The organism is Streptomyces shenzhenensis (assembly GCF_003688995.1).
Lineage (GTDB): Bacteria > Actinomycetota > Actinomycetes > Streptomycetales > Streptomycetaceae > Streptomyces > Streptomyces shenzhenensis_A.
In genome coordinates this window covers 56,419-101,031 of sequence record NZ_PENI01000035.1, presented here as the reverse complement: position 1 = coordinate 101,031, position 44,613 = coordinate 56,419, and the positions used below count along the sequence as shown (strand labels likewise).

Below are 44,613 nucleotides of genomic sequence, written 5' to 3'. Positions count from 1 at the left end.
GTCGTGCAGCGCCGCCGCGAGGCCCGTGAAGCCGCCCGCGACTGGGCCGAGTTGGGCCACACCGGGCAAACAGCCGGGACGGTGCGTGCCCGGGCGGGTGTCGCCGTGCTGATCGGTTGCGGGCCGGTCGCCGCTGTGGTGGCGCTTGGTGTGGTCGTGGGGCCCGGGGGCGGAACGGGCCGGTGGGCGGTCGTCGTTCTGCCCGCCGCGGTGGTCGGGCTGTCCCTCGCCCTCGCCGTCGCCTACCTCCGGATGACCCGGAACACGAACCGCCGCCAGCCGCGGCCGAGTCGTTCAGGCCCGCGCGACGTCCGCGCGGCGGACACCCCGAGCGCGGCCGGCCCGCGGGTCCGTGCGGCCGTGCAGCGGCGGCGTGAGATACGGGAAGCCGCCCGTCAGCCGGGGGAGTTGGACCCTGGCCGGCCGCTGCCCGTGACCGACCGCTCCCGCTACGTCGTGGGCGTCCTCATCGGTACCGGACTGACGGCTGCCGCGATCACCGCGGCGGTCAGGGTGGCCGCAGGCCCTGAGGGCGCCGCGGACTGGCTCACGGCCGTCACCGCTCCCGCCGCCGTCCTCGGGCTGTTCCTCACCCTTGCGGTGACACATACCCGCGTGGCCCGCCGTCGTGCCCGGACGGATCATGTGCGGCCCCCATGCTGAGGGGGTGTCTGTTTCCCGTGGACGGAGAGAGGCGGGAGCCGGCCGGAAGGACACGGTTACCTCCCCTCCGCTCACGGGTAAGGCAAACCTAACTTAGGTGGACCTTACTTGGGTGGAAGGGTGTGGTGCGCATGGACACGGAGACGGACCCCGCAGGCGGCCCCGGGGCCGAGGAGCCGCCGCTTTCCGAACCCTCCCCCGCCGAGCGGGCCCGCTCGGTCCTCGCCACCGCCTGGTCGCTGAGCCTGGAGGTGGCGGGCCACCGCTTCGAGCCGGTCGCCCTGCGTGCCGCGGACGGGTGCGGCCTGCTGCTCCACGACCTGCCCGCGACGGACGTGCCGGCCGAGGTGGCCGCCGCACTCGCGGCAGCGCGGGGTGACGGGCTCGACGCCGTCGCGGAACTCACCGACGTCGCACCCACTCCCGTACGCGATCGCGTCCGCGCCCGCCTCACGCTGCGCGGCGGGCTCAGTGCCGCCGAGGGGTCCGGGCTCGGCCTTCGCCCCGCGTGGGCCGTCCTCGACGAAGGTGGCCTCGCCCGTGAGATCGCCCCCGGCGAACTGGCACTCGCCGCCCCTGATCCCCTGGCCGCAGGCGAGGCGGGCCTGCTCGCCCACCTCGACACCGCCCACGCCGACGCGGTCGCCCGCCTGACCCGGCTCGTGGAGCCCCGCCTGCTGCTCGGCGTGGTCTGCGTACGGCCCGTACGGCTCGACCGGTTCGGGCTCGTGCTGCGCGTCGAACACGCCCGCAAGCACCATGACGTCCGGCTCGCCTTCGCCGCTCCGGCCCTCAGCCCCCGGCAGGCGGGATGTCAGATCCGCCTGCTGCTGGCCCGAGCCACCGCGTGCCCGCGGCATCGGCTGACCCGTCGGCCATGACATTCGTCGTGCAGCCAAGGGTTCATAGTGCGCGAAACTTCACAAAGCGGATATCAGAATTGCGAAATTTTGCAATTGCCTAGATGCTGTGTTCGCTGTGCTTGCAGAAAGCGGCGGGCACGGCTTCTGTGCGTTCGCCCCTGGGCCGGGGCCGTGTGAGGGAAGTCGAGGGGTCGTGTCGGTTCCGCTGTATCAGGCGAAGGCGGAGTTCTTCCGGATGCTCGGGCATCCCGTACGGATCCGGGTGCTGGAGTTGTTGCAGGCCGGACCGATGCCGGTGCGGGAGCTGCTCGCCGCGATCGAGGTGGAGCCGTCGAGCCTCTCCCAGCAGCTGGCGGTGCTGCGCCGCTCGGGGATCGTGACGTCCACCCGCGAGGGCTCGACCGTCGTCTACGAGCTGGCGGGGGGTGACGTCGCCGACCTGATGAGGGCCGCGCGCCGGATCCTGACCGAGATGCTCACCGGGCGGAACGAGCTGCTGGCCGAGCTGCGGGAAGCCGAGGTCGTCGTCCCATGAGCACGACTGTCGCACGGGCGGTCCGCGCCCGGCTCATCTCGTTGTTGCCCTCACGCTCCGATCTGGCGTCGATGCGGCGCGATCCCCGCCGGGACCTGCTCGCCGGTCTCACCGTGGCGATCGTGGCGCTCCCGCTCGCCCTGGGCTTCGGCGTCTCCTCGGGGCTGGGCGCCGAGGCGGGGCTGGCGACCGCCGTGGTGGCTGGTGCGCTGGCCGCCGTGTTCGGCGGATCGAATCTGCAGGTGTCGGGGCCGACCGGGGCGATGACGGTGGTCCTGGTGCCGATCGTCGCCCAGTACGGTCCGACCGCCGTCCTCACGGTGGGTCTGATGGCGGGTGCGATGCTCGTCGTTCTCGCCGGGCTCAGGGCCGGGCGCTACATGCAGTACGTGCCGGCGTCCGTGATCGAGGGCTTCACGCTCGGCATCGCCGGAGTGATCGGCCTCCAGCAGGTGCCGAACGCGCTCGGCGTGCCCCAGCCCGAGGGCGACAAGGTACTCGTCGTCACCTGGCGCGCGGTCGAGGAGTTCGCGAAGGCGCCGAACTGGACCGCCGTCGGTCTCGCGGTAGCCGTGGTCGTGATCATGCTGGCCGGTGCGCGATGGCGGCCGACCGTGCCGTTCTCCATCGTCGCCGTCATCGCCGCCACGGTCGTGGCCCAGGTCTTCCCGCTGGACGTGAAGCCGATCGGCGACCTGCCCGCGGGACTGCCCGCGCCCTCGCTCTCCTTCCTCGACCTCGGCTCGCTGGGCTCGCTGCTCGCCCCGGCCGTGGCGGTGGCGGCGCTGGCCGCCCTGGAGTCGCTGATGTCCGCGGCCGCCGCCGACGCGATGACGGTGGGACAGCGCCATGACCCGGACCGGGAACTGCTCGGCCAGGGTCTGGCGAACATCGCCGCCCCGCTGTTCGGCGGCGTCCCGGCCACCGGCGCGATCGCCCGCACCGCGGTCAACGTGCGGACCGGCGCGGGCTCCCGGCTGGCCGCGCTCACGCACGCCGCCGTCCTCACGGTGATCGTCTTCGCCGCGGCGCCCCTGGTGTCGAAGATCCCGCTGGCGGCGCTGGCGGGCGTGCTGCTGGCCACCGCGATCCGCATGGTCGAGGTCGGCTCGCTCAAGGCGATGGCGAAGGCCACGCGGTCCGACGCGGTGATCCTCGTGCTGACGGCCGCTGCGACGCTGGTCCTCGACCTGGTGTACGCGGTGATCATCGGCCTGGTCGTCGCCGGCGCCCTCGCCCTGCACGCCGTGGCCAAGCAGGCCCGCATCGACCAGGTGCCGCTCGACCGGGGCGATCACAGTGCCGAGGAGCACCAGCTGCTGGCCGAGCACATCGTCGCCTACCGCATCGACGGACCGCTGTTCTTCGCCGCCGCGCACCGCTTCCTGCTGGAGCTGACCGAGGTCACCGACGTACGCGTCGTCATCCTGCGCATGTCGCGGGTGTCGACGATGGACGCCACCGGCGCCCTTGTCCTGAAGGACGCGGTGGAGAAGCTGAACCGGCGCGGCATCCTCGTCCTGGCCTCCGGGATCCGCTCCGGCCAGCGCCAGGTCCTCGACTCCGTCGGCGCGTTGGAGCTGCTGTGCCACGAGGGCCGGGAGTACGCCACCACACCCGAGGCCATCCACGGCGCACGCGACCACCTGGAGACGGCCGGAGTCCTGCCCGCCGTCCCCGCCCAGAAGTCGAGCTCGAACAGCACGGACACCAACGAGGAGCCAGTCGGATGAGCACGCCCTCCCTCACCCCGCGCATGGTCGAGGTCTCCGGAGCGGAGGCGCTGTGGCTGCTGGAGGGGGCGGCGCTGGGGCGGCTGGTGTACCAGCAGCGGGAGACGACCGTCGTACGGCCCGCCCGGCACGTGTGGGAGTACGGCCGGCTGATCGCCCGTACCCCGGTGCAGCCGGCCGCCGTTCCGCCGACCGCGACCTACCACGTCGAGGAGATCCAGGCCGCGACCGGCACCGGCTGGACGGTGACCGCGACCGGACCGGCCGAGGCGATCACCGACCCGCACGAGGCCACCCACTACCTGCGCACGCTCGCGGGCTGGACGTACGGTCCGCACGACACCGTCGTCCGCATCCACCCGCAGACGGTCACCGGGTTCCGCCTGATCCGGGGGGCTGAGGGGCGATGACCGCGCAGCTGGAGACGCTGCCGTACCGCCATGTGCTCACCCTGCCCACCGAGCCGGCGGCGGTCCGCGTGGCCCGGGAGACCGCCGAGCGGGCCCTGGTGGAATGGGGCATCGGGCTGCGCCACCCCGCCGTGGATCCGGCGCTGCTGGTGCTGAGCGAACTGGTCACCAACAGCGTCCGGCATGCCGCCCTGCTCTCCCCGCAGCTCACCGTGATCTACGCGGCGAGCAGGGACTGCCTGGCCTTCGCCGTCCATGACCGGCACCCGTACCAGCCCCCGCTGTACGCGTCGGGCACCGCCGTCCTCGCCGGGGGACTCGGCACCGTCATGGAGCTCACGCTCGGCCTGGGCGGGACGGCGGTCGTCCGCGGCGACGCCGACGGCAGGGGCAAGAGCATCTGGATCACCCTGCCCCTCTGACCCGGCACCGGGCCCGAACGGGCGGCTCCCCCACCCGTATTTTCGTATCGACTCACCGAGTGAAAGAGACCGACCCCATGAGCGACAGCCTTCCCGCCTGCCCCGAATGCTCCGGCGCGTACACCTATGAGATGGGCGCGCTTCTCGTCTGCCCGGAGTGCGGACACGAGTGGTCGCCGGCCGACGGGCCGGCCGGCACGGGCGGGGACAGGGTGGTCAAGGACGCGGTCGGCAATGTGCTCGCCGACGGCGACACCGTGACGGTGGTGAAGACGCTGAAGGTCAAGGGCAGCCCGACCGGCATCAAGGCGGGCACCAAGGTGCGCAACATCCGGCTCGTCGACGGCGTGGACGGCCACGACATCGACTGCCGGATCGACGGGTTCGGCGCCATGCAGCTGAAGTCCGGCGTGGTCAAGAAGGTCTGAGCCGGTTCACATGGTCACACGGGCTGCCCGTCCCGGCCGGTGAATTGCTAACGTCAGCAATTGCTCAGGTCGTCGGGGAAGGGACGGCACGGTGACCACGCCGCTGTACCAACTGAAGGCCGAGTTCTTCAAGACTCTCGGCCACCCGGCCCGCATCCGCGTCCTGGAACTGCTGAGCGAGCGCGAGTACGCGGTCGCCGAGATGCTGTCCGAGGTGGGCGTCGAGCCGGCCTATCTGTCCCAGCAGCTCGCCGTGTTGCGGCGGGCCAACCTGGTCAGGACCCGCAAGCAGGGTTCGACCGTGTGCTACTCGCTGACCAGCCCGGAGGTGACGGAGCTGCTGCGGGTGGCGCGCTCGATCCTGTCGGGCGTGCTGGCGGGGCAGGCGGAACTGCTTGCCGACCTGAAGGCGGCCCAGCCGGAGCGGAGAGAGCCGTCGTAGCGACGGCCTGTGACTCCAGCCGCAGGACGTCCGGTCAACCACGGGGAGTCCGCGGGCGGTACGACATCGACGGCGCCGTTTCCGGCCCTCGTACCGGTGGACCTGGCCGTACGCCGCCCGCGTCGGCGGCCGTCGACCGGCCCGCGCTGCCGGTGTCGTGGACGGTCCCCCGGGTGTGGAGACCGCCCACGAGCGTTCTTGATCATCCCCGTGCGGGGCCGCCGCCCTCAAGGGGCGGCCGGGGCGGAGATCAGGGCCGGTAGGCCCTTGCCGGGCCCGGACCTCGCGCCCTCCCTCGTGGTGTGCGCTACGAGGGGATCCGGAACCGTACGAGGACGACTTTGCCCTCGTGGTCGACGGCGGGTTCGGCGCTGACCTCGCCGTCGTAGTCGGCGGCCAGCTCGGCCACCAGACGCAGCCCCGCTCCCATGCCGTCGTCGGTGAGGTCCGGCAGGCGTGGTTCGGCGTCCGCGACGCCCACGACCAGGTGCCCGGCCGCGACCGTTATCCCCACGTCCGCCACCGGCGAGTGCGCGGCGTGCCGCAGTACGTTCGTGACCAGCTCGCTCACCACCAGGAGCACCGCGTCCGCGAAGGCCGAGCCGGGGGCGACGCCGGCCTGGGCGAAGTGCCCGGCGGCCGCCTCCCGGGCCTCCCGTACGGCATCGGGCCCCACGCGCACCGACGCGAGGTGCCGGTACCCCCGCGGCCGGACGTGCTCGACCGCCGCCGCGGGTCTGCGGCGGCGATCCCACGGGAGCCGGAAGCGCGCGCCGCCCGTCACCCCGCCGCTTCCGTTCGGCGCAGCTCGTCGAGCAGATCCTGCCGGCCGGCCAGCAGCACGGACAGAATCCGGCGGGCGGCGGCGAGCAGGTCGGCGACATCTCCGCCGGCCAGCTCGTACACCACCGTCGAGCCGGTACGGGTGGCGGTGACGATGCCGGAGCGGCGCAGCACCGCCAACTGCTGCGACAGGCTCGACGGTTCGACCTCGATGGACGCCAGCAGATCACGCACGGGCATCGGCCCGTCCTGCAGCAGTTCGAGCACCCGGATGCGCACCGGATGGCCGAGTATCCGGAAGAAATCGGCCTTCGCCTCGTACAGCGGAACCGGCACGCTGATCACCCCTCACCCGCCTCCACGCCGGCGCCAGCGTCGATGCCGTGCCCCCGCGCCACGCGCAGCGCGTCATCCAGCTCGTCCTGGGCGACGGCCACCTCATAGGCGTCCCCAGCCTCCACAGCAGCCGCAACCGCGGCGCGCGCCTCGCGCACCCGCTCCCGTACGGCCTCGGTGAACCCGCCCACCGAGGACCACCTTCCCTTCCGACCTGACTGGCACGGCAACTATCAAATTGAAGAACTCTTCAAGCCTAGCGGAGAGAAGCCTGCCCGATGTCCCTGAGGGGGCCGCGGTCGGAGCGCCGGTTCAGGCGGGTTGCCGGGTGAGGGCTATGGGGTGGAGGGGTGGTGTCAGGTGGGTGCGGTAGCGGCGGATGCCCCAGGTGTGGTGTTCCAGCTCCGCCGCCAGCAGTACCTCCGCCGTGTTCCGTCGGTCCGGTACGAGTTCGACCAGCGCGGCCACCGGGTGGTCGCCGAGCAGCGGGACGTCTCTGACGCTTCGGAACTCCCACTGCGGGTCCGGCTGGGAGGCGCCGTGGCCCCGGACGATCCACTCCTCCCGCGGCAGCCCCGTGCCCGGCGGCTTCGTCATCCCCACGTCCAGCACTCCGGCCTTGACGGTGAGGCTCAGGCCCGCGCCGGAGTCGGTGACCGGGCGGGTGCGCTCGCCCGGGTCGATCAGTCGCGCGACGGGCCGTGCGGCGGGGTCCGGTGTGGACAGGGCGACGCCCAGGGAGGCATGGCGGAACACGCCCTTGCCCGCCGGTGTCTCCGGGCGGAACGACACCACCATCAGCAGGTGCCGGAACTCGCGGTCGGGCGTGGCCCTGACGTAGGACAGCCAGGACGCGGGCACGCCCTCGTGGTCGGCGGGCAGCAGGTCCCAGCCGAACGTGAGCCGGCCGCGCAGCGGTGAGTCGCCGGCGGGATTGCCGAGCGTGCGCTCGGGCACGAGGTCGACCTCGCGCAACCGGATCTCGGTCATTCCCCCGCTCCTTCGCTCCGGCCGTGCAGATAGGTGAACGATCCCCAGTCACGGTAGTGCGGATGACGGGCGCGGGTGGCGAGTTGGGCGTCCCGGAAGGCCCGCTCCGGATCCGTGCCGTGCGCGATCCGCAGATGCATATGGCGGTAGAAGTGCAGCGCGGGCTCCGGGCGCACGGGCCACAGGCACCCGACGACGGCCCGGGCCCCGGCGGTGATCAGCGCCGACGGGATGCCGCGGAGGTTGTCCGCACGGTCGAACCGTCCCAGCGCGGACTCGCACGCGGCGAGCGTGACCAGGCGGACGCCGCGCAGGTCGACCTCCAGGAAGTCATGGGCGAAGACCCGGCCGTCGTCGTCGCCGTCCGGGGTGAGACAGAGGCAGTGCAGCCACGGCGCGTCCCGGTCCAGCATCCCGTGTACGGCGATGTGCACGACGTCCGCCGTGGACAGCTCGGCGAGCAGCCGCTGCCGGGTGGCCGCGGGCCCGGTCGCGGCCTCCGCGCCGACCGCCCCGGCGACCTGCCGCGCATGCTCCTCCAGCGCAGGTTCGGCCCGCAGACCGTAGGGCACGCCTCCGGCGGCGGAGGCCAGCACCGCGGTGCGCCGGGGCCGTACGGGGCCGTCGACCGGTACCAGGGCTTCGAGGCCGGCGATGGTGGTGACCGTCCAGTCGTCGGCGATCATCCGGCCGCCGGTGCGGCACAGCGCGATCGGCAGATGGTGCAGCGCCCCGTGCGGCCAGGCCAGGATGCGGTTCTTGCCCTGGGCACGCCACGCCTGCCAGCGGTCGTCGAGGCCGAGCGGCAGGCCGCCCGACTCCAGCAGCCGGCCGCCCTCCGGCGTCACGTCGGCGAACAGCGGGTCGCGTTCGACCTCCGCGCGGACCGCCTCGACCAGATCCGCGACGGGGTGCCGTGCGTCGTCCGGGTCCGCGCCGGCGCCGAGCCGCACGGCCAGTTCCCGGCCCTGCCCGGTGACCGCGAGCAGCACCGCAGCCCCGTTCACGGCCGTCGGCAGGAACCAGGTCAGCAGCACGGTCCGGTCGTCCAGCAGGGTGTGGACCTTCGCCCACAGGTGCCGGTCGTCGACGAACGGCGCCGAGCGGCGGCGCAGTTCCTCGTCGATGAACGACGAGACGCGCCACCGCAGATTCCGGGCCAGCTGCGCATCGTCCCGGCCGTCGGGCCGGTGATCGGCGTCGACCACGTTCAGCAGGTTCGGCGACGCGCCAGCGGCGGCGGCCGGCCGCTCCAGGTCACGCAGTCTGCCGATGAAGTGCTGGATGCGCGGGGGCAGCACGAGTGGACCGTCGATCCGCCGCCACGCGCCGAGTTGCGAGCCCTTGCCCGCCTGGTGCAGACCGAGCATCAGCTCCATCGGCAGCGACTCGCTCTCCGCGGCCAGCTGCCAGACCGCGCTGTGCACGAGATCGCGCAGCACCTCGCCGAGTTCGGACGCGCCGCTCGCATCGAAGTTCGGCAGGTCCACGATGACCGCGTACAGCGCACCCTTGAGCGCGTCTCCGCGGAGGGTGCCCAGGTGCTGCACGAACGGCACCAGGCTCGCCCGGGCGAGTTCCGTGAGGCCGAGCGAGGCGTAGCCGAGTGCCGCGTACGTGTAGTAGCCCCAGGGGAAGGGGACAGGGCCGGGGCCCGGTTCGCCCGCCTCGGCCGCCTGGTGGTGCAGGTCCGCGGTCAGCAGCCGGACCTCCTCGCTCCCGTGGTCGCCCGCCTGCCGCAGCAGGGTGAGCCCCAGCGCCGGCTGCCGCCGGCCGAGGGCGTGCGCGGCCGTGTGCAGCAGCGCCGCCGAGCGCTGCGCCGGTGTCCAGGACCGCGGGAACGACACCGTGAGCGGCCGGTCGGGGCCGGGGCAGTCGACGGGGTCGTCGGGGAGCACATGGAGCCGTGCCTCGGTCAACTGCCTGCGGTGGGCGGGGTCCCAGCGGATGTCGAGCTGCTCCGCCCGGTCCAGCACGGTGCGCAGCAGGGTGCGGTCGGCACGCTCCTTGGCCAGGTTGACGCCCTGGTCGATCGCCTTCGCGGTCACGGCGACGCCATGGGCGGCGACGGCATCGGCCACGGGCTCCCCGAGGACCGCGGTGAGCAGCCGGTCGACGGTTTCCGCCGGAACCTCGTGCACCACCCTGAGCAGGAAGAGGGCGAGGTCCGGGGCGCCGGGGCCGGGGGAGTCGAGCAGCGCGGACAGTGCGGCGCGAGCGGCGTCCAAGTGGACGCCCTTCTCGTCGGCGAGGATCTGCGCCAGCAGGCCCAGCAGCCGGGGCCGTCGCGTCCCGTCGTCCAGCTCCAGCGCCCGGACCACCAGATGTCCCGCCTCTACGACGAGGCGATGCGACTCGGCCTGGAGGGGCTCCTGTTCGGTGAACCAGGTGCGGTACAGGTCCGCCGTCAGACGGGCGGACCAAGTGGTCTGCGTGGCACGGGCGTAGACGTCGGCGCCGAGGTCCTCCGGTCCCCGGGCGGCCATGCGCAGCCGGGCGGCCGCCAGCAGCGCGGCCGCCAGGTCGCCCGGGTCGTGCAGGTCGTCGAGCAGCAGTGCCGCGAGCGCGTCGGACTCCTCGAACACGGCGCGTTCGCACCGGTCCGCCAGCAGCGGGACGGCCGACTCGACGGTGCGGAGCGCCGCGACCCGCCAAGCGGCCCGCGTCCCGCACCCGTCGGCGACCTCGGCGACCAGCCGCCAGTAGACGTACATGAACTCGGTCAGGCCACGGTGGTCGAGGAACGCGTCCCGGAGCAGCAGGCGCACCATCGCCTCGGCGGACAGGGCGAGGCGCTCGGGCAGGGCCCGCCGTATCCGCTCCACCTCGCGCGCCCGTCGCTTCGCCTCGTCCAGCGACAGGATCCGGTCGCACACGTACTGCGTCAGATCCATCAGTACGCCGACGGGGTCGACGAGGAAGGTGACCGACGGCTCGCGGTCCGCGTCCCGGCCCGGCTCGCCGAAGCGGACGGGGCCGGCGCACACCATCCCCTGCCGCGTCTCGAAGGAGAGCGTGCCGAGCGGATCGTCGGTGGCGGGCAGTACATGGGAGACGACCAGCAGGACCGAGCCGGCCGCGTCCGCCGCGTCCTGCCAGCCCGTCGGCAGCTCCAGCTCCAGGTCGTGGGCGAAGCGCGCACCGTCGGGGCTGCGGACGGACAGCACGCCCGCGCCGTCCCGCGTGACACACCAGCGGGGATCGGCGCGCCGGTCGAAGGGCAGTGCGTCCAGGGAGCGGAGCACCGGGAGGCCCCACGCGTGCGCGCGGGCGAACAGGCTGCCTCCGGCCCCGCCGCCGGTGGTGAACGGACTGATGTCCGCCGCCCCGACCGCCAGGCCGGCCTGCCGGACACCGTCCGCCTCCGTGAGGAACGCCCATCCCGTGATGCCCCGCGACAGCCGCACCCCGCACCCCCGTGCCGACCGGTCATGACCGGGTCCCACAGTGACACAGACGCCGGCCGGACGTCCCGGGCCCGCTGTCGCGGGTGGGGCGGCGCGCTCGGCAGGAGTACGGCGACCAGCGCCCGGACTCCGCCGATCAGGGAGCGGCCGTCCGGCCCTCGGCGGGCAACGGCCGCGGGGGCGCTGCCAGTCGGCGGGTCAGCCAGGCGGTGACGAGGGTGAGGAGGCCGGGGTCCACCGGGTTGCGCAGGAGACGCCGGTAGGAACGCAGGGTGTGGTGTCCGGGGTCGCGGCGCAGGACGTGGGTGAGGTCGGGGACGCGGTGGATCTCGGCCCGGCCCGGCACCGACCGCTCGATCTCGTCCAGGTCGGCGGGGTCGACCTGGATGTCCTTGGCGCCGGTGACGGCCAGTACGGGGGCCTGGACGGCCGTGAGGTCGTCCCGGGTGTCGTGGACGAGCATCTCGCGCATCCAGCGGGCGTTGACCGGGAGTCCAGCGATGCGTGCCACGTCCGTACGGGTCTCCTTGATCCGGGCGAGGACCCGGTCGCCCAGCGCTCCCAGCGGGCGGCGCAGGAGGCGGACGGGGGCGGGCAGGCCCCGGGCGATCGAGCGGGCCTGCCAGCGCAGCGCGTCCTCGCCGGGGCGGGCGTAGCCGGCCAACAGGACCACCGCCCGCACCTCCTGACGGGCGGCGAGGGCCATGGCGTGCAGCGCGCCCTCGCTGTGGCCGATCACGCCGACGGCGTCGGGCCGGACCTCGGGACGGGCGGCCAGGGCGTGCAGGGCGGTGGCGGCGTCCTGGCCGTTGTCGCTGAAGCCGGCGGTACGCCAGGAGCCGGGGGTCGCCCCGGTTCCGCGCCGGTCGTAGCGCAGTGTGGCGATGCCTGCCTCCGCGAGGGCCGCGGCGAGCGGCCCGCCGAGGTTCATGGGGAGCCGGCGGGTGTTGCCGTCGCGGTCCAGGGGGCCCGAGCCGTGCAGGAGCAGGACCGCGGGGTGCGGGCCGGGGCCGGCGGGCAGGGTCAGGGTGCCGGCCAAGGGGGTCCCGTCGTCCGTCGTGACGGTCATGTCGATGTCGGGCAAGGCTCCGCCTCTCATTGCTCTCAATTACGAGAACGTTATCAGTTGTGAGACCATGAGCCATGGCAACCGCGAATTTCCTTCTCCATCCGGTCCGGCTGCGCATCCTGCAGACCCTGCTCGGCGCCGAGCTGACCACCGCTCAGCTGCGCGAGCGGCTGCCCGACGTCTCCCCGGCCACCATGTACCGGCACGTCGCTGCCCTCACGCAGGCCGGCATCCTGGAGGTGGTCCGGGAAAGGCCCGTGCGCGGGACCGTCGAACGCAGTTATCGGGTCCGGCAGGGCAAGGCCCTGGTCGACGCCGACGCCCGCACCACCATGACCAAGGACGACCACCGGCAGGCCTTCACCGTCTTCACCGGAGCCCTGATGGCCGACTTCGACCGCTATCTCTCCCACGACGACGCGGAACCCGCCCGCGACGGCGTCCTCTACCGGCAGGGCGCGGTCTGGGCGACCGAGGAGGAATACGCCGCGCTCGTCGAGGAGTTCACCGCCGCCGTCGCCCGCCGCACCCACACCACTCCCGGCGACGGCCGCACCCGCCACGTCCTCAGCCTGGTCCTCGTACCCGACAAGCCGCGGGGGGTTGGCGGGTCCGACCAGCCTGACAGCGACTGACGCGACCGGTGAGGCCGACTGCTGCCCGCTCCTTGTCCGGGAAATGGGGCGGGCCGGTGGAGAAATCGTGGTCAAAGGGGGAGCAACGGGACGGGAAGGTGAAGCGGAGTCCAGGGCATTGACGGATCTGAGGCAACATCTTGGTGAACGGTGGGCGCCGCGCGGTCGGGTGCGGCTGCCGCTGTCGGCCGGATGGGATGAGGGACGTGGTGCAGCCGAGGATCGCCGTCGCCGTGGTGACCATGGGGAACCGGCCCGCCGAGGTCGACGCCCTGCTGCAGTCCGTGGCCAAGCAGGACCTCGCCCCCGCCCGGATCGTGATCGTCGGAAACGGCTGCCGGCTGCCCGAGTTCGCCGAGCGGCTGTCGCTGCCAGGCGAGGTCACCACCGTCGACGTCGAGGAGAACCTCGGCTGCCCGGGCGGCCGCAACGTCGCCCTCGCCCGGCTGCGGGAGTACGGCGACATCGACGTGGTCGTCGACCTGGACGACGACGGGCTGCTCGTCGACGCCGACGTGCTGCGCCGGGTACGCGATCTGTACGCCGCCGACCCCCGCCTTGGCATCGTCGGCTTCCGCATCGCCGACGAGACGGGACACACCCAGCAGCGGCATGTACCCCGGGTCGGCAACTCCGATCCGATGCGCGGCGGTTATGTGACCGGCTTCCTCGGCGGCGGGCATGCGCTGAGCATGGCCATGCTGGCCGAGACCGGGGACTGGCCCGCCGAGTTCTTCTTCGCGCACGAGGAGACGGACCTGGCGTGGCGGGCCGCCGACGCCGACTGGAAGATCCTCTACGCGCCCGAACTGCTGCTGCGGCACCCCAGAACCTCGCCGGCCCGGCACGCCATCTACTACCGGGTGACCGCCCGTAACCGGGTCTGGCTGGTCCGGCGCCGGCTTCCCCTCCTCCTGATCCCGGTCCACCTCGGGGTGTGGACGCTCCTCACGCTCGTCCGCACCCGGTCGGCGGGCGGCCTGCGGGCCTGGTTCGGCGGATTCATGGAAGGGCTGCGGCAGCCGGCCGGCGAGCGCCGTCCCATGCGGTGGCGGACGGCGTGGCGGCTGACCCGGCTGGGCCGCCCGCCCGTCATCTGACCCGGCCTCACCGCACGACGCGGTCGGCAGGCTCCGGTCGAGCCGCGGCGGCCAACCGGCGGGGACCTTCGGTCACTTGGCGTCCGCATAGCACTCCACCACGGCCGTCGTGAACGGGAACCGTACCGGTGTGTCGCCGAACGTCAGCCGCCCCGCCAGGTCCGCCGCCTGTGCGATCGCCGCGACGACGGCGTCGGCCTCCTCCTGCGGGCAGTGCACGATCACCTCGTCGTGCTGGAAGAACACCAGCTCGGCCGCCATGTCCGCGCAGGTCCTGCGGAGCGCCGCGAGCAGCAGCAGAGCCCAGTCGGCGGCGCTGCCCTGGACGACGAAGTTACGGGCGAAGCGGCCTCGGGCGCGGGCGTCGGTGGACGCGTACCCCGGCCCCCAGCCCTCGGCAGGCGGCTCACCCGGCTCCTCCTGGGGCAGGCCCGCCTCCTCGGCGGCACCCGCCCCGGCCGCCGGCGGACAGGTCCGCCCCAGCCAGGTCCGCACCAGCCGGCCCTCCTCGCCGGCCCGGGCCGCCTCGTCGACGTACGCCACCGCCTGCGGGAAGCGGCGTCTGAGCGCGGCGAGGTTCTTCAGGCCGTCGCCGGAGGTCTGGCCGTAGATCGCGCCGAGCACGGCGAGCTTGGCCTGGGCGCGGTCGCCGGAGAAGGCGCGGTCGGAGACCGACTGATAGAGGTCGGTCGCGCGCCCGGCCACCTCCATCAGACCGGGGTCGCGGGAGATCGCCGCGAGCACGCGCGGTTCCATCTGGTCGGCGTCGGCCACGACGAGCCGCCAGCCGGGATCGGCGACCACGGCCCGCCGGATCACCTTGGGGATCTGCAGCGCGCCCCCGCCGTTGGTCACCCAGCGCCCGGTGACCGTCCCGCCCGCGAGGAACTCGGGCCGGAACCGTCCCTCCCGCACCCAGTCCTGCAGCCAGGTCCAGCCGTGCGCCACCCAGACGCGGTACAGCCTCTTGTACTCCAGCAGCGGTCCGACCGCCGGGTGGTCGACGGACTCGATCTCCCAGCGGCGGGTGGACCTCACCTTGATCCCGGCCTGCGCGAAGGCCTTGATCACGTCCGCCGGCAGATCGGGCCGCACCCGCCGGCCGAACGCGGCCGACACCTCGTCCGCCAGCTCGGCCAGCCGGCGCGGCTCGCCCCCGCCCGCGTACCGCTCGCCGAGCAGGCCGTCCAGCACCTCGCGATGCACGTCCGCGCGCCAGGGCAGGCCCGCGCGGTTCATCTCGGCGGCCACCAGCATCCCCGCCGACTCGGCCGCCGTCAGCAGCCGCATCCGGTCGGGACGGGCCGCTGCGGCGTGCCGCCGCTGCTGCTCGGCGTAGACCGCGATCAGGTCGTCGAGCGGCAGGCGGGCGCCCTGCGGCTCGAACAGCGGTGACTGCGCGCCGGGTTCGGCCGGGCGCAGCGGCGGATCGGGTGGTACGGGGCCGCCGCGCAGCCGGGCCAGGGCGGCGGCGGCCGAATGCGGCTCGCCGTACCGCCCCTCGTGGCCCAGCAGGAGTGTTTCGGCGTCCTCGATGTCGTAGCACCTGTCCACTCGCACCCCCGTGGCGAGCAGACGGGGGTAGACCTCGGGGGTCGACCGCCACACCCAGCGCGTCACCTCCGGCCGGTCCCGCACCGCCCCGGCGAGATCGGGCTCCCGCCGCACCGGACCGGCGGGCAGCCCGTCCGGACCGAGGGGGGCGACGTCCACGCCACCGTCCTCGGCCGGAGCGAGCGCCCACCGGTCCGTCATGTCCGTGAGTGTGGCACCCGGGTCTGACAGTCCGCCCTGACCTGCGGTTTCAGGCTCTCAGTCGCAGTCGCGCTGTCTGAGATCTTCCGCCTGGGCCCCGCTGCCTCAGCCCTCCGTCTCGTGCTGCTCGTGCTGCTCCTGCTGCCCGCGGACGACTTGCTCCAGCATCTCGGCGATGTACCGCTCGGTCGTCGGCTTGGCGATGCCGAGGCGGCTGAGCACGCCCTCGCCGTTCTCGTGCTCCAGCAGGGCCAGCAGGATGTGCTCGGTGCCGATGTAGTTGTGGCCGAGGCGCAGGGCCTCGCGGAAGGTGAGTTCCAGGACCTTCTTGGCGTCCGAGCCGTAGGGGACCAGCTCCGGCGCGTCGTCGGCGGCGGGCGGGAGCGCCGCGGTGGCCGCCTCGCCGACCGCCGCCAGCGACACGCCCTGCGCGAGGACCGCCTTCGCGGCGAAGCCCTCCGGCTCGGAGAGCAGCCCGAGGACGAGGTGCTCGGGCAGTCCTTCCCTGGTGCCGGACTCCTTGGCCCGGGCGTGGGCGGCCATGACCACGTTCCGGGCGCGCGGGGTATAGCGGCTGAAGCCCTGGTTGGGATCGAGGTCGATCGACTCCTTCGGCACGAAGCGCTTCTGGGCCGCCTGCCGGGTGACCCCCATGTTCTTGCCGATCTCGGTCCAGGACGCGCCCGAGCGCCGCGCCTGGTCCACGAAGTGGCCGATCAGGTGGTCGGCCACGTCGCCCAGGTGGTCGGCGGCGAGCACCGCGTCCTGGAGCTGGTCGAGGGGTTCGGCGTGGACCTTCTTGATGGCGTCGATGAGGTCGTCCAGGCGGATGGCCTGGCCGGCCGCGCGATGGGTCGTCATGTGTCAACCGTAAGTTGACACCCTGGGAGTGTCAACCCGCAGTTGACATCCCGGTTGGTCCATGGAACATCGCAGACCAGGACGGCATTCCGGGCCGCGACCGGCGCCCGAACCGGAGGCCGGGCGGGAGAGTTGTCCACAGGGTGTGGACGGCGCGGACCGCCGTCGGCGGCGCGTGGCACGATCGACGGGTGAGCAGCAGTACGACCAGCACCGTGGAGCGAGCCTTCCAGGCCGCCCTCTACGACGGCACCGATTCCGGCCTCGACACGGGCGCGTCCCTCCTCGCGGCGGATCCCGCGGCGGACGCCGAACTCGCACGGCGCGGCGAGGAGTTCGTGGCGGCGTCCTGGCGGCGCGGCTGGCAGCCCGCCGATGTCGTCCGGATGGTGCGGCGCGAGCTGGAGGACCTGCACGTCCGGCTGGCGGCGGAGCTGATCCGCGCGCAGGCGCCGGCCGACCGGCCCCGCGGCCCGCGCTGGGCGGCGCAGCTCGCCGGGCTCCCGGCCGCTCCCGCGCGCGGGACGGACCGCTTCTCGCACGCGACCGCCGTCCTGGAGCTGTACCGGCTGCTGCTGCGGCTGCCCGCCCTGGAAGCGCCGGCGGATCCCCCGCGACCCCGGCCGGACCAGGGGCGGCCGGGCGCCCGCATGCTCGGCCGTATCCGCGCGCTGCTCGCCAAGGCGGAGGCGACCGGGTATCCGGAGGAGGCGGAGGCGCTGAGCGCCAAGGCGCAGGAACTGATGGCCCGGCACAGCATCGACGAGGCGCTGCTCGCGGCGGAGGCGCCCGCCGCGGATACGCCCGGTGCCTGGCGGATCGGGGTCGAGCCGCCGTACGAGCAGGCCAAGGCGGTGCTGCTGGACGCGGTCGCCACCGCGAACCACTGCCGCGCGGTGTGGCACGAGCCGTTCGGCTTCTCCACGGTCGTCGGTTTCGCGGCGGACCTGGAGGTGGTCGAGCTGCTCCATACCTCCCTCCTGGTGCAGGCCACGCACGCGATGACCCGGGCGGAGGCGGCGCAGCGCGCGGGCGGACGCAAGCGGACCAAGACCTTCCGGCAGTCGTTCCTCGCGGCCTACGCGCACCGCGTCGGCGACCGCCTCACGGCCGTGGCCGAGACCCAGGCCGGCCCCGAGCTGCTGCCGGTCCTGGCCACCCGGGAGGTCGCGGTGAGCGAGCAGACGGAGCGCATGTTCCCGCGGACGACCTCGACCCGGCTGCGCGGGGCCGGCGACGCGGCGGGCTGGACGGAGGGCGCCCGCGCGGCGGACCGGGCCCAGGTGGCACCCCGTCCCCGGCTGGAGTGAGCGCCGCCCCGGGCCCCGGCCCGGCCGGCGTGGGCCCCGGGGTCAGTCGCCGGACTGCTGGAAGGCGCTCACGGAGGCGTCCGGGTGCTCCGGGCCGCCCTTGCCCGCGACGGGCCCGTACGTCCACGGGAAGCTCTCGACGTCCTTGGCACCCGGCAGGCCGACCTCCACCGTCTTCGCCGCCAGACCCGTCGCGTCGCCCGCCGTGCCCCGTACATAGCTGATCGTGAAGGACGCGGAGTCGCCCTTGGCGAGCTTCAGTTTCTGCGCCGTCGCGCCCTTCAGCACGGGGACGGAGACCTTGGTGCCGCCGGCGTCCAGTGCGACGCCGGCGAAGTCGTCCAGGGTGCACGGCGCGCTCTGGTTGGTGATGCTGACGGGCACCTCACCGGTGTCACCGGCGGCCGGGGCCACGCTCGCCGTCCCGATCTGGACGGAGACCCCGCCGATGGCGCAGGCAGTGTCGCCGCCCTTGCCGTTCGTGTCGCCGCCGCCGTCGCAGGCGGTCAGGGCGAGGGCGGCGGCGAGGACGGTGACGGTGAGCGGAGTGGCGCGCATGTGTGGGGTCCCTGTCGAGGTCGTGACGGTGTACGCAGCATCATCACGCGTGGCGCTGTCACCCGCTCGCGCGCCCCTCCTGATCCGGTTCAGGAGCCGAGGTTCGCCGTCGGCAGCCCCGTCGGCAGCTTGCCGCCCTCGGCCTTGGCGTAGGTCTCCTGACCGAGCTTGCCGGACCAGGTCACCTTCAGGGTGTCCCCGGTCACGGAGTCGACCATCCCGGACGTCCGGTCCTCGCTGCCGTCGGCGCAGGTCAGATGGATCATCTGCATGCCCGACTCCTGGCCGGCGGTCCCGCTGCACACGGAACCGCCGGTCGCGAAGAGCCCGGCCTGCCCGCCGGTGATCACCAGGGCCACGGCCTTGCCGCCGGACGTGGTGAGCCAGCTGCCCTGCAGGGTGCCGGACGAGGCCGTGGCGCCGCCGGTGTCCGAGGCGGACGAGGGGGCCGCGGACGCGCTCGGCCGCGGCGAGGCGTCGCCCTCGGAGTCGCCGCCCCCGCTGCACGAGGTCAGCGCGAGCGCGCCCGTCAGCCCCGCGGCCGTGGCCGCGATCCGCACCGTTCTGGTCGCCGAAGTCACTGGAAGCTCCCAAGCTGTAGCCGGCCTGTCGAACGACCGCAGCAAGCTACCAGGACTCACCAGGAGGATTTCCTCACACCGGGCAGGTATCCGCGGTGCGCCTGCTCGCGCAGGTTCACCCGGGACAGTCCGAAGGTCCGGAGGTAGCCGCGCGGACGTCCGTCCACCTGGTCGCGGTTGCGCACGCGCGTGGCGCTGGCGTCGCGCGGCTGCCCGCGCAGTTCCCGCTGTGCGGCGAGCCGCTGCTCCTCGGTGGAGGACGGCCGCCGGATGATCTCCTTCAGCTCGGCCCGGCGGGCGGCGTACCGGGCGACGGTCCGCTGCCGCTCCTCGTTCTTCGCGATCTTGCTCTTCTTCGCCATGTCGTTCTTCCGGCCTCCTCAGACCTTCACTCCGCGCGCGCGGATGCGCGCCACGGCCGCCTCGACGCCGATCGCGTCGACCGTCTTGATCGCCTTCGCGCTCAGCCGCAGCCGCACGTACCGGCCCTCGCCCGGCAGCCAGTAGCGCTTGGTCTGGATGTTGGGGTCGAAGCGGCGGGACGTGCGCCGGTGGGAGTGGGAGATGCGGTTGCCGAAGCCGGGCTGTGCGCCGGTCAGCATGCAGTGGGCGGACACGGGTGACGTACCTCTCCTCGTCGACTGGTGTTAATGGAATTCATTTTCAGTAAGATAGCAGCATGGCTCGCAACGAACTCCGCCCGGTCATCAAGCTCCGGTCCACCGCCGGGACCGGCTACACCTACGTGACCCGCAAGAACCGCCGCAACGACCCGGACCGCATGACCCTGCGCAAGTACGACCCGGTCCTCGGGCGGCACGCCGACTTCCGAGAGGAGCGCTGAACGCCCGCCATGCGCAAGGGAATCCATCCGGCCTACGGTCCCGTGGTCTTCCGGGACCGGGCCGCGAACCACGCCTTCCTGACCCGCTCGACGATGACCAGCGAGAAGACCGTCGAGTGGGAGGACGGCAACACCTACCCGGTCGTGGACGTCGAGATCTCGAACGTCAGCCACCCCTTCTACACCGGCACCGCCCGCGTCCTGGACACGGCGGGGCGCGTCGAGCGTTTCGAGCGGCGGTACGGGAAACGGGGCGGAGCGTGAGCCTCTCGGTCGTGATCGTCGCCGGGCTGCACGCCGACGCCCGCAGGACGGCCGTGGCGAGGCTCCTCGCCGACGTGCCCGGCAGCGTCGTACTCCACCACGACCTGGAGACGGCCCCGGCCGGCACCGTGGTGCGCACGGTCCGGGACGCCACCGGGCTGCTGGCCGCCGGCGAGGCGCCCCTCGTCAACGACTGCGCGTGCTGCGCGCTGCGCGAGGACCTGGTGCCCGAGCTGCGCCGGCTCGCGCAGGACGGGCGGACCCGGCTCGCGGTCGTCGAACTGTGGGACTCGGTCGAGCCCAAGGCGATGGCGGAGGTGGTCACCGCGGGCGGGCTCACCGTCACCGGTGTGGTCACCGCCGTCGACCCGGCCCTCGTGCTGCCGTACCTCGGCAACGGCGACGACCTCGCCGAGCGCGGGCTCGCGGCGGCGGCCACCGACCAGCGCACGGTCGCCGACACCTTCGCCCGCCAGCTGGAGTACGCGACCGTGCTCGCCGTGGCCGATTCCCCCGAGGCCGACGACGAGGACCGCGAACTGCTCTCCCAGCTCCACCCGACGGCCCGGCAGGTCCCGATCGCGGACAGCCGCCCGCGGGACGGCGCCGAAGGGCCGTCGGACGCGGGGCGGGCGGACGGCGCGAACGGGGTGAACGCGGCGAACGCGGCGGACGGGGCCGCGGGCGGCCGTCCGCCCGCGGCGCTCGCCCGCGCCGCCCTCGCCGGATTCGACGTGGAGGCCGCGGCGGCGGCCCAGCACCCGGCCTGCGCCCTGCTGCCCGCGGAGGCCGACGCGCACGGTGTCGCCACCTTCGTCTGGCGCCGGCACCGGCCGTTCCACCCGGAGCGGCTGTACGCGGCGCTGGAGGACGTGACCTGCGCCGCCGCCCGCAGCCGGGGGCGGTTCTGGCTCGCCGACCGGCCCGACACGCTGCTGCACTGGGACGCGGCCGGCGGGGCCCTGTGCGTGGAGAGCGCGGGTCCGTGGCTGGCCGCGCTGCCCGACGCCGCCTGGGACATGATCCCGCCGGTGCGCCGGGCTGCCGCCGCGCTTGACTGGCACCCCGAGCACGGCGACCGCTGCCAGCACCTCGTCTTCACCTCGCCCGGACTCGACCGCGACGGACTGGCGCGGCTGCTGGAGTCCTGCCTGCTGACCGACGCCGAGTACGCCGCCGGGCGCGACGCCTGGAAGCGGCTCCCGCCCGCCTTCGACACCCTCCTGGAGGTCTGACCGCCGTGTCCCGCAAGAGTGAGCGCAAGCCCGTCAGGAGCCGGCCCAATCCGCTGGAGCTGGCCGGGGTCGAGTACATCGACTACAAGGACACCGATCTGCTGCGGAAGTTCATCTCCGACCGCGGCAAGATCCGCAGCCGCCGCGTCACACGCGTCACCGCGCAGCAGCAGCGGCTGCTGGCCCGCGCGATCAAGAACGCCCGGGAGATGGCCCTGCTGCCCTACTCCAGCCGCTGAGCGCGCCCGGCCCCTGTGACACCCCCCACACAGGCAGGTAGGAGATTCCCTACGCTTGACCCGTAGGGAATCTCCTACCTATCTTCGGGTGCATGAACATCACACACGCCTCCTTCGTCACGCTCCCCGTCGCCGACCAGGACCGTGCCCTGCGCTTCTACACCGACGTGCTCGGCTTCCGGGTCACCGCCGACCTCGACACGCCCCAGGGCCGCTGGCTCCAGGTCGCCCCCGAGGGCGCGCAGACCGTCTTCACGCTCTCCGGGCCGGGCATGGGCGATTTCCGGCCCGGCTCGACCCGGGGGATCATGTTGCTGACGACCGATGTCGACGCCGACTGTGCGCGGCTCGCCGAGGCGGGCACCCCCGTGCAGGGCCCGGACGTGTTCCCGTGGGGCCGGATGGCCTCCTTCCGGGACCCGGACGGCAACGGTCTGATGCTGCTCACGGAGACTCGGCACCAGGCGGAAAGGAACGCATGACGACGACCGGGGCCCGCGAGGACGCCGAGGACCGCGTCTTCGCCGCGCTCGCCAGCGCCACCCGGCGCGAGGTGCTGCGCCTCCTGCGCGACGGCGGACCCCAGCCCGTCCAGGCCCTGGCCGAGCACTTCGCGATGCGGCGCCCCAGCCTCTCGGAGCACCTCAAGGTGCTCCGGGAGGCCGGCCTCGTCTCCGAGCGGCGCTCAGGCCGGCAGCGCATCTACCGCCTGGAGGCGGCGCCGCTCGCCGAGGTGCAGGACTGGCTCCATCCGTACGAGCGGTTCTGGCGCGACCGCCTGAAGGGGCTGGCCGAGCTGCTCGACCGTATGCCCGACGGCGACCGCCCATGAGCGCGCACTCCCCGGACGGCGACATCGGCGACCTCACCACCGTCCGCGTCGACCAGTTCCTCCCGCACCCGCCCGCCAAGGTCTGGCGTGCCCTGACCGAGCCCGAGCTGCTCGCGCAGTGGCAGATGCCCGGCTCGGAGCAGTTCCGGCTCCGGGTCGGCCACCGGTACCGGATGACCTCGGTCCCGCGCCCCAACTCCCGCTTCTCCGGCGTGGTCGACGTGCGGGTTCTCGCCTACGACGTCGAGCGGATGCTGTCCGTCCGGTGGGCGGACGCCGATCCGGCCCGTCCCGCGGACTGGACCATCACCTGGACACTGGAACAGGAAGGGCGCGGCACGCGTCTGTTCCTAGTGCACGAGGGATTCGACCCGGACGACCCGGCACAGATGATGGCGCGGAAGATCATGGACGGGGGTTGGCGCATGCATGCCATGCGCAGCCTGGGGCAGACGCTTGAAAGGCTTCGGTAAAGGGGTCGTCAAAGCTGTAACCGGAGGACCACTCCGTGTGCACGTGCATCTGCCCATGCATCTGCACATGAACAGCGTTATGATCCCGATCAGTTGACCACTGCATCAATGGCCACACCAGCCAGTGCACCAGCGGGGAGCAATCTGTGAACCTCGACGTTGACGGCGTGTACGGGGGGTATGACGTGTACAACGGCATGGCTGCCACGCAGTTGGCCGGAGTGGCCTGGCAGAAGAGCCGGTACAGCAACTCGCAGGGCTCCTGCGTGGAGTTCGCCCGGCTGCCCGGCGGCGACGTGGCCGTGCGCAACTCCCGCTTCCCCGACGGTCCCGCGCTCGTCTACACGCGCGCGGAGATCGAGGCGATGCTGCTCGGGATCAAGGACGGCGAGTTCGACCACCTGATAACGAGCTGACGCCGGCGCCCGGACGGGCGCCGGCGCTCGCCGCGTGAGGCCGGCGGAACGCGCGTAGAAAAGCGACGTCGGACGGCGCCGTGCCGCGTCAAGCGCCCGGTGGGAGCCGGAACAGCGCCCAGACGACCTTGCCGTTGAGGGTGCCCGCGAGCGGGTGCCAGCCCCAGCCGTCGCTGAAGGACTCGACCAGGAACAGTCCGCGCCCCGACTCCGCCGCGTGGTCCCCGGCGGCGCGGGCGACCGGGGTCTCGTGGCTGGGGTCGCGCACCGCGCACACCAGCCGCTCGGCCCAGCGCATCAGGTGCAGCCGCACCGACGCGGACGGGTCCATGCCGCCGTCGCCCGGCAGCGCGTGCCGCAGGGCGTTGGTGACGAGTTCCGAGACGACCAGGCATATGTCGTCGAAGCGGTCGCCCACGTCCCACTGTTCGAGGGTGCCACGGGTGAATCGCCGGGCCTCGCGGACCGCCTCGTACCGGGCGGGCAGGGAGCAGGAGGCGGCGCTGGACACGGCCGCGGGATCCAGCGGCGGAAGGCCCTGCCGTAGCGGCTTGAGCATGGTCGATCCATTCGTCCCCATGCGAGGCACTCCCGGGAATTCGCGGTCGTTGCGATGCAGCGGTGGCGCGGGACCATGGTTTCGGATGCGCACAGCAGATGCAAGGGCAGATGCACGTGCACGAGGCCGAAATGCTCCCTCCCGTACCACTTGTTGGCCATTTTTTCCGCCAACCTCTCAGGCTTGACTCACCCGCTCCTTGCTCCTTCCTGCGGTGAAACTTTGACCTCTTTCCGTTTCCGTAACCGGACGAGTACTGCTCGAAGTGTTTTAGTGGCAGACTTCGGCCCTTGAAGACGGTTGGGGAGGCTGGCGAACGTGAGCGCGGGAGAGCCCGGATCGGTGGTGCGACGCATGCTGCTCGGCTCGCAACTCAGGCGACTGCGTGAGTCTCGCGGCATCACGCGCGAGGCTGCGGGGTACTCGATCCGTGCCTCGGAGTCGAAGATCAGCCGGATGGAGCTGGGCCGGGTGAGCTTCAAGACACGGGACGTGGAAGACCTGTTGACCCTGTACGGCATCACGGACGAGGCGGAGCGCGAGTCGCTGCTGTCCCTCGCCCGGGAGGCGAACGTCGCCGGCTGGTGGCACAGCTACTCCGACGTGCTGCCGAGCTGGTTCCCCACCTATGTGGGCCTGGAGGGCGCCGCCTCCCTCATCAGGGTGTACGAGGTGCAGTTCGTGCACGGCCTGCTGCAGACCGAGGAGTACGCGCGTGCGGTCGTGCGGCGCGGCATGAAGGGCGCGAGCGTCGCCGACGTGGAGCGGCGCGTCGCGCTGCGCCTGGAGCGGCAGAAACATCTCGTCGCCGAGAACGCGCCCGACTTCCACATCGTCCTCGACGAGGCCGCCCTGCGCCGTCCCTACGGCGACCGGGAGGTGATGCGCGGCCAGCTCCAGCACCTGATCGAGATCTCCGAGCGGTCCAACGTGCGGCTGCAGATCATGCCGTTCAGCTTCGGCGGGCACTCCGGGGAGAGCGGCGCCTTCACCATCCTCAGCTTCCCCGAGTCCGATCTGTCCGATGTGGTCTATCTGGAGCAGCTGACCAGTGCGCTGTATCTGGACAAGGGCGAGGACGTCGCCCAGTACGAGCACGCGCTGAAGGAGTTGCAGCAGGACAGCCCGGGGCCGGACGAGAGCCGCGACCTCCTGCGGGGGCTGCTCCAGCTGTCCTGATCCCGCCCCTGCCCCACGGGCCTGACCTGACCCCACGGGCATTCGTATCCCCAGGTGACACCCCAACTCACGTACAACACAAGTACGATGACGCGTGATCAGCGTGATCAGACCGTGAAGTTGATCGGGTGTCTGGCTGGCTGCTCCGGCAGCAAGGGGATCGAGGGATCACATGTCGTCCTGCTTCACCGACCTGGCCCAGCAGTACATCGACGGCGAGTGGCGTCCGGGCACCGGTTCCTGGGACATCATCGACTTCAACCCGTACGACGGCGAGAAGCTGGCCTCGATCACCATAGCCACCGTCGACGAGATCGATGAGGCCTACCGGGCCGCGGCCCGCGCCCAGCGCGAGTGGGCCGAGACCAACCCCTATACCCGCCGCGTCCTGTTCGAGCGGGTCCTGCGCCTGGTCGAGGAGCGGGAACAGCAGATCACCGAGATGATCGTCGCCGAACTGGGCGGCACGCTCCTGAAGGCGCGGTTCGAGATCCACCTCGCCAAGGAGTTCCTGCGCGAGGCGGCGCAGCTGGCGCTGTGCTGCGAGGGCAGGTTCATGCCCTCGCCGATCGACGGCAAGGAGAACCGGGTCTACCGCGTCCCGGTCGGCGTGGCCGGCGTCATCAGCCCCTTCAACTTCCCCTTCCTGCTGGCGGTCAAGCCGGTCGCCGCGGCGCTCGCCCTGGGCAACGCCGTCGTCCTCAAGCCGCACCAGGACACCCCGATCTGCGGCGGCACGTTGCTCGCCCGGCTCTTCGAGGACGCGGGACTGCCGGCCGGGCTGCTGAACGTGGTGCTCACCGACATCGCCGAGATCGGCGACGCGTTCATCGAGCACCCGGTCCCCAAGGTGATCTCCTTCGCCGGCTCCGACAAGGTGGGCCGGCACATCGCCACCGTCTGCGCGGGGCAGCTCAAGCGGACGGTGCTGGAACTGGGCGGCAACAGCGCGATGGTGGTCCTCGACGACGCCGACATCGACTACGCGGTCGAGGCGGCCGTCTTCAGCCGGTACGCCGACCAGGGCCAGGTCTGCATGGCCGCCAACCGGGTCCTGGTGGACCGCTCGGTCGCCGACGAGTTCACCGAGAAGTTCGTGGCCAAGGTCAGGACGTTGAAGACGGGCGACCCGAGCGACCCGCAGACGGTCATCGGACCGGTCATCAACTCGCTCCAGGCGAACGCCATCTCGGCCGCCATCGAGCAGGCCGTGGCCGAGGGTGCCACCGTCCTGGTGCGCGGCACGACGACCGACAACCTGGTGGAGCCCTCCGTTCTGACGGACGTTCCGACCCGCTCCTCGCTGCTGCGCAAGGAGATTTTCGGCCCCGTCGCCCTGCTCGTCCCGTTCGACGGCGAGGAGGAGGCGGTCCGGATCGTCAACGACACCCCGCACGGGCTGAGCGGCGCCGTGCACACGGCCGACATCGAGCGGGGCGTGGCGTTCGCCAAGCGGGTCGACACCGGGATGTTCCACGTGAACGACGGCACGATCCACGACGAGTTGCTGGTGCCGTTCGGCGGCGAGACGGACTCCGGAATCGGCCGGCTGAACGGCGAGCCGACGCTGGACGCGTTCACCACCCTGAAGTGGATCTCGGTACAGCACGGCAGAAGCAGGTTCCCCTTCTAGCGACGCCTGGGAACGGGGGTCCCCGAGACTCGACGGTCCCCCTCGGGGCCACCGTGCTGGGGCGAGGCCTCGGGCGGGGCGGGTGATCTCCGGGCCATAATCTGGAACGCATGTCAGCGATCCGTCTTCTCGTGCTGGGGGCGGTCCGCCAGCACGGGCGGGCCCACGGGTATCAGGTGCGCAACGACCTGGAGTACTGGGGCGCGCACGAGTGGTCCCACGCCAAGCCCGGCTCGATCTACCACGCCCTGAAGCAGATGGCCAAGCAGGGCCTGCTGCGCGCGCACGAGATCGCGCCGTCCACCGCCGGGGGCCCGCCGCGCACGGAGTACGAGATCACCGAGGCGGGCACCGCGGAGTACTTCCGGCTGGTGCGCGAGGCGCTGACCTCGTACGACCAGCGGATGGACGTCAAGTCGGCCGCCATCGGCTTCATCGTCGACCTGCCGCGGGCCGAGGCGGTGGCGCTGCTGACGGAGCGGATCCGGCGGATCGAGGAGTGGCGCGCCACCGTCACCGAGCACTATGTACCCGAGGACGGCCCGGGGCAGTACGGGCACATCGGCGAGATCATGAACCTCTGGCTCCACACAGCCGACGGGGAGGCCGAGTGGACACGGGGGCTGATCGAGCGCATCGAGGCGGGCGCGTACACCTTCGCGGGGGAGGGCGCCCCGTTCGTCGGGGTGCTCACGGAGGACGAGGAGAACCCGTACGCGACGGGTGAGCCGCATCCGGAGGACGACCGCTGATCACATCGACCTCACGGTCGCCCGCTGCCGGGGTGCGCCGCCGGTCTGCTGCGGCTTCGTCGTGGCTTGTCACGCAGTTCCCCGCGCCCCTTTGGGCGCTGCCTCTGGGTGTCAGTGGTGGAAGCCCGTGGCTGCTTGTTTGTCCTGGGTCAGGGGGTGTGGCTGGCGGCGCAGTTCGGGCAGGAGACGGCCCAGGTTCTCGATGAACAGGTCCGCGAGGTCGGTCGAGAAGCCGTTGCGGCACACGATCCGCAGTACGGACAGATCCTCCCGGTGCGGCGGGAAGGTGTACGCGGGCACCAGCCAGCCGCCCTCCCGCAGCCGCCGGGAGACGTCGAAGACGTCGAACGACGTCACGTCCGGTGCGGTGGTGAACGCGAACACCGGCAACTGGTCGCCCCGGGTCAGCAGCCGGAAGTCGCCGAACGCGGCGATCCGTTCGGCGAGCGCACCCGCCACGTCCCGGGTGGACTGCTGCACGGCCCGGTAGCCCTCGCGGCCCAGCCGCAGGAATGTGTAGTACTGCGCGACCACCTGCGCGCCGGGCCGGGAGAAGTTCAGCGCGAAGGTCGGCATGTCGCCGCCCAGGTAGTTGACCCGGAAGACCAGCTCCTCGGGCAGCGCCTCCTTGTCCCGCCACAGCGCCCAGCCGACGCCGGGGTAGACCAGACCGTACTTGTGCCCCGAGGTGTTGATCGACGCCACCCGCGGGAGGCGGAAGTCCCACACCAGGTCCTCGTCGAGGAACGGCGCGACCATGCCGCCGGACGCGCCGTCCACGTGCACCGGCACGTCCAGGCCCGTGCGCTCCTGGAGGTCGTCCAGGGCCGCGCACAGGTCGGCGATCGGCTCGTACGACCCGTCGAAGGTGGAGCCGAGGATGCCGACGACCCCGATGGTGTTCTCGTCGCACAGCTCGGCCGCGGCCTGCGGATCGAGGTGGTACCGGTCGCCCTCCATCGGCACCTGGCGGGCCTCGACCTCCCAGAAGTTGCAGAACTTCTCCCAGCAGACCTGGACGTTCACGCCCATGACGAGGTTGGGGCGTACCCCGCTGGACGGATAGCGGTCCTGGTTGCGCTGCATCCACCGCCGCTTGAGCGCCATGCCGGCCAGCATGCACGCCTCGCTGGAGCCGGTCGTCGAACAGCCCACGGCGGCCGACGGGTCCGGCGCGTTCCACAGGTCGGCGAGCATCGCCACACAGCGCCGCTCCAGCTCGGCCGTGCGCGGGTACTCGTCCTTGTCTATCATGTTCTTGTCCCGGCACTCGGCCATCAGGACACCGGCCTGCGGCTCCATCCAGGTGGTCACGAAGGTGGCCAGGTTGAGCCGGGCGTTGCCGTCCAGCATCAGCTCGTCGTGCACCAGTTGGTACGCGGTCGACGGCGCGAGCGGTGCGCTCGGCAGCCGGTGGGTGGGCGGGGCCTCGGTCATGCCGCCGACCGGATTCGCCTCCCCGAAGAACGGGTTGACGGACAGCCGCCGGTGTTCGTGCTTCTGCGGACCCTTGTGCAGTGCCATGGACGTGCCTTCCTGGAGAGTCGTGGGTGGTCGGTCGGCCGGTCAGCGCATCGCCGTACCGTCCGCGCGCAACGGCGTCCGCGGTCCCGGTCGCGGTGAGCACGATGAAGACCCACGCCACGGAGTGCCGGCCGACCCCGAGCACGTCGGGCAGGTCCGCCCGGAGCACGCCCTGGACCGTCGCGGCCGTGCGCCGGAGCCGCCGGAGCGGTGGGCGCCTGCCGCGCCGTGTCCTGGGCCACGGGCTCACGATAAACGGGCGTAAGCGGGCGAACATCCCGAGGGGAAGAGGCTTGCACCTCACGTCACGTGAGGGGGCACCGTGGAGCGCGTACCGAGAGAAGGAGCGGAAGTGAGCTACTCCGTGGGACAGGTCGCCGGGTTCGCCGGAGTCACGGTGCGCACCCTGCACCACTACGACGAGATCGGCCTGCTCGTCCCGGGCGGCCGCAGCCACGCGGGCCACCGGCGCTACAGCGACGCCGACCTCGACCGGCTGCAGCGGATCCTGTTCTACCGGGAGCTCGGCTTCCCGCTCGACGAGGTCACGGTCCTGCTCGACGACCCGGACGCGGACCCGCGCGCGTACCTGCGCCGCCGGCACGCGCTGCTGACCGCCCGGATCGAGAAGCTGCAGCGGATGGCCGAGGCCGTGGAGCACGCCATGGAGGCACGCAGAATGGGCATCGACCTCACCCCGAAGGAGCGGTTCGAGGTCTTCGGGGACAAGGATCCCGAGCAGTACGCCGAGGAGGCGGAGGCGCGCTGGGGCGGCACGGAGGCGTACGCCGAGTCGCAGCGCCGCGCCGCCCGCTGCACCAAGGAGGACTGGAAGCGGCTCCAGGCCGAGGCCGACGACTGGAGCGAGCGGTACGCGGCCCTGGTGGACGCGGGCGTGCCCCCGGCCGGCGAGCCGGCCATGGACCTGGCCGAGGAGCACCGGCGGCACATCGCCCGGTCGTACTACGCGTGCCCGCACGAGATGCACCGCTGCCTCGGTGAGATGTACGTCGCCGACGAGCGCTTCAAGGCCTTCTACGACTCGATGCGGCCGGGCCTCGCCGAGCACCTCAAGGAGGCGATCCTGGCCAACGCCGCCCGGCACACCGCATAGGGGGCAAGGGCCGCGAGGCTCATGGGCCGGGGCGATGAGACGCACAGATTCATCCCATCGGACCCACAGCGCATCCCGGAGCCACCGGTGGAACCTGAGGCGGTCACCCGGCGTTGATAGCTTTGTGCGGCCGCACCAAAGCCACCGCCGCCCTCACCCCTCAGGAGCCCGGAACCGTGACGACGATTGCCCTCGGCCCGAGCTGGCTGGATCCCAATTATCTGCTGGACACGTACAGCATCTGGGGCCTGCTCCTCATCGTCTTCGCCGAGTCCGGTCTGCTCATCGGCTTCTTTCTGCCAGGTGACTCGCTGCTGTTCACGGCCGGACTGCTGATCACCTCCGGTCAGCTGGACTTCCCGCTGTGGGGGGCCATCGCCCTGATCTGCGTCGCCGCGATCCTCGGCGACCAGGCGGGCTACATGTTCGGCAAGAAGGTCGGCCCGAGCCTCTTCAGCCGCCCGGACTCCCGCCTCTTCAAGCAGGAGAACGTCACCAAGGCGCACGAGTTCTTCGAGAAGTACGGCCCGAAGTCCCTGGTCCTGGCCCGCTTCGTGCCCATCGTGCGCACGTTCACGCCGATCATCGCCGGCGTCAGCGGCATGAAGTACCGCTCGTTCCTGGTCTTCAACGTCATCGGCGGCATCCTGTGGGGCGCGGGCGTCACGCTGCTCGGCTCCTGGCTGGGCAACATCGACTTCGTGAACCAGCACATCGAGATGATCCTCATCCTGATCGTCCTGCTCTCGGTCGTGCCGATCATCATCGAGTTCCTGCGGGCCCGCTCCAAGAACAAGAACAACCCGCCCGCCGAGCCCGCCGCGCAGCAGCCCTTCCAGCAGCAGCCCCCGGCCATGGACGACGCCACGACCCAACTGCGCCGGATCGAGCCGGCCTATGAGCAGCAGGCACAGCAGCAGCCGCAGCAGCAGCCCCAGGACCCGTACGGCAACTGGAACCAGGGCCAGGACAACCGGGCCTACGGCAACCAGGGTTACGGCAATCAGGCGTACGGCGACCAGGGCTATGGCAGCCGGGGGTACGGCGACCAGGGCTATGGCAGCCGGGGGTACGGCGACCAGGGCTATGGCAACCAGGCCTACGGCGACCAGGGGTACGGCGAGCAGGGCAACGACAACGGGGGACACGGCCGGCAGCAGTACCCGTACGACTCCCCGCAGGGCAACTACCGCCCCTGACCGCCCCCGCGCCCAGGGGCCCCGGGGGCCGGATCGCCTTGCCCGCGGGGCCCGCCGCCGGGGTGCCGTCCGCGTGCTCCCGGCCGATGCCCGGGCCCGGTGCGGGACGGCCGTGGCCTCGTTCCCGCAGGGCGGGGCCCGCCCTCCCGGGCGAGTCACCGGCCGCTCGAACGGCCGTTCAAAAGCCCCTGGTCCGCTTGGCCGCCCGCCGCTTCCCGGCGGAGCCCACCCGCAGGAACAGCCGCGAGATCTCCGCCCCGAGGTTGACCCCGATCGCGATGGCCATGGCGAGGGACGCGGCCTTCGCCAGCGACACCAGCCCCTTGTCGACCTCGTTCTGCGCGATGGACAGCAGACCGAAGTAGGTGGCCGAACCCGGCAGCAGCGGGCCGATCGCCGCCGTCGTGTACGGCAGCGCGGACGCGAACCGGAAGCGTGACAGCAACTGCCCGAACAGGCCCACCAGACCCGCCGCCACCGCCGTGGAGGCGACCGGTGAGATGTCGCCGACGTAGTGCATCGCGCCGTACACCGACCAGGCGACGCCCCCGTTGAGGGTGACGGGCAGCACCGTGGAGCGCTCCTGCTGGAGCAGCACGGCGAAGGTCAGCGACAGCAGCATCGCCGCCGCGATCTGCAGCAGCGGCCGCTCCTCGATGTTCAGCGCCGCCTCCGGGTTGAGCTGGCCGCCCACCTTCACCCCGAAGTACAGGACGATCAGCACCCCGATGACGATGCCGACGAAGAAGTACATGACCTCAAGCAGCCGCGCGGACGCGGTGATGTAGAAGCCCGTCAGACCGTCCTGCACGCCCGCCACCAGCGCCCGCCCGGGCAGCAGCGCGAACAGCCCACCGGTGATCACGGCCGCCGCCCGCACGTCGACGTGCGCCAGCGTGAGCGCCACCCCGATCGCGGCCGGCGGCATCGCGGCCACCGTGAACTGGTAGAACTCCGGCAGCCCACGCCCCGCGCACAGCCAGGCGAGCCGGTCGCCGAGCATCGCGCCCAGCGCGGCGGCGAAGAACACGATCAGATCGCCGCCGACCAGGACGGAGGCGGCGCCGGCCAGCAGCCCGCTCGCCGCGGTCAGTGCCCAGCCCGGGTAGGGGTGCCGGTTGCGGCGGATCTCCGCGAGCCGCCGGTAGGCCTCCTCCAGGGACACATGCGTCTCCGGGTAGGAGAGATCGTCCACGAGTTGGAAGACGGCCGCCAGCCGCGTGTAGTCGGTGCCCCGCCTGCGCACCGTCCGCGAGGCCGTCACCGGGTCGTCCACCAGCGACGGCTGGTGCGAGATCGACAGCAGCGTGAAGGTGACATTGGGCTCGCACCGGTCGAGCCCGTAGGACCGGCACACCGCGAACATCGCGGCCTCCACGTCCTCGGCGTTCTCCCCGCCCGCCAGCAGCAGTTCGCCGATGCGCAGGGTCAGGTCGAGCACGCGCGGGACGGCCGGGCCGCCCTCCTCCGCCTTGTGCACCGGCTCCGGCGCCGGCCGCTCGGTCACCGGCATCCGCAGCATCGTGCGCATCCGGTCCTGCCAGGGCGCGTCCTTGGTCAGGCTGACCGCCGGGACACCGCCGGGCGGCGTGAACACCATCGGACCGTGCTGGGCGCTGTAGCCGCTGGGCAGGCTGAACGCCGACCCCTCCGGCTCGGCGCTCGCCGGCTGCGGCGCCTCCAGCCCCTCCGGCACGGCGAACTCGGACGTCGTCTCGGACTCGGTACCGGCCCTCGGGACCGCGAGACCCGCAGGAACGGCGAACTCGGACGTGACCTCGGGGTCGTACGTGGTCCTCGCCTCGTCCGAGCGAGGCTTGCGGTCCTCCGCCTCGGTCACTCCTCAACGCTCCCTGAACGACACCTTCCGTCAGCCTCAGTATGCGCATGGACACACGGACGGGCCGTACGCGTGCGCGTACGGCCCGTCCGTGCGGCAGCGGGCTCAGTGACCGCCCTGCTCCTTGAGGCGCTTGTAGGACCGCTCGATCTCCGCCTCGGCGTCCGTACGGCCCACCCAGTTGGCACCCTCGACCGACTTGCCGGGCTCCAGGTCCTTGTAGACCTCGAAGAAGTGCTGGATCTCCAGGCGGTCGAACTCGGACACGTGGTGGATGTCGCGCAGGTGCTCCACCCGCGGGTCGGTGGCCGGAACGCAGAGCAGCTTGTCGTCGCCGCCCGCCTCGTCCGTCATGCGGAACATGCCGATCGCCCGGCAGCGGATCAGGCAGCCCGGGAACGTCGGCTCGTCCAGGATGACCAGCGCGTCCAACGGGTCGCCGTCCTCGCCGAGGGTGTTCTCGACGAAGCCGTAGTCGGTCGGGTAGGCGGTCGAGGTGAAGAGACGACGGTCCAGGCGGATCCGACCGGTCTCGTGGTCCACCTCGTACTTGTTCCGCGAACCCTTCGGGATCTCGATCGTGACGTCGAACTCCACCGGTGGCTCCTCCATGATCAGCACATAGTTCTGGTGGTTAAGTGTCCCTCACGCAGGTGTGTGATCGCGAAAGGGGCTGGTGGTCATGCCAGAGCAGGGGCCTTGGCGCGCCGCGAGACCGCACGTGGTGCGGATCGTGAACGCCGTACGACCACGTCTGGCAGGGGCCGCGGCGACCGCCCGGCCGCGGGTCGCGCGGCTCGTACGGGCCGTGAAACCGCAGCTCACGCGGACCCCCGGGGCCGGGACAGCGCGAACCTGGCAGTACACCGCGGGTGCCGCCACCGCCGGGCTGGCGCTGGCCGCCTGGGTGGTGACCGCCGCCGGTCCCTGGGACGCCAACGGTCAGCGTACGGCCGAGCGGGACCGGGCCGCCGCCCTGGAACGGGCAGGTGGCGCAGATCACGACGACGACTCCGGCACGGGCTCCGGGACACCACGGCCCGCCCCGAGCGCGGCGGCCGTGCTGACCGGTCTCGGCGGCACCGCGCATGCCGCGGACACCACGGGCGGCGGAAAGCCCCTCGCGGACGTCCTCGGGCCGCTCCTGGGCGTCCCGGCGCTCGGCGGCTCCCACGCGGCCGTCGTGGTCGACACGGCGACCGGCAAGCGGCTGTACGGCACCGGCGCCGACAAGGCGCTGACCCCCGCCTCCACCACGAAGATCGCCACGGCGGTCGCGGCCCTCTCCGCCCTCGGCCCCGACCACCGCCTCACCACTCGCGCGGCCCTGGAGCCCGGCACGAAGAAACTCGTCCTGGTCGGCGGCGGCGACCCCACCCTCACCGCCCGGAAGAACTCCGACGGCTGGGCCGGCCTGCGCACGCTCGCCACCGACACCGCGAAGGCGCTGCGCGACCGCGGCGTCCACGACGTCACCCTCGCCTACGACACCAGCCTGTACGCGGGCCCCGACCTGCACCCCATCGGCGTGAACGACAACCTCGCCCGGGTCAGCGCCCTGATGGCCGACGAGGGCCGCGCCGACGCCTCGACGAGCGGCCCGGCGCCCCGGGTGCCCGACCCCGCGGCGGGCGCGGCCCGCACCTTCGCCGACCTCCTCGGGGAGGCCGGCATCAAGACGGCGGCCCCCGGCCCCGGCAAGGCCACCGGCCGTGCCACCACCGTCGCCTCCGTCGCCTCGCCCCCGCTGTCCGCCCTGGTCGAACGCATGCTGACCGACAGCGACAACGACATCGCCGAGGCACTGGCCCGGCAGACCGCCGTCGCCACCGGCGGGCCGGCCGACTTCGACGGCGGCGCCCGCGCCATCGCCGCCCAGCTGACCAAGCTGGGCCTGCCGACGGCCGGATCCGTCTTCCACGACGGCAGCGGCCTGAACCGCGACGACCGGCTGACCGCGAACCTCCTCACCGCCCTCCTCGCCGAGGCCGCCTCGCCGGCCCGCCCCGACCTGCGCCCGGTCCTCACCGGCCTTCCGGTGGCCGGCTTCACCGGCACCCTCAGCGGCCGCTACACCGACGGCGCGGCGGGCGTCGTACGGGCCAAGACGGGCACCCTGACGGGGGTCAACTCACTGGCCGGCACCGTCGTCGACCGGGACGGCCGGCTGCTGGCCTTCGCCTTCCTGGCGTCCGACACGACGAACGCCGTCGAGGCGCAGGCGGCGCTGGACGCGACGGCCACGGCGTTGGCGGGCTGCGGCTGCTGAGCGCTCCGCTGGGTTGGGGTGGGGTGAGGTCTCGGTTGTCTGCGGCTTCGTTGTGGTTGCTCGCGCAGTTCCTCGCGCCCCTTTGGGGCGCTGGTTCTGGTGGGGGTTGGTTGGCGTGGGGGTGGGGCGGTCGGTTGTCTGCGGCTTCGTTGTGGTTGCTCGCGCAGTTCCCCGCGCCCCTTCGGGGCGTCGGTTGGCTGCGGCGCCGTTGTGGCTGGGCGCGCAGTTCCCCGCGCCCCCTTGGGGTGCTGTTCTGGTGGGGTGGGCATTGGGGGTGATGTCGGTTGTTGTGCTTCGCTGCGTGGTCTGCCCCGAGGCGGGGCGCTCACGTACCGTTGTTGCATGACGAGCATCGGCGGTGCCCCCTCTTCTGGGATGGTCGACTGGAATCTCGCGGTCGCGACCGCGACCCGGCTCGTGCGGCCGGGGCCCGAGGTGAGCCGCGACGAGGCCCGGGCCGTCGTCGCGGAGCTGCGCCGGCACGCGAAGGCCTCGGAGAAGCACGTCCGGGGTTTCACTCGTATGGGCACCGAGGACACCCACGACACCCCCGTCCTCGTGGTCGACCGCCCCGGCTGGGTCCGGGCGAACGTCGCCGGGTTCCGGGAGATCCTCAAACCGCTGCTCGACAAGATGGAGGAGCGGCGCGGCAGCACCCCGGGCGGCGCGGTCCTCGGCGCCGTCGGCGGCAAGGTCACCGGCGTCGAACTCGGCATGCTGCTGTCCTTCCTGGCCTCCCGCGTCCTCGGCCAGTACGAGACCTTCGCCCCCGCCGCCCGGGACCTCCCGGCAGGCGGGAACGGCGGCGGCCGGCTGCTGCTGGTCGCCCCGAACATCGTCCACGTGGAGCGCGAGCTCGACGTACGGCCGCACGACTTCCGGCTGTGGGTGTGCCTGCACGAGGAGACCCACCGCACGCAGTTCTCCGCGGTGCCCTGGCTGCGCGACCACCTGGAGGGCGAGATCCAGTCGTTCCTCGCGGAGACCGACGTCGACCCCATGACCGTCCTGGAGCGGATCCGCGAGGCCGCCCAGTCGCTGGCCGGCGGGCGCCCCGAGGCCGAGGAGGACGACGGCGGCCGGTCCTTCGTGGAACTCGTGCAGACCCCGGCCCAGCGGGAGATCCTGGGCCGGCTCACCGCCGTGATGTCCCTGCTGGAGGGGCACGCCGACTTCGTGATGGACGGGGTCGGCCCGGACGTCGTGCCGACCGTCGCCGAGATCCGCGAGAAGTTCCAGCAGCGCCGCGCCAAGGGCGCCTCCCGGCTGGACATGGCCCTGCGCAAGCTGCTCGGTCTGGACGCCAAACTCAAGCAGTACCGGGACGGCGAGCGCTTCGTACGAGCCGTCGTCGACCAGGTCGACATGGACGGCTTCAACCGGGTGTGGACGTCCCCGAACACCCTGCCGACCAAGGCGGAGATCGCCAAACCGGCGGACTGGATCGCACGGGTGCACAGCAGGCCCGAGTCGTGAACCGCAGGGGGCCGTTGTGAAAGGAATCCGGCCTACGGCAGGCGAACGCCCCTTCAATCACCCGTCCGAGGGACCGTGTGCCATGGGTAGGCGTGCAATGCTCGGGGAACGGCCCGCTTCTGTCACCATCTACACACTCTGAGTGACCGAACCTCGGGTTCACCCCCCGAAAACTTCATGAAGGGAACCGGACATGGGTCCCCATCCTGCGGTCGCGGCGATACGCCTGGCGGTCCGCCGCGTCCTCCACGACATCCTCACCGACGACGAACCCGCGACCCCGCGGCCCGCCCCCCGGCGCACGGGTGCGTACACCGGCGGCCACCGCGCCGGGCACGAGCCTCCCTCCTCCCCGCTCGTGCTCGTGGCGTGCTCAGGCGGCGCCGACTCCATGGCGCTCGCCTCCGCTCTCGCCTTCGAAGCCCCCAAACTCGGCATCCGCGCCGGCGGCGTCACCGTCGACCACGGCCTCCAGCCGGGCTCCGACGCCCGCGCCGGCGAGGTCGTGCTGCGGCTGCGCGAACTCGGCCTGGACCCGGTCGAGTCAGTCGCCGTGCGCGTCGGCCGCACGGGCGGGCCCGAAGCGGCCGCCCGCGACGCCCGCTACGCCGCCCTCGACGCCGCCGCCGACCACCACGGTGCCGAAGCGATCCTGCTCGGCCATACCCGCGACGATCAAGCCGAAACCGTCCTGCTCGGCCTCGCCCGGGGTTCCGGCATCCGCTCCCTGTCCGGAATGGCCGCGGTCTCGGGGGCCGGCGGCCGTTACCGTCGTCCCTTCCTCCACCTCGACCGGCAGACCGCCCGCAAAGCCTGCATGGTCCAGTCCCTGCCGGTCTGGGACGACCCGCACAACGCGGATCCGGCGTACACACGTTCCCGGCTCCGCCACGAAGGCCTGCCCGCCCTGGAGAAGGCACTCGGCAAAGGCGTCGTCGAAGCGCTCGCCCGAACGGCGCAACTGTCCCGCGACGACGCCGACGCCCTCGACGCCTGGGCCGTCCAGGCCGCGACCGCCGTACGCGACGCCACCGGGCTCCTGGAGTGCGCCAAGCTCTACGCGCTGCCGCCCGCCGTGCGCCGCCGTGTCCTGCGCAGCGCCGCCATCGAGGCCGGCGCACCGGCCGGTTCGCTGTTCGCCCGCCACATCGAGGAAGTCGACCGCCTGATCACCGGCTGGCGCGGCCAGGGAGCCATCAACCTCCCGGGCAAGGTCGTGGCCCAGCGCCAGGGTGGCAGACTGGTGATTCGGCAAGGCTGAATCCCACCCTCCGCGGGGGGACCGGACGGGCCGGAGCCGTAACTGCGGGACGACCGAAAGTGATGCGGGTGGACGCGAAAGACATGGGTGGGGACCTCCAGCAGGTGCTCATCACCAAGGAAGAGATCGACGCGAAGCTGGTCGAGCTGGCCGCGAAGATCGACGCGGAGTACGCGGGCAAGGACCTGCTGATCGTCGGTGTCCTCAAGGGTGCCGTGATGGTCATGGCGGACCTCGCCCGGGCACTGTCCACCCCCGTCACCATGGACTGGATGGCCGTGTCCTCCTACGGCGCGGGCACCCAGTCCTCCGGCGTCGTGCGGATCCTCAAGGACCTCGACACCGACATCAAGGGCAAGCACGTCCTTGTCGTCGAGGACATCATCGACTCCGGCCTGACCCTGTCCTGGCTGATCTCCAACCTCGGCTCGCGCGAGCCCGCCACCCTCAAGGTGTGCACGCTGCTGCGCAAGCCCGAGGCCGCCAAAGTCGCCATCGATGTGGAGTGGGTCGGATTCGACATCCCCAACGAGTTCGTCGTCGGTTACGGGCTCGACTACGCCGAGAAGTACCGCAATCTCCCGTTCGTCGGTACGCTCGCGCCTCATGTCTACGGCGGCTGAGCCTCATCCGGGGCCGACGCTGTAAGACGATCGGGAACCCCAGCGGGTTTCGCGCCGTTGGAGCATGCAGAGACGGGAATGCCAGCCGTCCGTGCCACAGCGGGCGACAATGCTGGGGTACCGTCAGAAGAACTGTCTTATCAAACTCACTATGGCAGGAGGGACGGGGCGACACCGCTCCGTATGGATGGACGTGAAGCGATACTTCCGTGGGCCGGTCATGTGGATCGTGCTGGCCGTCCTTGCCGTGGTCGTGTTGATGCAAGTCGTCGGCTCGTCCGGCGGCTACAAGACGGTGGACACCGGCCAGGTCGTGGCAGCGATCAACGACAACAGGGTGCAGTCGGCCAAGCTCACCACCGGTGACGAGCAGAGCATCAAGGTCACGCTGAAGGACGGCCAGAAGGTCGACGGCAGCTCGAAGATCCAGTCGAGCTACATCGGCGACCAGGGCGTGAACATTGCGAACACGCTGCAGATCAAGTACCAGGACAAGCAGATCCCCGACGGCTACACCGTGTCGCCGTCCAAGCAGAACCCGTTCGTCGGCGTCCTGCTCTCGCTGCTGCCCTTCGTCCTGATCGTGGTCGTCTTCCTGTTCCTGATGAACCAGATGCAGGGCGGCGGCTCCCGGGTCATGAACTTCGGGAAGTCCAAGGCCAAGCTCATCACCAAGGACACCCCGAAGACGACTTTCGCCGACGTCGCGGGTTCGGACGAGGCAGTCGAGGAACTCCACGAGATCAAGGAGTTCCTCCAGGAGCCGGCCAAGTTCCAGGCCGTCGGCGCCAAGATCCCCAAGGGCGTGCTGCTCTACGGCCCGCCCGGCACCGGCAAGACGCTGCTCGCGCGCGCCGTGGCCGGCGAGGCAGGGGTCCCCTTCTACTCGATCTCCGGCTCCGACTTCGTCGAGATGTTCGTCGGTGTCGGTGCCTCCCGGGTCCGTGACCTGTTCGAGCAGGCCAAGGCCAACGCGCCCGCGATCGTCTTCGTCGACGAGATCGACGCGGTCGGCCGCCACCGCGGCGCCGGCCTGGGCGGCGGTCACGACGAGCGCGAGCAGACGCTGAACCAGCTGCTGGTCGAGATGGACGGCTTCGACGTCAAGGGCGGCGTGATCCTCATCGCCGCGACGAACCGCCCGGACATCCTCGACCCGGCCCTGCTGCGCCCCGGCCGCTTCGACCGTCAGATCGCGGTCGACCGCCCGGACATGCAGGGCCGTCTGGAGATCCTCAAGGTCCACCAGAAGGGCAAGCCGGTCGCCCCGGACGTCGACCTCTCGGCCGTCGCCCGCCGCACCCCCGGCTTCACCGGTGCCGACCTGTCGAACGTCCTGAACGAGGCGGCGCTGCTCACGGCCCGCAGCGACAGGAAGCTGATCGACAACCAGATGCTGGACGAGGCGATCGACCGTGTGGTCGCGGGCCCGCAGAAGCGGACCCGGATCATGTCGGACAAGGAGAAGAAGATCACCGCGTACCACGAGGGTGGACACGCCCTGGTCGCGGCGGCCTCTCCGAACTCCGACCCGGTCCACAAGATCACCATCCTGTCCCGCGGCCGGGCCCTCGGTTACACGATGGTGCTCCCGGAGGAGGACAAGTACTCCACGACCCGCAACGAGATGCTGGACCAGCTCGCCTACATGCTGGGCGGTCGCGCGGCCGAGGAACTGGTCTTCCACGACCCGACCACGGGCGCCGCGAACGACATCGAGAAGGCCACCACCACGGCCCGCGCGATGGTCACCCAGTACGGCATGACCGAGCGACTGGGCGCGATCAAGTTCGGCGGCGACAACACCGAGCCGTTCCTCGGACGCGAGATGGCTCACCAGCGTGACTACTCGGAAGAGGTCGCCGCGCTGGTGGACGAGGAAGTCAAGAAGCTCATCGAGAACGCGCACAACGAGGCCTGGGAGATCCTGGTCGAGAACCGCGACGTCCTCGACAACCTCGTCCTGGCCCTCCTGGAGAAGGAGACCCTGGGCAAGGAGGAGATCGCCGAGGTCTTCGCGCCGATCGTCAAGCGCCCGCCGCGGCCCGCCTGGACCGGCTCGTCCCGGCGTACGCCGTCCACCCGCCCGCCGGTGCTCTCCCCCAAGGAGCTGGCACTGACCAACGGTGCGAACGGCGCGACGCCGGCGATCAGCACGGCCAAGTCGACGGCGGCGGAGTCCGCCCCGGTGGTCGAGCCGGCCCCGGAGGACCGCCCGGAGAGCTGACCGCCCGCGGATGGTGCGGCCCCGGTGGCCGCACCAACCCCGGAATGAATGCCGCGCCCCCCAGGGTTCTAGCCTGGGGGGCGCGGCATTTCCTTATGTCCGCATGTGAGCGACAGGAACGAGGTACCCCATGACCGACCCCGTGACCTTGGACGGCGAGGGCACCATCGGCGAGTTCGACGAGAAGCGCGCCGAGAACGCCGTACGGGAACTCCTGATCGCGGTCGGCGAGGACCCGGACCGCGAGGGCCTGAGGGAGACCCCGGCCCGGGTGGCGCGGGCGTACCGGGAGTTGCTGGCAGGGCTGAAACAGGAGCCTGAAGATGTTCTGACGACGACGTTCGATCTGGGGCATGACGAGATGGTCCTGGTGAAGGACATCGAGATCGTGTCGCTCTGTGAACATCATCTGCTGCCATTTCATGGCGTAGCGCATGTTGGGTACATTCCGGCCGAGAGCGGCAAGATCACCGGTTTGTCGAAGCTGGCGCGCCTGGTGGAGGTATTCGCCCGTCGTCTGCAGGTGCAGGAACGGCTCACCACGCAGATCGCCGACTCCCTCGTGCGGATCCTTGAGGCCCGGGGCGTGATCGTCGTCATCGAGGCCGAGCACATGTGCATGTCCGTGCGCGGCATCCGCAAGCCCGGTGCCAAGACCACGACGTCAGCCGTGCGCGGTCAGCTCAGGGACGCCACGACCCGTGCCGAGGCCATGAGCCTGATACTGGCGCGTTGACCGGTCGACGTCCCGCGTGCGGGCCGAATTCCGGTGACGGCATTTCACGTGTGTACATTTCGGATGCCTGGGCCCGGCGGGGAACCTTCCTGGTCAACGGCCACCTTGTGCGGCAACCCCGGTAGCCGTCAGGCCACCGGTTCCGCGCCGGTGTTGTTGTGGTCGTCGTCCTCGGGGAGTTTGCAGACGCGTTCCAGGAAGAGGGCGGCCACTATGACGGCGATGCCGGCCAGGACGGAGAAGCCGGCGTAGAAGGCCTGGTCGCGGCGGGCGGGGATGTCGAGGATCTCCAGGAGGAAGACGCCCGTGCCGCCGTACATCCCGGCGACGAGGGCGGCCACCAGGGCACTGGCCTGGCCGAAGACGACCGCGCGGGCGGCCATCAGCGGGTCGACGCCCTTGGCGCCGGGACGCCGTTCCCGCTGGGCCTTGAGGCGGGCGCGCAGCGACAGCGCCGTGGACAGCAGGACCGCCGCGATCAGGGCGAGGACGATGGGGGCGGCCAGGGGCACGCTGGGCAGTGTCCCCACCGAGTTCCACAGGCGGGCGCCCGCCCAGGACAGCACTCCTGCGGCGACGAACACGCCGGCCAGCACCCTGATGCGCAGCTCTCTCACGGTGTGTGTTCAGCTCCCCCGGACTGTGGTCGTGGGCGGCCCACCTCAGTGTGTCCGTCCCGTGGTCGTCTCGACCTTAACGACTACTCGGGCAGTCGGAGTTCCAGGTCCGTGCGCGCTTCGACGCCGTTGCGGGTGACGGCGCCGAGGAGGTCGGCGACGGAGCCGCGGCCGGGGAGCCGGGCGTCGGGGTCCAGATCGTGCCAGGGCGCCAGCACGAAGGCGCGTTCGTGCGCGCGCGGGTGGGGCAGGGTGAGCTGCGGGTCGTCGGAGACGATGTCGGCGTACGCCACGATGTCCACGTCCAGGGTGCGCGGGCCCCAGTGCTCGTCCCGCACCCGATGGAAGGCCTCCTCGACCGCGTGTGCCCGCTCCAGCAGGGAGGACGGCGGGAGGGTGGTCTTCAGCACCACCACCGCGTTGAAGTACGAGGGCTGGCTGCCGGGTGCCACGCCCCACGGTTGTGTCTCGTACACCGGGGAGACCGCTTTGATGCGGACGCCCGGGGTGTCCTCCAGGGCGTCGACGGCGCCCTGGAGGGTCTCCAGCCGGTTGCCGAGGTTGGAGCCGAGGGAGATCACGGCGCGTTTGGGGTTCTGCAGGGTGGTGTCGGCGGCGTCGACCTGCTCGACGACGGAGGCGGGCACCGGCTGTACGGTCGGGTCGCTCGGACCGTGCGTGAAGGATGCGGTCATACTCGGCTCCGGGTGATGGTGACGGTCACGTCGTCGAAGGGCACCGTGATCGGCGCGTCCGGTTTGTGGACGCAGACCTCGATCTCCTCGACCCCTTCGTGCTTCAGGCAGGTCTGGGCGATGCGCTCGGCGAGGGTCTCGATGAGGTTCACCGGCTCGCCCTCGACGATGGCCACGACCTCCTCGGCCACGATGCCGTAGTGCACGGTCTTGGTCAGGTCGTCGTCGGCGGCGGCCGGCCGGATGTCCAGGCCGAGGACGAGGTCGACGATGAAGGTCTGGCCCTCCTCGCGTTCCTTGGGGAACACACCGTGGTGCCCGCGGGCCTTCAGACCGCGCAACGCGACTCGATCCACGCGAATCACTCCTGCAATCGTCGGTGGCGGCCGGTCCCTACCGAGTGCGGGCGGCACTCCGGCCACACATGAATCTACCTGCGGGCACTGACAGCACCGGGCCACGGGGTGGCGGTCCGGCCGGGGATCGGGAGGTTTCATCGCGTGTTTCCCCTGGGGAACCCGGCGGCTCATGGGTCGGTAGCCCGACCCGGCCGCCGGTTCGTGATGTCGGCCACTTCCCGGTCCCTGGCAGGCGCCTACCCGCTCAGGCCGGTGAGTCGTCGTCCTCGTCCTCGCTGTTTTCGGCCAGAACCTGGGAGGCGTGGTGCGACCAGAGCTTCCAGCCGTCGGATGTGCGCCGGAACACATTCGTGGCGATGACGAGTTGGCCGACCAGGGGGCCGAGTTCCGCGCCTGCCTCGGGGGCGGGACCGCCGCTGAGGATGTTCTCGGTGCAGGTGACCAGGGCGGTGTCGCCGGTGACGGAGACATGCACATCGGTGAGGAAGAACTGGATGTAGTCGGTGTTGGCCATGATCAGCGCATACGACCTGAGGACCTCGCCGCGGCCGGTGAGCACCGGCCAGCCGGGGTGCACGCAGGAGATCACGCCGGTGTCCGCCGGGTCGTGGTACTCCTCGTCGACACCCAGGTCGGTCGGGGTGAGCCAGAGCGTGGACAGGGCTTCGAAGTCGCCCTGTTCCAGCGCCTCGTAGAAGGCGGTGTTGGCCTGTGTGACCTCTTCGACGTCGGTGTGGGCGGCGCTCACCGGGCGTCACCGGCGCCGTGCGCGTCCTGGGCGCCGGGCGCACTGTCCGCCGGGTTCTCCGGCGTGCGCGCTCCTTGCACGGCGCGCGCCACGCGGACCGCGTCCGCTGTGGCGCGTACCTCGTGGACGCGTACGGCCCAGGCGCCGGCCTGCGCGGCGAGTGCGGAGACGGCGGCCGTGGCGGCGTCGCGCTCCCGGGCGGGCGGCGGTGCCCCGTCCGAGCCGGCCAGGACCCGGCCGAGGAACCGCTTGCGGGAGGCGGCGACGAGCAGGGGGTGGCCCAGGGCGTGCAGGCGGTCGAGGTGGGCGAGGAGGGCGAGATCGTGCTCGACCTCCTTGGAGAAGCCGAGACCGGGGTCCACGACGATGCGGTCGGCGGCGATGCCGCCGGCGAGGACGGCCTGCACGCGCGCGTGGAGTTCGTCGACGACTTCGGTGACGACGTCGTCGTACGCGCCGGGGATGTTGCCGCCTTGCAGGAAGCCGCGCCAGTGCATGACGACGAAGGGGGCGCCCGCCGCGGCCACCACCGGGATCATCGCGGGGTCGGCGAGGCCGCCGCTGACGTCGTTGACGAGGGCGGCGCCGGCCGCGAGGGACCGGTCGGCGACCGAGGCG

The 44,613-nt window shown here is 71.8% G+C and carries 50 protein-coding genes and 1 pseudogene (1 of these 51 only partly in view); 30 read left to right on the top strand and 21 right to left on the bottom strand.

Features of this window, described 5'->3' with window-relative positions; translation table 11 throughout:
* The 8 genes and pseudogenes from CTZ28_RS47430 to CTZ28_RS37550 form a co-directional block, all read left to right on the top strand.
* Positions 1-663: pseudogene (locus tag CTZ28_RS47430) on the top strand (hypothetical protein); the annotation flags it as partial.
* Positions 664-794: 131 nt separating this feature from the next.
* Positions 795-1,544 (top strand): DUF2470 domain-containing protein, encoded by a 750-nt coding sequence (locus tag CTZ28_RS37580; protein ID WP_121894245.1) that lies wholly within the window; start codon positions 795-797, stop codon positions 1,542-1,544.
* 175 nt (positions 1,545-1,719) lie between these two features.
* On the top strand, positions 1,720-2,061 hold the full coding sequence (locus tag CTZ28_RS37575; protein ID WP_121894233.1) for an ArsR/SmtB family transcription factor: 342 nt from the start codon (positions 1,720-1,722) through the stop codon (positions 2,059-2,061).
* Positions 2,058-3,794 (top strand): SulP family inorganic anion transporter, encoded by a 1,737-nt coding sequence (locus CTZ28_RS37570; RefSeq protein ID WP_121894232.1) that lies wholly within the window; start codon positions 2,058-2,060, stop codon positions 3,792-3,794. The genes CTZ28_RS37575 and CTZ28_RS37570 overlap by 4 nt, the downstream gene beginning before the upstream one ends.
* Positions 3,791-4,204 (top strand): pyridoxamine 5'-phosphate oxidase family protein, encoded by a 414-nt coding sequence (locus tag CTZ28_RS37565; protein WP_121894231.1) that lies wholly within the window; start codon positions 3,791-3,793, stop codon positions 4,202-4,204. Before CTZ28_RS37570 ends, CTZ28_RS37565 begins: the two co-directional genes overlap by 4 nt.
* On the top strand, positions 4,201-4,626 hold the full coding sequence (locus CTZ28_RS37560) for an ATP-binding protein (RefSeq protein WP_121894230.1): 426 nt from the start codon (positions 4,201-4,203) through the stop codon (positions 4,624-4,626). Before CTZ28_RS37565 ends, CTZ28_RS37560 begins: the two co-directional genes overlap by 4 nt.
* A 77-nt stretch (positions 4,627-4,703) precedes the next feature.
* Positions 4,704-5,054 (top strand): zinc ribbon domain-containing protein YjdM, encoded by a 351-nt coding sequence (locus CTZ28_RS37555; protein WP_121894229.1) that lies wholly within the window; start codon positions 4,704-4,706, stop codon positions 5,052-5,054.
* A 91-nt stretch (positions 5,055-5,145) separates the two neighbouring features.
* Positions 5,146-5,496: an ArsR/SmtB family transcription factor gene (locus tag CTZ28_RS37550; protein ID WP_121894228.1), complete on the top strand. Its 351-nt coding sequence runs from the start codon at positions 5,146-5,148 to the stop codon at positions 5,494-5,496.
* 307 nt (positions 5,497-5,803) lie between these two features.
* Here CTZ28_RS37550 and CTZ28_RS37545 read toward each other — a convergent pair whose 3' ends face one another.
* From CTZ28_RS37545 to CTZ28_RS37520, 6 genes are all read right to left on the bottom strand, one after another.
* Positions 5,804-6,178 carry an ATP-binding protein gene (locus CTZ28_RS37545; RefSeq protein WP_259471996.1) on the bottom strand — a complete coding sequence of 125 codons (375 nt, stop codon included), beginning with the start codon at positions 6,176-6,178 and terminating at the stop codon, positions 5,804-5,806.
* 98 nt (positions 6,179-6,276) lie between these two features.
* Positions 6,277-6,615, bottom strand: a complete 339-nt coding sequence (locus CTZ28_RS37540) for an ArsR/SmtB family transcription factor (protein ID WP_121894243.1) — start codon at positions 6,613-6,615, stop codon at positions 6,277-6,279.
* A gap of 5 nt (positions 6,616-6,620) precedes the next feature.
* Entirely contained in the window at positions 6,621-6,806 is a 186-nt protein-coding gene (locus CTZ28_RS37535; protein ID WP_121894227.1) for a hypothetical protein, read from the bottom strand.
* Positions 6,807-6,927: 121 nt separating this feature from the next.
* Complete coding sequence (locus tag CTZ28_RS37530; RefSeq protein ID WP_121894226.1) at positions 6,928-7,605, bottom strand: hypothetical protein; 678 nt, start codon at positions 7,603-7,605, stop codon at positions 6,928-6,930.
* Positions 7,602-11,012 (bottom strand): CHAT domain-containing protein, encoded by a 3,411-nt coding sequence (locus tag CTZ28_RS37525; RefSeq protein WP_121894225.1) that lies wholly within the window; start codon positions 11,010-11,012, stop codon positions 7,602-7,604. Before CTZ28_RS37525 ends, CTZ28_RS37530 begins: the two co-directional genes overlap by 4 nt.
* Positions 11,013-11,148: 136 nt before the next feature.
* Complete coding sequence (locus CTZ28_RS37520; protein ID WP_121894224.1) at positions 11,149-12,096, bottom strand: alpha/beta hydrolase; 948 nt, start codon at positions 12,094-12,096, stop codon at positions 11,149-11,151.
* A gap of 59 nt (positions 12,097-12,155) precedes the next feature.
* Between CTZ28_RS37520 and CTZ28_RS37515 the strand changes: the two genes are divergently transcribed.
* On the top strand, positions 12,156-12,716 hold the full coding sequence (locus CTZ28_RS37515) for a helix-turn-helix domain-containing protein (protein ID WP_121894223.1): 561 nt from the start codon (positions 12,156-12,158) through the stop codon (positions 12,714-12,716).
* A gap of 206 nt (positions 12,717-12,922) precedes the next feature.
* The gene (locus CTZ28_RS37510) at positions 12,923-13,816 is read left to right on the top strand and encodes a glycosyltransferase family 2 protein (protein ID WP_121894222.1); all 894 of its coding nucleotides are present in this window, start codon (positions 12,923-12,925) and stop codon (positions 13,814-13,816) included.
* A 72-nt stretch (positions 13,817-13,888) separates the two neighbouring features.
* Here the strand turns inward: CTZ28_RS37510 and CTZ28_RS37505 are convergent, their stop codons facing one another.
* Entirely contained in the window at positions 13,889-15,571 is a 1,683-nt protein-coding gene (locus CTZ28_RS37505; protein WP_121894221.1) for a bifunctional 3'-5' exonuclease/DNA polymerase, read from the bottom strand.
* A 105-nt stretch (positions 15,572-15,676) separates the two neighbouring features.
* The gene (locus CTZ28_RS37500) at positions 15,677-16,432 is read right to left on the bottom strand and encodes a Clp protease N-terminal domain-containing protein (RefSeq protein ID WP_121894220.1); all 756 of its coding nucleotides are present in this window, start codon (positions 16,430-16,432) and stop codon (positions 15,677-15,679) included.
* Between the two features lie 191 nt (positions 16,433-16,623).
* On the opposite strand from CTZ28_RS37500, the gene CTZ28_RS37495 reads away from it, so the two are divergent.
* Positions 16,624-17,742, top strand: coding sequence for a DUF2786 domain-containing protein (locus CTZ28_RS37495; RefSeq protein WP_121894242.1), 1,119 nt, complete (start codon positions 16,624-16,626; stop codon positions 17,740-17,742).
* A gap of 42 nt (positions 17,743-17,784) precedes the next feature.
* Here the strand turns inward: CTZ28_RS37495 and CTZ28_RS37490 are convergent, their stop codons facing one another.
* The 4 genes from CTZ28_RS37490 to rpmB form a co-directional block, all read right to left on the bottom strand.
* Positions 17,785-18,300 carry a DUF4232 domain-containing protein gene (locus tag CTZ28_RS37490; protein WP_121894219.1) on the bottom strand — a complete coding sequence of 172 codons (516 nt, stop codon included), beginning with the start codon at positions 18,298-18,300 and terminating at the stop codon, positions 17,785-17,787.
* Between the two features lie 89 nt (positions 18,301-18,389).
* A complete protein-coding gene (locus CTZ28_RS37485) occupies positions 18,390-18,881 on the bottom strand; it encodes a hypothetical protein (RefSeq protein WP_183154787.1) in 492 nt (163 codons plus the stop codon).
* 56 nt (positions 18,882-18,937) lie between these two features.
* Complete coding sequence (gene rpsN / locus CTZ28_RS37480; protein ID WP_121894217.1) at positions 18,938-19,243, bottom strand: 30S ribosomal protein S14; 306 nt, start codon at positions 19,241-19,243, stop codon at positions 18,938-18,940.
* Positions 19,244-19,261: 18 nt separating this feature from the next.
* Positions 19,262-19,498, bottom strand: a complete 237-nt coding sequence (gene rpmB, locus CTZ28_RS37475; protein ID WP_121894216.1) for a 50S ribosomal protein L28 — start codon at positions 19,496-19,498, stop codon at positions 19,262-19,264.
* A gap of 62 nt (positions 19,499-19,560) precedes the next feature.
* Between rpmB and rpmG the strand changes: the two genes are divergently transcribed.
* The 8 genes from rpmG to CTZ28_RS37435 all read left to right on the top strand — a co-directional run bounded on the left by rpmG (position 19,561) and on the right by CTZ28_RS37435 (position 23,184).
* Complete coding sequence (gene rpmG, locus CTZ28_RS37470; RefSeq protein ID WP_121894215.1) at positions 19,561-19,725, top strand: 50S ribosomal protein L33; 165 nt, start codon at positions 19,561-19,563, stop codon at positions 19,723-19,725.
* 9 nt (positions 19,726-19,734) lie between these two features.
* Positions 19,735-19,989, top strand: a complete 255-nt coding sequence (locus tag CTZ28_RS37465) for a type B 50S ribosomal protein L31 (protein ID WP_121894214.1) — start codon at positions 19,735-19,737, stop codon at positions 19,987-19,989.
* Positions 19,986-21,224 (top strand): CobW family GTP-binding protein, encoded by a 1,239-nt coding sequence (locus CTZ28_RS37460; RefSeq protein ID WP_121894213.1) that lies wholly within the window; start codon positions 19,986-19,988, stop codon positions 21,222-21,224. The genes CTZ28_RS37465 and CTZ28_RS37460 overlap by 4 nt, the downstream gene beginning before the upstream one ends.
* 5 nt (positions 21,225-21,229) lie before the next feature.
* On the top strand, positions 21,230-21,463 hold the full coding sequence (gene rpsR, locus CTZ28_RS37455) for a 30S ribosomal protein S18 (protein ID WP_121894212.1): 234 nt from the start codon (positions 21,230-21,232) through the stop codon (positions 21,461-21,463).
* A gap of 92 nt (positions 21,464-21,555) precedes the next feature.
* On the top strand, positions 21,556-21,945 hold the full coding sequence (locus tag CTZ28_RS37450) for a VOC family protein (RefSeq protein WP_121894211.1): 390 nt from the start codon (positions 21,556-21,558) through the stop codon (positions 21,943-21,945).
* Complete coding sequence (locus tag CTZ28_RS37445) at positions 21,942-22,295, top strand: ArsR/SmtB family transcription factor (RefSeq protein WP_121894210.1); 354 nt, start codon at positions 21,942-21,944, stop codon at positions 22,293-22,295. Before CTZ28_RS37450 ends, CTZ28_RS37445 begins: the two co-directional genes overlap by 4 nt.
* On the top strand, positions 22,292-22,768 hold the full coding sequence (locus CTZ28_RS37440) for an SRPBCC family protein (RefSeq protein WP_121894209.1): 477 nt from the start codon (positions 22,292-22,294) through the stop codon (positions 22,766-22,768). The genes CTZ28_RS37445 and CTZ28_RS37440 overlap by 4 nt, the downstream gene beginning before the upstream one ends.
* Before the next feature lie 197 nt (positions 22,769-22,965).
* The gene (locus tag CTZ28_RS37435; protein ID WP_121894241.1) at positions 22,966-23,184 is read left to right on the top strand and encodes a DUF397 domain-containing protein; all 219 of its coding nucleotides are present in this window, start codon (positions 22,966-22,968) and stop codon (positions 23,182-23,184) included.
* 88 nt (positions 23,185-23,272) lie between these two features.
* On the opposite strand, the gene CTZ28_RS37430 is transcribed toward CTZ28_RS37435, so the two are convergent.
* Positions 23,273-23,764, bottom strand: a complete 492-nt coding sequence (locus tag CTZ28_RS37430) for an ATP-binding protein (RefSeq protein WP_259471995.1) — start codon at positions 23,762-23,764, stop codon at positions 23,273-23,275.
* 333 nt (positions 23,765-24,097) lie between these two features.
* Between CTZ28_RS37430 and CTZ28_RS37425 the strand changes: the two genes are divergently transcribed.
* From CTZ28_RS37425 to CTZ28_RS37415, 3 genes are all read left to right on the top strand, one after another.
* Positions 24,098-24,922, top strand: a complete 825-nt coding sequence (locus CTZ28_RS37425; protein WP_121894207.1) for a helix-turn-helix domain-containing protein — start codon at positions 24,098-24,100, stop codon at positions 24,920-24,922.
* A gap of 172 nt (positions 24,923-25,094) precedes the next feature.
* Positions 25,095-26,555 carry an aldehyde dehydrogenase family protein gene (locus CTZ28_RS37420; RefSeq protein ID WP_121894206.1) on the top strand — a complete coding sequence of 487 codons (1,461 nt, stop codon included), beginning with the start codon at positions 25,095-25,097 and terminating at the stop codon, positions 26,553-26,555.
* Between the two features lie 110 nt (positions 26,556-26,665).
* Positions 26,666-27,307, top strand: a complete 642-nt coding sequence (locus CTZ28_RS37415) for a PadR family transcriptional regulator (RefSeq protein ID WP_121894205.1) — start codon at positions 26,666-26,668, stop codon at positions 27,305-27,307.
* A gap of 111 nt (positions 27,308-27,418) precedes the next feature.
* Here the strand turns inward: CTZ28_RS37415 and CTZ28_RS37410 are convergent, their stop codons facing one another.
* A complete protein-coding gene (locus tag CTZ28_RS37410) occupies positions 27,419-28,831 on the bottom strand; it encodes a glutamate decarboxylase (RefSeq protein WP_121894204.1) in 1,413 nt (470 codons plus the stop codon).
* A gap of 352 nt (positions 28,832-29,183) precedes the next feature.
* Between CTZ28_RS37410 and CTZ28_RS37405 the strand changes: the two genes are divergently transcribed.
* On the top strand, positions 29,184-29,945 hold the full coding sequence (locus CTZ28_RS37405; protein WP_121894203.1) for a MerR family transcriptional regulator: 762 nt from the start codon (positions 29,184-29,186) through the stop codon (positions 29,943-29,945).
* Positions 29,946-30,121: 176 nt separating this feature from the next.
* Positions 30,122-31,144 carry a DedA family protein gene (locus tag CTZ28_RS37400; RefSeq protein WP_121894202.1) on the top strand — a complete coding sequence of 341 codons (1,023 nt, stop codon included), beginning with the start codon at positions 30,122-30,124 and terminating at the stop codon, positions 31,142-31,144.
* A 178-nt stretch (positions 31,145-31,322) separates the two neighbouring features.
* Here CTZ28_RS37400 and CTZ28_RS37395 read toward each other — a convergent pair whose 3' ends face one another.
* Positions 31,323-32,984, bottom strand: coding sequence for a threonine/serine exporter family protein (locus tag CTZ28_RS37395; protein WP_121894201.1), 1,662 nt, complete (start codon positions 32,982-32,984; stop codon positions 31,323-31,325).
* Between the two features lie 105 nt (positions 32,985-33,089).
* Positions 33,090-33,581 carry an inorganic diphosphatase gene (locus CTZ28_RS37390; RefSeq protein ID WP_121894200.1) on the bottom strand — a complete coding sequence of 164 codons (492 nt, stop codon included), beginning with the start codon at positions 33,579-33,581 and terminating at the stop codon, positions 33,090-33,092.
* An 85-nt stretch (positions 33,582-33,666) separates the two neighbouring features.
* Here CTZ28_RS37390 and dacB point away from each other — a divergent pair, with 85 nt between their 5' ends.
* From dacB to folE, 6 genes are all read left to right on the top strand, one after another.
* Positions 33,667-35,253, top strand: a complete 1,587-nt coding sequence (gene dacB / locus CTZ28_RS37385) for a D-alanyl-D-alanine carboxypeptidase/D-alanyl-D-alanine endopeptidase (protein WP_183154785.1) — start codon at positions 33,667-33,669, stop codon at positions 35,251-35,253.
* A 342-nt stretch (positions 35,254-35,595) separates the two neighbouring features.
* Complete coding sequence (locus CTZ28_RS37380; RefSeq protein WP_121894198.1) at positions 35,596-36,729, top strand: zinc-dependent metalloprotease; 1,134 nt, start codon at positions 35,596-35,598, stop codon at positions 36,727-36,729.
* 193 nt (positions 36,730-36,922) lie between these two features.
* Entirely contained in the window at positions 36,923-37,990 is a 1,068-nt protein-coding gene (gene tilS, locus CTZ28_RS37375; protein WP_121894197.1) for a tRNA lysidine(34) synthetase TilS, read from the top strand.
* 62 nt (positions 37,991-38,052) lie between these two features.
* Entirely contained in the window at positions 38,053-38,613 is a 561-nt protein-coding gene (gene hpt / locus CTZ28_RS37370) for a hypoxanthine phosphoribosyltransferase (protein WP_121894196.1), read from the top strand.
* A 187-nt stretch (positions 38,614-38,800) separates the two neighbouring features.
* Positions 38,801-40,840: an ATP-dependent zinc metalloprotease FtsH gene (gene ftsH / locus CTZ28_RS37365; protein WP_121894195.1), complete on the top strand. Its 2,040-nt coding sequence runs from the start codon at positions 38,801-38,803 to the stop codon at positions 40,838-40,840.
* A 130-nt stretch (positions 40,841-40,970) separates the two neighbouring features.
* Complete coding sequence (gene folE, locus CTZ28_RS37360; RefSeq protein ID WP_121894194.1) at positions 40,971-41,576, top strand: GTP cyclohydrolase I FolE; 606 nt, start codon at positions 40,971-40,973, stop codon at positions 41,574-41,576.
* A gap of 128 nt (positions 41,577-41,704) precedes the next feature.
* On the opposite strand, the gene CTZ28_RS37355 is transcribed toward folE, so the two are convergent.
* The 5 genes from CTZ28_RS37355 to folP form a co-directional block, all read right to left on the bottom strand.
* Positions 41,705-42,193, bottom strand: a complete 489-nt coding sequence (locus CTZ28_RS37355) for a DUF3180 domain-containing protein (protein ID WP_121894193.1) — start codon at positions 42,191-42,193, stop codon at positions 41,705-41,707.
* A gap of 83 nt (positions 42,194-42,276) precedes the next feature.
* Positions 42,277-42,888 (bottom strand): 2-amino-4-hydroxy-6-hydroxymethyldihydropteridine diphosphokinase, encoded by a 612-nt coding sequence (gene folK, locus CTZ28_RS37350; RefSeq protein ID WP_121894192.1) that lies wholly within the window; start codon positions 42,886-42,888, stop codon positions 42,277-42,279.
* Positions 42,885-43,244, bottom strand: a complete 360-nt coding sequence (gene folB, locus CTZ28_RS37345; RefSeq protein WP_121894191.1) for a dihydroneopterin aldolase — start codon at positions 43,242-43,244, stop codon at positions 42,885-42,887. The genes folK and folB overlap by 4 nt, the downstream gene beginning before the upstream one ends.
* Positions 43,245-43,491: 247 nt before the next feature.
* Entirely contained in the window at positions 43,492-43,995 is a 504-nt protein-coding gene (locus CTZ28_RS37340; protein WP_121894190.1) for a nuclear transport factor 2 family protein, read from the bottom strand.
* Positions 43,992-44,613 carry the 3' portion of a dihydropteroate synthase gene (folP, locus tag CTZ28_RS37335; RefSeq protein WP_121894189.1) on the bottom strand. The gene runs 305 nt beyond the window's last position, so only the last 622 of its 927 coding nucleotides appear in the window; its start codon lies off the right edge, out of view; the stop codon is at positions 43,992-43,994. Before folP ends, CTZ28_RS37340 begins: the two co-directional genes overlap by 4 nt.

What these genes read in the sequence shown, in the direction of transcription:
- CTZ28_RS37580 (WP_121894245.1), top strand. Translation starts at nt 795, where the DNA reads ATGGACACGGAGACGGACCCCGCAGGCGGCCCCGGGGCCGAGGAGCCG.
- CTZ28_RS37570 (WP_121894232.1), top strand. Translation starts at nt 2,058, where the DNA reads ATGAGCACGACTGTCGCACGGGCGGTCCGCGCCCGGCTCATCTCGTTG.
- CTZ28_RS37565 (WP_121894231.1), top strand. Translation starts at nt 3,791, where the DNA reads ATGAGCACGCCCTCCCTCACCCCGCGCATGGTCGAGGTCTCCGGAGCG.
- CTZ28_RS37560 (WP_121894230.1), top strand. Translation starts at nt 4,201, where the DNA reads ATGACCGCGCAGCTGGAGACGCTGCCGTACCGCCATGTGCTCACCCTG.
- CTZ28_RS37555 (WP_121894229.1), top strand. Translation starts at nt 4,704, where the DNA reads ATGAGCGACAGCCTTCCCGCCTGCCCCGAATGCTCCGGCGCGTACACC.
- CTZ28_RS37530 (WP_121894226.1), bottom strand. Translation starts at nt 7,605, where the DNA reads ATGACCGAGATCCGGTTGCGCGAGGTCGACCTCGTGCCCGAGCGCACG.
- CTZ28_RS37515 (WP_121894223.1), top strand. Translation starts at nt 12,156, where the DNA reads ATGGCAACCGCGAATTTCCTTCTCCATCCGGTCCGGCTGCGCATCCTG.
- CTZ28_RS37505 (WP_121894221.1), bottom strand. Translation starts at nt 15,571, where the DNA reads ATGACGGACCGGTGGGCGCTCGCTCCGGCCGAGGACGGTGGCGTGGAC.
- CTZ28_RS37500 (WP_121894220.1), bottom strand. Translation starts at nt 16,432, where the DNA reads ATGACGACCCATCGCGCGGCCGGCCAGGCCATCCGCCTGGACGACCTC.
- CTZ28_RS37490 (WP_121894219.1), bottom strand. Translation starts at nt 18,300, where the DNA reads ATGCGCGCCACTCCGCTCACCGTCACCGTCCTCGCCGCCGCCCTCGCC.
- rpsN (WP_121894217.1), bottom strand. Translation starts at nt 19,243, where the DNA reads ATGGCGAAGAAGAGCAAGATCGCGAAGAACGAGGAGCGGCAGCGGACC.
- rpmG (WP_121894215.1), top strand. Translation starts at nt 19,561, where the DNA reads ATGGCTCGCAACGAACTCCGCCCGGTCATCAAGCTCCGGTCCACCGCC.
- CTZ28_RS37465 (WP_121894214.1), top strand. Translation starts at nt 19,735, where the DNA reads ATGCGCAAGGGAATCCATCCGGCCTACGGTCCCGTGGTCTTCCGGGAC.
- CTZ28_RS37450 (WP_121894211.1), top strand. Translation starts at nt 21,556, where the DNA reads ATGAACATCACACACGCCTCCTTCGTCACGCTCCCCGTCGCCGACCAG.
- CTZ28_RS37445 (WP_121894210.1), top strand. Translation starts at nt 21,942, where the DNA reads ATGACGACGACCGGGGCCCGCGAGGACGCCGAGGACCGCGTCTTCGCC.
- CTZ28_RS37440 (WP_121894209.1), top strand. Translation starts at nt 22,292, where the DNA reads ATGAGCGCGCACTCCCCGGACGGCGACATCGGCGACCTCACCACCGTC.
- CTZ28_RS37435 (WP_121894241.1), top strand. Translation starts at nt 22,966, where the DNA reads ATGGCTGCCACGCAGTTGGCCGGAGTGGCCTGGCAGAAGAGCCGGTAC.
- CTZ28_RS37430 (WP_259471995.1), bottom strand. Translation starts at nt 23,764, where the DNA reads ATGGGGACGAATGGATCGACCATGCTCAAGCCGCTACGGCAGGGCCTT.
- CTZ28_RS37425 (WP_121894207.1), top strand. Translation starts at nt 24,098, where the DNA reads ATGCTGCTCGGCTCGCAACTCAGGCGACTGCGTGAGTCTCGCGGCATC.
- CTZ28_RS37420 (WP_121894206.1), top strand. Translation starts at nt 25,095, where the DNA reads ATGTCGTCCTGCTTCACCGACCTGGCCCAGCAGTACATCGACGGCGAG.
- CTZ28_RS37415 (WP_121894205.1), top strand. Translation starts at nt 26,666, where the DNA reads ATGTCAGCGATCCGTCTTCTCGTGCTGGGGGCGGTCCGCCAGCACGGG.
- CTZ28_RS37410 (WP_121894204.1), bottom strand. Translation starts at nt 28,831, where the DNA reads ATGGCACTGCACAAGGGTCCGCAGAAGCACGAACACCGGCGGCTGTCC.
- dacB (WP_183154785.1), top strand. Translation starts at nt 33,667, where the DNA reads ATGCCAGAGCAGGGGCCTTGGCGCGCCGCGAGACCGCACGTGGTGCGG.
- CTZ28_RS37380 (WP_121894198.1), top strand. Translation starts at nt 35,596, where the DNA reads ATGACGAGCATCGGCGGTGCCCCCTCTTCTGGGATGGTCGACTGGAAT.
- tilS (WP_121894197.1), top strand. Translation starts at nt 36,923, where the DNA reads ATGGGTCCCCATCCTGCGGTCGCGGCGATACGCCTGGCGGTCCGCCGC.
- hpt (WP_121894196.1), top strand. Translation starts at nt 38,053, where the DNA reads ATGCGGGTGGACGCGAAAGACATGGGTGGGGACCTCCAGCAGGTGCTC.
- ftsH (WP_121894195.1), top strand. Translation starts at nt 38,801, where the DNA reads ATGGACGTGAAGCGATACTTCCGTGGGCCGGTCATGTGGATCGTGCTG.
- folE (WP_121894194.1), top strand. Translation starts at nt 40,971, where the DNA reads ATGACCGACCCCGTGACCTTGGACGGCGAGGGCACCATCGGCGAGTTC.
- folK (WP_121894192.1), bottom strand. Translation starts at nt 42,888, where the DNA reads ATGACCGCATCCTTCACGCACGGTCCGAGCGACCCGACCGTACAGCCG.